Genomic DNA, 57,671 nt, shown 5'->3' with positions numbered 1-57,671 from the left:
CGGGATCCAGAGCAGGGTGATCGACTCGATCAGGAAGGTGGCGATCGCCGCCCAGCCGACCACCACGCCGCCGCTGACGCCGAGCAGCGCGACGAGGGGAATCGAGGCGAAGAGCAGGAAGCGCAGCAGGTCGCAGATGACCATCGTCCAGCGGCGGTCGAACCGGTCGGCCAGCACGCCGGCCACCGGGCCGAGCACCAGCGCCGGGAGCAGCCGGACCGCGATCACACCGCCGAACGCGGCGCCCTGGGCGGTGCTGCCGGAGACCTGCGCGGCGGCGAAGACCGAGGTGGCGAGCAGACCGAGCCAGTCGCCGAAGGAGGCCGCGCCGAGCACGATCCAGAGCCGCCGGAACGGCCGGATGCGCAGCACGGAGCGGATCGCGGCGGCGCCGGACCGGTCGGCGGCGCTCTGGTTTCCCGCGCCGCCCTGCGGCTCGGACGACGACACGCCGGACGACTCGCCGTTCTGCTGGCTTTCGATGGCCGTACCTCCACGTGCCGGCCCAACGCTGGGCAGTCCCGGTGGAACACTCTAGACCCGGTGGGGGGCCTCCCCACCGGCGACATTCTCCTGCTCGCCGAGCGTAGGCCGCCGGGACCGGCGACCGCAGCCCGGCCGTACGTGAGGGTGTTTCGCATCGCTCCCCCGGACAGTTAGCGTGCATCCGTGGCCATCGACAGCGACACCCTGCGCGAGCGCCTCGACCGGGCGACCGCACACCTCGACCCGCCGTACGCGGTGCTCGACCTCGGCGCCTTCGACGCCAACGCGACGGCGCTGGCCGGACGCGCCGCGGGCAAGCCGGTCCGGGTGGCCAGCAAGTCGGTCCGCGCCCGCGAGCTGATCGGCCGTGCGCTGGGTCACCCCGGCTGGGCCGGCGTGATGGCGTTCACCCTGCCGGAGGCGATCTGGCTGGTCCGGTCCGGCGTGACCCGGGACGCCCTGGTCGCCTATCCGACAGCCGACCGGGGGGCGCTCGCCACGCTCGCCGACGACCCGGATCTCGCCGCGGCGGTGACCCTGATGGTCGACGGGACCGAACAGCTCGACCTCGTCGACGCGGTACGCGCCCCCGGCCGCCGGGCGCAGCTGCGGATCTGCCTCGACCTGGACGCCTCGTGGCGACCCCTGGGCGGGCGGGTGCACGTCGGGGTACGCCGGTCACCCGTGCACAGCGCCCCGGCCGCCGGCACGCTGGCCGCCGCCGTCGCCGGCAGGCCGGGCTTCCGACTGGTCGGACTGATGTCGTACGAGGCGCAGATCGCCGGTCTCGGGGACGCCCCGCCCGGGCAGGCCGCCCTGGGCACGGCGATCCGCATCGCCCAGCGCGGGTCGTACCGGGAACTGCTGGCCCGCCGGGGCGCGGCGGTCGCCGCGGTACGCGAACACGGCGACCTGGAGTTCGTCAACGGCGGGGGCACCGGCAGCGTCGCCGCCACCAGCGCCGATCCCGCGGTCACCGAGGTCACCGCCGGATCCGGCCTGTACGGGCCGACGCTCTTCGACGCGTACCGTGCCTGGCGGCCGACCCCGGCGGCCTTCTTCGCCTGCGCGGTGGTCCGCCGCCCGGCGCCCGGGTTGGCCACGGTGCTCGGCGGCGGCTGGATCGCCTCCGGTCCGGCCGCCGGCAGCCGGCTGCCCCGGCCCTGGCTGCCGAGCGGGTTGGCGCTGGTCGGCACCGAGGGCGCGGGCGAGGTGCAGACCCCGCTGGCCGGCGCGGCGGCGGACCGGCTGCGGATCGGCGACCGGGTCTGGTTCCGGCACGCCAAGGCCGGCGAGCTCTGCGAGCACGTCAACGAGCTGCACCTGCTCGACGGCGACACGATCGTCGGCGCCGTCCCCACCTACCGCGGGGAGGGCCACGCCTTCCTGTAGGCGCGGCCCGTCACCCGGGATCGGTCAGGCCTGTGGGACGGCCTCGGCCTCGGCCTCGACGTGGCGGTGCAGGTATTCCCGGATGAGCGCCTTGGCCTCGGCGAGGACCCGCTCGTCCCCCTCCGGCCTACGGCGGAACGCCAGCTTGATCAGGGCGTCCGCGGCCTCCACGGCGATCTCCAGACAGAACCGCAGCCGCGGTTCGTCGGTCATCCCGAACCGCTCGGTCAACACCCGGGCCAACTGGTCGGCGATCACGCCGTTGTTGTCGCGCCGCTCATCGAGCAGGTGCAGGTCGACCACGTCGCCGAAGTGCAGGGTACGGAACCCCGGGACGGTGCGGTGCATCGTGATGTACTCGTCGATCCCCGCGTCGACGCCGTCCCACCAGTGGGTCAGGTCGTCGGAGGCGAACCGCTCGTCGAGCCGCTGCAGGTAGGACTCCATCGTGCGCAGGGTCAACGCCTGCACGATCGCCCGCTTGTCCGGAAAGAACTGGTAGACCGACCCGATCGCCACCTCGGCGCGCTCGGCGAGCAGTGTGGTGGTCAGTCCCTCGTACCCCACTTCGTCGACGAGTTCGGCACAGGCGTCCAACATCCGCTGGACCCGCGCGACACTTCGACCCTGCACCGGAACGCGGCGCAGCGGCCCGGTCGTGGCGGCTGGTGTGGACACTCGGCGCCACCCCCCTTCGACGGAAAACATATCCATATGTCACGAAGCCGTGACTACCGGTACAACGAGCGGGCCTTGATTGCGGTGTTTACCAGGTACAACGTTCCTGATATGAAGTCAGTTCATATTCACTCGAGGAGCGTAGATGGCCGTCACCATCCCTGCCTGGTCCAACTGGGCCGGCAACCAGCACAGCGTCGCCACCGCCATCCTGCGCCCCAGCACCGTCGACGGCGTCGCCGAGGCGGTCCGGGACGCGGCGGGCGCGGGCGAGCGGGTCCGGGTGGTCGGCAGCGGCCACTCGTTCACCCCGATCGCTGTACCCGACGGCCGGCTGATGGAACTGACCGATCTGGACACCGGCGTCCGGGTCGACGGTCACTCGGTCACCGTGCCGGCCGGGACGACCCTGCACGCGCTCAACGAACTGCTCGCCGCGCACGGCCTGGCCCTGCCCAACCTCGGCGACATCGACGCGCAGACCGTCGCCGGCGCGATCTCCACCGGCACCCACGGCACCGGCGCGGCGTACGGCTGCCTCTCCACCTTCGTCGAGGCCCTCACCCTGGTCACCGGCACGGGCGAGGTGCTGCGCTGCTCCGCCGACGAGCACCCCGACGTCTTCGCCGCCGCCCGGGTCGGGCTCGGCGCGCTCGGGGTGCTGGTCGAGGTGACGCTGCGCTGCGTCGACGCGTTCACCCTGCGGGCGCACGAACGGCCCGCGCCGCTGGCCGCCGTGCTCGCCGAACTGCCCGAGCTGGTCGAGGCGCACGACCACGTCGAGTTCTACTGGTTCCCGTACACCGACCGGGTGCAGGTCAAGACCAACGACCGGGTACCCACCGACGACCGGCCGCTGTCCCGCTGGCGCGGCTGGCTGGACGACGACTTCCTGTCCAACACCGTCTTCGCCGGGGCCTGCCGGCTGGGTCGCGCGGTGCCGGCGCTGGCCCCCCGGATCAGCGCGGTCTCCGCCCGGGCGCTCACCGAACGCACCTACACCGGCCGCTCCGACCGGGTCTTCTGCACCCCGCGCCGGGTCCGCTTCGTGGAGATGGAGTACGCCCTGCCGCGTGCGGCCCTGCCCACGGCGCTGGACGAACTGCGCCGGATCGTCGACGGGCTGCCGTTCAAGGTGCTCTTCCCGGTCGAGGTGCGGTTCACCGCCGCCGACGACATCTGGCTCTCCCACGGCTACGGGCGGGACTCGGCGTACCTGGCCGTGCACCAGTACGTCGGGATGCCGTACGAGCCGTACTTCCGGGCCGTGGAGGAGATGGCGACGGCGCTGGGTGGCCGTCCACACTGGGGCAAGCTGCACTACCGCGACGCGGCGTCGCTCGCGCCCGCGTACCCCCGGTTCGCCGACTTCCTGGCGCTGCGCGACCGGCTGGACCCGGGCCGGGTCCTCACCAATCCCCACCTGGACCTGATCCTCGGCCGCTGAGCCGGCGGCCGCCCGGGGCGGGTCGCAGCCCGTCAGATCCGGCGGGCGGTGAGGAACCGGCCCGACCAGACCGACCCGTCCAGCACCGAGTCGCCGCCGAAGGTCGGGCCGTCCGCCTTGGCCTGGCTGGAGAGGAACCGGTGGTGACCGGTGTCGTCGACGCCGAGGTAGATGCCCGACCGCGTGATGGCCGTGCCGGCCGACCCGCCGTCGTTGAAGAAGACCAGGTCGCCCTCCTGGAGGACGCCGTAGTCGCGGACCGCCCGGCCGGTGTTCGGAACCAGCACGGCGCCGGGGCCGAAGCCGGCGATCGCGAACGCGTGACGCGGCAGCCCGGGCCCCCTGGTGTCGGTGCCGCGCAGCAGGCAGCCCATCCGGTGGCCGTAGACCATCCGGATGAGACCGGAGGAGTCGAGGCTGCCGAGGCGGCCCGCGGCCGGACGCGCGGGCCCGCTGTCCGGGAAGTCCCACTCCACGCCCAGGTAGTCGTGGAAGTCCGAGTCCTCCGCCCGGCCGTCCGGGTCGGCGGCGTCGAGCGGCCCGAAGGAGGCGTCACCGGCGAACCGCCGCCCCTTCGGGTCGGTGCGGCTCGGCACACCGTCCAGGTAGTCCATCGAGATGGCGAGGGCGTCCCGGCCGAGGTTGCGCAGCGCCCCGTCCAGCCACGGCCGGAACCAGGGAGCCTTCTCCGACCCCTCCCGCCACGTCCGCGGAGCCAGCCGGATCCAGGCGTCGGTGGTGACCGACGCCCTGGTGAAGCGCGGGTCGGTGAAGGTACGCCGGGGGCCGGAGATCCGCACCGTACGGGCGCCGTCGGTGAACACCGCCAGCACCCGGCCGGACGCGTCGCGGACCTGGGTACGGTCCGGCCCGGCGAGCCGGGTGTAGGTCAGCTCGGCGGAGTCGGCCGACACCGGGCCGGGCCGGCCGGCCTCCACGACCGGCGCGGCGATCGAGTTGGAGTCGTCGGGGCGGCTGACCGCGTCCACGACCACACCCGCGGCGACCAGGGCGACGACCAACGCCGCCCACGTCCACTTGCTGCTCTGCGACACGGCGCCTGCCCGCTTCTCTCTGCTCGGTCGTCGCGGTCGACCCGGGCTCGCCGGACCGGCTCCACGCCCGACAGGATGCCACGAAGGCCGGCTGCCGGTCCGTCCCCCTGGTCATGCCAGGACGACGTGGCCACCGACCGGACGGATTTCCGAACCCACCCCGAGGATCTACCCGATCGGCGAAACCGGAGGGGCCATCGGCCCCGGCACGGTCAGGCCGCTCGATGCTGCGCCCCGGACCCGCAGATGCCCGCGGATGCGGTCCTCCGCCGCCTGGTAGATCGCCCGGCGGTCGGCTGGCGTCGCCGGGTCCGCCAGGGCCGCCGGCAGGTCGACCAGCCGGATGTCCGGGTCGAGGTCCACCCAGGTGGGAATGGCCTCAGCCGTGGTGACCCGCCACGTCCCCGCGGCGATCCGGGTGAACGTGAACCGGGTCATCACCCCCTCCCGGTTGGCCGGGAGCGGCTTCCGGTGCCGGGCCACCTGGTTGCCCATCCCGTAGGCGATCCACTTGTGACCGACCTTCTCCATCGGCTGCACCACGTGCGCGTGGTGGCCCAGGATCAGGTCGATGTCGGGGGATGCGATCAGCGGCTCGGCCCACCGCTCCTGGTCGGCGTCCGGCAGGTTCCGGTACTCGGTGCCCCAGTGCAGGCTCAGCACCACGATCTCCGCGCCGGCCGCCCGTAGCCTCCGCGCCGCCGGGAGGATCTTCGCCGGTTCGATCAGGTTGGCGATCCAGTCCCGGCCCGCCGGCCGCTGGAGCCCGTTGAGGTTCAAGGTGTACGCGAGGTGCCCGACCCGTACCCCCTCCCGCGTGTAGATGCGGGGAGTGAGCGCCTCCTTCCGGCTGCGCGCGCTGCCGGTGTGCCCGATCCCGGCGGCGTCCAGTGCGCCGAGTGTGCGGCTCACCCCCGCCTCGCCCTGGTCGATGGTGTGGTTGGAGGCGGTCGAGCAGGCGTCGAAGCCGGTGCTCCGGATCGCGTCCACCACCTGCGGCGGGACGCTGAACCTCGGAAAGCCGGCGAACGGGCCATCCGGCTCGGCCACCGGGGTCTCCAGGTGACAGATCGCCAGGTCGGCACCGGAGACGGCGGGACGGACCTGCCGGAAGAGCGGGGCGAAGTCGAGCGTGCCGGGGTGCCCGCTCCGTGCGGCGTCCCGACGGGCCTGGTCGGTCAGCTCCGGGTGGACCAGCACGTCACCGGCACCGAGGATGGTGAAGAGCCGCCGACCGGACGCGTCGCGCCGGACCGTGGAGCCGGCCGGCGCGGACGCGGTCCCGGCGACCGGCGCAGCGGCATCCGCTCCCGGCAGGAAAACGGCCGGGTCGTCCCGCCCCCAGTCCGGATGCCAGGCGAGCGGTCCCGCTCCGGCGAGCACCACGACGAGGGCGACGATGCCCGTCACCTTCGCCGGCCTGCCGCGCCACGCGTTCCCCGCTACCGACACGGGCGGCAGAGTAGGTCAGCCGCGCCGAACGCGAGGCCCCGTTCCCGGGCGGCTCAGCTCACTCGCCGTCGGCGGTCGCGGTGGCCTTCCTCGGCGCCGCCTTGCGGGCCGGCGCCTTCTTCGCCGCGGCGGCCGTCGTCTTGGCCGCCGTGGTCTTCTTCGCCGCCGTGGTCTTCTTCGCCGCCGTCGTCTTCTTGGCCGCCGTCGTCTTCTTCGCCGCCGTCTTCTTGGCCGGCGTGGTCTTCTTCGCCGCGGCCTTCTTGGGGGCCGGGCCCTTCGCCCGCTTCTCGGCCAGCATCTCGGAGGCCTGCTCGATGGTCAGCTCCTCCGGCGTCTGGCCCCGGCGCAGCGACGCGTTGAACTCCCCGTCGGTGACGTACGGCCCGAACCGGCCGTCCTTGATCACCAGCGGCTTCTCGGTCAGCGGGTCCACGCCCATCTCCCGCAGCGGCGGGGCGGCGGCGCGGCGCTGGCGGGCCTTCGGGGCGGCCAGCAGGGCCACCGCCTCGTCCAGCGTGACGGTGAACATCTTGTCTTCCGAGTCCAGCGAGCGGAACTCGTCACCACGCTTGACGTACGGCCCGTAGCGGCCGTTGTTGGCGACGACCTCGTTGCCGTCGGCGTCGGTGCCGATCACCCGGGGCAGGCTGAGCAGCTTCAACGCCTCGTCGAGGGTGAGCGAGTCCGGCGACTGGGAGCGGAGCAGCGAGGACTTCCGCTCGCCGCTGGCCACGTACGGGCCGAACCGGCCGGACTTGAGCAGGATCGGCTCGCCGGTGGTCGGGTCGTCACCGAGCTTGCGCTCGCCGCCGCCGCCCAGGAAGAGCTCCTGCACCTTCTCCGGGGTCAGCTCGTCGGGCGCCAGCCCCTCCGGGATCGGCGCCCGGTCGCCCTGACCGCCGCCCTCCTCGCCCTCGACCTTCGGCGCCGGCTGCTCGCCGGGGAGCGCCCGCTGCAGGTACGGCCCGAACCGGCCGACCCGGACCACGATCTCGCGACCCTCGTCGTCGGTGAAGAGCGGGATCGAGTTGATGCTGCGGGCGTCGATGTCGGTGATGTTCTCGGTGACCAGCTTCTTCAGGCCACCGGCGTGGGCGATGGCCTGGTCGCCGGTGCCGTTGGTGCTGCCGAAGTAGAAGGAGGTGAGGAAGTCGACCGAGGCGTGTTCGCCGCCGGCGATCTCGTCCAGCTCGTTCTCCATGCTGGCGGTGAAGTCGTAGTCGATCAGGCGCGGGTAGTGCCGCTCCATCAGCCCGATCACGGCGAACGCCAGGAACGACGGGATCATCGCCTGGCCGCGCTTGAAGACGTACCCGCGGTCCTGGATGGTCTGCATGATCGACGCGTACGTCGACGGGCGGCCGATGCCCAGCTCCTCCAGGGCCTTGACCAGCGACGCCTCCGTGTAGCGCGACGGCGGCTGGGTGTGGTGCCCCTGCGCGGCCAGCTCGTCGGCGGTCAGCGGCTGGTCCTTGACCAGGGTGGGCAGCCGGCGCTCGGCGTCCTCGGCCTCGGCGTTCTCGTCGTCGCTCGACTCGACGTACGCCCGCAGGAAGCCGGGGTCGGTGATGGTCTTGCCGGTCGCGCCGAAGTCGGCCTCCTCCTGGGCGGAGGAGACGGCGCGGATGCGCACCGAGACGCTGGAGCCGACCGCGTCGGTCATCTGCGAGGCGATGGTGCGCCGCCAGATCAGCTCGTAGAGCCTGAACTCCTCGGCCGACAGCTCCTTGGCCACCTCACCCGGAGTGCGGAAGTTGTCCCCCGCCGGGCGGATCGCCTCGTGCGCCTCCTGCGCGTTCTTCACCTTGCCGGTGTACCGGCGCGGCTCCGGCGGCACGCTGCGCTCGCCGTACAGCTCGACGATCTGCCGGCGGGCCGCCGCGATGGCGGTCTCCGACAGGTTCACCGAGTCGGTACGCATGTAGGTGATGTAGCCGTTCTCGTAGAGCCGCTGCGCGGTGCGCATCGTCTGCTGCGAGGAGAGGCGCAGCTTGCGGGCCGCCTCCTGCTGGAGGGTGGAGGTGATGAACGGCGCGTACGGACGGCGGCGGTACGGCTTCTCCTCGACCCGGGTGACGGTGAACGGCCGCCCCTCCAGGCGGGCGGCCAGCCCCCGGGCGCCGCTCTCGTCGAGGTGCACCACGCCGGCGCCGGCCCTGACCCGACCGGTGGTCGGCTCGAAGTCCTTGCCGGTGGCGATCCGGTCGCCGCCCAGGGCGATCAGCGTGGCGTTGAAGCTCCGCGGCCCGTCACCGGCGTTCCCCACCGCGAGGGTGGCGAGGATGTCCCAGTACTCGGCGGTGCGGAAGGCCATCCGCTGGCGCTCCCGCTCGACCACGATCCGGGTCGCCACGGACTGCACCCGGCCCGCCGAGAGCTTCGGCATGACCTTCTTCCACAGCACCGGGGAGACCTCGTAGCCGTAGAGCCGGTCGAGGATGCGCCGGGCCTCCTGGGCGTCGACCAGGTCCCGGTCGATCTCCCGGGGGTTGGCGACCGCGGCCTGGATCGCCGGCTTGGTGATCTCGTGGAAGACCATCCGCTTGACCGGGACCTTGGGCTTGAGCGTCTCCACCAGGTGCCAGGCGATCGCCTCGCCCTCGCGGTCCTCGTCCGTCGCCAGGAGGATCTCGTCGACCTCCTTGGCCAGCTTCACCAGCTTGTTGATCTGCTGGCGCCGGTCGGCGGAGACCACGTAGAGGGCGTGGAAGCCGTTGTCGACGTCCACCCCGAGCCGGGCCCAGGGCTCACCCTTGTACTTGGCCGGCACGTCGGCTGCGTTGCGCGGGAGGTCCCGGACGTGGCCGAAGCTGGCCTCCACGACGTATCCCGGGCCGAGGTAGCCCGAGATCGTCTTGGCCTTCGCCGGAGACTCGACGATGACCAGACGGGTGGTTCCAGCGTTGCTCGGCACGTCTCTCCCCGACCTCACTTCTGCTCCATGCCCGTTTTGGGCGGTGTCGCGATGCCCGTTTCGGGCAATGTCGCGCCCACCGGACCGCCTGCGGCCCGGATGTCCAACGTAACGCGCCGCCCGGCTTTCGGGTTTCGCGGGCGACAATCCGCCCCCCGCGTCGTACGCCACCGGCGCCAGGTGTACGGCACCGGCCGGACGGCGCCACCGTACACCGTGGGTAGGCCCCGGAGCGGAACACTGTGACGATGGCGGACCCTCGGCCGAGGCGCCCCCGGCCGTTTCTCCAGCCGGACCGGCGTGCCGGCGGTCCGCGATCGGACACCCGCCGGGCGAGGTCAGGCCGGGGGCGTCGGCCAGTCGGCCGGCGGCGCGGCGGCCGGGCGGTCGCCGACCAGCTCGGCGAGGCGGGCCAGCCGTCGCCGTCCGCCGATCCGGTACGCCGGGCCGCCCGCGTCCGCCTCGACCAGCGCCGCCGGGAGGCCCACCACGGCCAGCGCGGCGCGCACGGTCGGCCACCACTCCTGGTCGCCGTCGCCGAGCCGGAGCAGGAACCCGGCCTCGTCGGCCCCGCCCGCCGCGGCCAGCCAGAGCCGCAGCCGCCGGCCGTTGAGGTGGAACCCGGCGGGTGGGCGCTTGCGCTCGCCGGCCAGCCAGGCCGTGGCCAGCGGGGCCAGCGTTCGCACGTACGAGGTGCGCACCGCGTACCGCTGGTCCTCGGTCTGCTCCCAGCTGGCGGCCAGCCCGCGCAGGGCGAGCTCGGCGACGAGCACGTGCACCCGCCAGGCCGCGTCGACCACGACCGACAGCCGGGCGGTACGACCCATCCGGACCACCCCGCCGGGCCCGGCGAGCAGTCCGGCCAGGTCGGCGACGGACGGATCCGCCGCCTCGGTGCCGAACAGCGACAGCTGGCGCACCGGATCGGGGGGTGAGTCGGGAGGGGTCAGCGACACTCCGGGACCTCGTCGAAGGCCTGTTTGAGCTCTTTTGAGTTGAGCCGGCTGGTGTCCAGCGCGCTCGCGTCGTACTCCTTGTTGAGGGTGTCCACGGCGGCCTGGACGCCGTCGTAGAAGGCGGTGGGCTGCGCGGTGCCGAGCCTGTCGATGGTGTCCCGGGCCCGGCCGTAGGCGTCCCGGATCTTCTCCAGCGAGGTGCGGAAGCCACGGGAGATCTCGTCGCCGTGGTCGGTCTCCGGCACGCCGGCGTCGGAGATCCGGCGGCGGGCGTCCTCGCTGGCGTCCTCCGCGCCGGCGAAGAGCCGCACCAGGTTCTCCTTCGCCTGCGCCGGTGTGGTCTGCGCGGTCATCTGCTGGTGGGTGCTGCTGGTCAGCTTGTTGATCTCGGCGCGCCAAGGGGTGAGCGCCTCACAGACCGACGCGGCCCAGGCCCGCGGGCTGGGCCCGCCACCGCAGCCGGAGACGACGAGCACGAGCGTGGCCAGGACCACCGTGAGCTTTCCGGCGGCACTCGCCCGGCACGTACGCATGCGAAGCAGCGTACGGCCTCCCGGTGAATGCGCCACCGGTCAGCCGGACGGCCGCAGCAGGGGCGGACGGGTCCCCGGCCGGCGTCGCGCCGACCGGGGACCCGGGGTGCCGCACTCAGACGTTGACCGTCTCCGCGTGCTGGTCCGGGCTGCCCGCCCCGGTCCCGCCGTCGCCGGAGTCGGACATCGCGATGCCCTTGCGCTTGCTGAAGACCACCGCGGCGACCACGATCAGCGCCGCGACCAGCGCGACGGTGATCCGCAGCGGGGTGTTCCGGTCGTCGCCCACGCTCCAGGCCACCACGGCCGGCGCGATCAGCAGCGAGACCAGGTTCATCACCTTGATCAGCGGGTTGATCGCCGGGCCGGCGGTGTCCTTGAACGGGTCGCCGACGGTGTCGCCGATGACCGTCGCGGCGTGCGACTCGGAGCCCTTGCCGCCGTATGCACCGTCCTCGACCAGCTTCTTGGCGTTGTCCCAGGCGCCACCGGAGTTGGCCAGGAAGACCGCCATCAGCGTGCCGGCCCCGATCGCCCCGGCCAGGTACGACGCGAGCGCGCCGGGCCCGAGACCGAAGCCGACCGCGATCGGCGCGAGGATGGCCAGCAGACCGGGGGTCATCAGCTCGCGCTGCGCGTCCCGGGTGCAGATGTCGACGACCTTGCCGTACTCGGGGCGCTGGGTGCGGTCCATGATCCCGGGCATCTCGCGGAACTGCCGACGCACCTCCATCACGACGGCGCCGGCCGAGCGGGAGACCGCGTTGATGGCCAGACCGGAGAAGAGGAACACCACCGCCGCGCCGATGATCAGGCCGACCAGGTTGCGCGGGTTGGCCACGTTCAGCGCGTTCAGGATCTCGGCCGCGGCGTCGCCCACGCCCGCGTCCTCGTACGAGCTGCGCAGCGTGTCGGTGTACGACCCGAAGAGCGCGGTGGCGGCGAGCACGGCCGTGGCGATCGCGATGCCCTTGGTGATCGCCTTGGTGGTGTTGCCGACCGCGTCCAGCTCGGTGAGGATCCGGGCGCCGTTCTCGTCGATGTCGCCGGACATCTCCGCGATGCCCTGGGCGTTGTCGGAGATCGGGCCGAAGGTGTCCATCGCGACGATCACGCCGACGGTGGTGAGCAGGCCGGTGCCGGCCAGCGCGACCGCGAAGAGCGAGAGCGTGATGGAGCTGCCGCCGAGCAGGAACGCGCCGAAGACACCGGCGCCGATCAGCAGCGCCGAGTAGACCGCCGACTCCAGGCCGACGCTGATGCCGGCGAGGATGACGGTGGCCGCGCCGGTCTGCGAGCTCTTGCCGATGTCCTGCACCGGCCGCCGGTTGGTCTCGGTGAAGTAGCCGGTCAGCGCCTGGATGGCGGCGGCCAGCACGATGCCGATCACGACCGCGCCGATGGCGACCAGCCGCGGGTTCCGGTCGACGTCGGTGAGCCCACCCTCCAGCTCGCCGAAGGTGGCCGGGAGGTAGAGGAAGGCGGCGATGCCGACCAGCACCGCGGAGATCACCGCGGAGAGGTAGAAGGCCCGGTTGATGGCGGTCAGGCCGTTGCGGTCGGAGGGGCGGAGCCGGGTGATGAAGACGCCGATGATGGCGACCAGCACGCCGATCGTGGAGATGATCAGCGGGAAGACCAGGCCGTCCTCGCCGAACGCGGCCCGGCCGAGGATCAGCGCGGCGACCAGGGTGACCGCGTACGACTCGAAGAGGTCGGCGGCCATGCCGGCGCAGTCGCCGACGTTGTCGCCCACGTTGTCGGCGATGGTCGCGGCGTTGCGCGGGTCGTCCTCGGGGATGCCCTGCTCGACCTTGCCGACCAGGTCGGCGCCGACGTCGGCGGCCTTGGTGAAGATGCCGCCGCCGACCCGCATGAACATGGCGAGCAGCGCGGCGCCGAAGCCGAAGCCCTCCAGCACGGTGGGGGCGTCGCCCCGGTAGATGAGGACGACCATCGCGGCGCCGAAGAGGCCGAGGCCGACGGTGAGGAAGCCGACCACGCCACCGGTCCGGAAGGCGATCTTCATGGCGGTCTCGCGGCCGCCCTGCGCCTCCCGCGCGGCGGCGGCGACCCGCAGGTTGGCGCGGGTGGCCAGCCACATGCCGGCGCCGCCGATGGACGCGCTGAACAGTGCCCCCACCACGAAGAAGGCAGATCGGCCGATCTTCACCCCGAGCTCGCCGCCGTCGGTGTCGTGCACCGGCAGCAGGAACAGCAGCACGACGGCGATGACCACGAAGATCGCCAGCGTCCTGAACTGCCGGAGCAGGTAGGCCGAGGCGCCCTCCTGCACCGCGCCGGAGATCTCCTGCATGTTGGTGGTGCCCTTACCGGCTGCCAGCACGGCCTTGGTCAAGGCGGCGGCGAAGACGAGTGCCACCAGCGCGAGCACCGCGGCGATGACGACGTACGTCAGGTTTGCTCCGGTAAGGGACAGCGCGCCGCCCTCGGGGGCGGCCAAGGTCCCGGACATCTATGTCCTCCTGTACCGAACACTGTCGCGCCGGCCAGCGGACGTACTGACCCGACGCCTGGATGCGGTTGCGCAAGCGCTCCGACCCACCCGACGCAGACCAGCGATGAAGGCACATACCCGCTGGTTGCGGGAAGGATCACTTGCTGACAACCCCGGTACTGTAGCCCCGCGCAGTGTTCGAGGTCACACCTGGGGGAGACCGTGTCCGGATGATCTTTGTAACTGTGTTATGAGGAAAAATCTGATATAGGAGCCCATCAGCCCGACGAGGCCGCGACCCACACGGGGTCACGGCCTCGTCGGCGAAGAAGGACGGTCAGCGGCCGACCGGCCACACCATCCGGACCTCGGTCCCGACGCCCTCGTCGACCGGGCGGACCTGGAGGTCCTCCACGAAGCCGGCGAGCAGGGCGAACCCCACGCCGGTGGTGAGCGCCTCGTCGGTGAGCGACTCGTTGGCCAGGTCGTCCGCGTCCAGCTTGGCCAGGCCGATGCCGGCCTCGATGGGCGCCCGGTCCACCACCCGGACCGCGTACACCCCGGAGTCGGACATTTCCACCAGCACCGGGTCGGCCAGGCCGTACTGCCGGTGCAGGGCGACCGCCCGCGTGCACGCCTCACCGATCGCCAGCCGGACCTCGTCGAGCAGGTCCTCGCGTACCCCGGCCCGGCGGGCCACCGCGACGCCGACCAGACGCGCGGTGCGCACGTGCACCGGAGCCGGCGAGAAGGAGAGCCGGACCGTCGCCATCACGCGGTGGGGTCCGCGGCGATCGCCGCGTCGACCGTCGGATGCAGGGGGAAGACCTGGTCCAGCGCGGTGATCCGGAAGATCTTGAGCAGCGGCTCCTTGTCGCAGACCAGCGCGAAGGAACCGCCGGCGGAGCGGAGCCGCTTCAGGGCGCCGACCAGCACGCCCAGGCCGGTGGAGTCGAGGAAGTCGACCCGGCCGAGGTCGACGACGACCTGCCGGGCGCCACCGTCGATCAGCTCCAGGAGCCGTTCGCGCAGCCGGGGTGCGGTGTAGACGTCCACCTCACCGCCGACCTCGAGCACCGTGTGCTCCCCCACCGTGCGGGTCGCCAGCGACAGCTCCATCAGTCCTCCTCCGAGAGCCGTAAACTCTCCTGGGCATCTAACCATCCTCGCCGGAACGCCCCGAGAGGTCACCGGCGGAGGCTCCTCCTTACCCACGCCCCCGGTTGTTCACTACCGAACACCAGTGCGAGAGTGCAGCACGTGAACCCCGCAGCCACCGTAACCGCAGGCCAAGGCCCCGGGCGACCGCCGACGGCGGCGCCGGGCGACCTGCTGCGCCGGCTGCGCGCCCGGCACCACGGCGCAGACCCGGTCACCCACGTCGAACGGGTACCGGCCCGGCCCGGCGAGCCGGCACCCTGGCCGCAGTGGGTTCCTGCGGAGCTGCGGGCGGCGCTCGCCGGGCGCGGGGTGGTCGCGCCCTGGCGGCACCAGGCCCAGGCCGCCGAGCTGGCATACGCCGGCGAGCACGTGGTCGTGGCCACCGGCACGGCGTCCGGCAAGTCCCTGGCGTACCAGCTGCCCGCGCTGGCCACGCTGCTCGCCGACCCCCGGGCCACGGTGCTCTACCTGGCCCCGACCAAGGCGCTCGCCGCCGACCAGCTACGCGCCGTCGCCGCCCTGGAACTCGACGGGGTACGCCCCGCCACCTACGACGGGGACACCCCGCGCGCCGAACGGGAGTGGATCCGCCGGCACTCCCGGTTCGTGCTGACCAACCCGGACATGCTGCACCACGGCGTCCTGCCCGGGCACGCCCACTGGTCCGGCTTCCTGCGCCGACTGGCTTACGTGGTGATCGACGAGTGCCACACCTACCGGGGCGTGTTCGGCTCGCACGTGGCGCACGTGCTGCGGCGGCTGCGGCGGCAGTGCGCCAAGTTCGGCCGTACCCCCGTCTTCGTGCTGGCCTCGGCGACGTCGGGTGACCCGGCGGCGGCGGCCGGGCGGCTCACCGGCCTGCCGGTGGCGGCCGTCACCGAGGACACCTCGCCGCGCGGCGGGGTTACCTTCGCCCTCTGGGAACCGCCGTTGCTGCCCGCCGAGCCCGGCGTCGACCCGGCGGTCGCGGACCTCACCCAGGTCCGCCGGTCGGCGCTGCGCGAGACCGCCGACCTGCTCGCCGACACGGTCGCCGAGGGGGTACGCACGCTCGCCTTCGTGCGCTCCCGCAAGGGCGCCGAGGTGGTGGCGGCGAACGCCCGGCGGTCGCTCGACGAGGCGGTTCCCGGGCTCGGTGACCGGGTGGCCGCCTACCGGGCCGGCTACCTGCGCGAGGAGCGACGCGAGCTGGAACGCGCCCTGCTCCACGGCGACCTGCTCGGGCTCGCCTCCACCAACGCGCTGGAACTCGGCGTCGACCTGGTCGGGCTGGACGCGGTGCTGATCTGCGGCTGGCCCGGCACCCGGGCGTCGCTGTGGCAGCAGGCCGGCCGGGCCGGCCGCTCCGGGGACGAGGCGCTCGCGGTGCTGGTGGCCCGGGACGACCCGCTCGACACCTACCTGGTGCACCACCCCGAGGCGCTCTTCGGGCGGCCGGTCGAGGCGACCGTGCTCGACCCGGCCAACCCGTACGTGCTCGCCCCGCAGCTGGCCTGCGCGGCGGCGGAGGCCCCGCTCACCCCGGCCGACCTGGAACTCTTCGGCGACGGCGCCAAAGAGGCGGTCGACTCGCTGGTCGAGGCGGGCGCCCTGCGGCAGCGGCCGACCGGCTGGTACTGGCGGCACCGGGAGCGCCCCGAGGTCGACCTGCGCGGCGAGGGGGGCGCCCCGGTCTGCGTGGTGGAGGCGTCCACCGGACGACTGCTCGGCACCGTCGACGGCGGCTCCTCGCACTTCCTGCTCCACACCGGCGCGGTCTACCTGCACCAGGGCGTCTCGTACGTGGTCGACTCCCTGGACCTGGCCGACGGGTGCGCGCTGGTGCACGCCGAGGAGCCGGACTGGTCCACCCACGCCCGGGACGTCACCTCGCTCTCCGTCGTGTCGGTGCGCTCCTACGTGGACGCCGGGCCGGTCGGGCTGTTCCTCGGCGAGGTCGACGTGACCAGCCAGGTGGTGTCGTACCAGCGGCGGCGGATCGCCTCCGGCGAGGTGATCGACACCCGGCCGCTGGACCTGCCCGCGCGGGAGCTGCGCACGGTGGCGGTCTGGTTCACCGTCTCGCCGCAGTCGCTGGCGACGGCCGGGGTGGAGGCGGCCGACATCCCCGGCGCGCTGCACGCCGCCGAGCACGCCGGGATCGGGCTGCTGCCGCTGATGGCCACCTGCGACCGGTGGGACATCGGCGGCCTCTCCACCGCCCTGCACCCGGACACCGAGGCGCCGACCGTCTTCGTGTACGACGGCCATCCCGGCGGGGCGGGCTTCGCCGAGCGGGCGTACGGGACGGCGGCGGCCTGGCTGCGGGCCACCCGGGACGCCATCGCCGAGTGCGGCTGCGAGACCGGCTGCCCGTCCTGCGTGCAGTCCCCCAAGTGCGGCAACGGCAACAATCCGCTCTCCAAGCCGGATGCGGTGCGGGTCCTCGACGTGGTGCTGGCCAACCTGCCGGCGGAGCCTGTCGAGCCGACCCCGACCGATGCCGTCCCGGCGCCGCCCGGCCCGGCCCTGCCGGCGGAGAACGTGGCGCGCGCGCCGGCGGAGAACGTGGCGCATGCGCCGGCGGTGCCCCACCAGGGGGAGCGGACGGCCGACGCGGAGCCGGCCTGACCCCACCCCCGGCGGCGGATCGGTACGGGTTCCGGGATGCGTGCATGACTGGCACGCCGACTGGGCATTGAGACATGGGAGCGCTTCCATGCATCGCCGCCCGACCAGCCGACTGCCGTTCTTCCCTGCGAAGGAGGAAGCCGTGGCCGATACCATCGCCGAGACCGTCGACCTGCTCTACACGATCGACCAGGAAAAACTCACCCCCGACCAGCAGATCGCGCTGGGCTCCGCGCTGGCCAGCCTGGCCCAGGCGGAACGCCTCGACCAGATCAACGAGCGGCTGCGCGGCATCCACCAGGTACTCAACGCCTGGGCGATGAAGGCGACAATCGAGGGCGGACGGTGATCGGTGGTCTGTGCGAGACTCCGGCGCACCCTTCTGAGGAGATCTCGATGCAGCTCGACAGTTTGCAGGCCCAGCACCAGTTCCACATCCGGCAGCGGCTCCGGATGATGGTCAACCAGTACGAGGTACACGCCGTGGCGCCCGACGGCACCGAGGGGGAGCTTCTGGCGTTCGCGCAGCAGAAGCGGCTCGCCTTCAAGGAGCAGGTGACCCTCTACACCGACGACTCGAAGCAGCAGCCGCTGCTCGGCTTCAAGGCGCGTCAGCGTCTCGACCTCGGCGCCACGTACGACGTCACCGACCACGCCGGTGCCCCGATCGGGCTGTTCCGCAAGGACTTCGCCCAGTCGCTGCTGCGCTCGACGTGGCACGTCGAGCAGGCCGGTCTGCCGCAGATCACCGGCCAGGAGCGGAGCCTGCCGGTGGCGCTGCTGCGCCGGTTCGTCGACTCGCTCTCCTGGCTGCCGTACCACTTCGACTTCGTCGCCGGTGGCCAGCCCGTCTTCTCGGTGATCAAGAAGTGGGGCCTGCGCGACCGGTACGTCGTCGAGGTGCAGCACCCGCAGCTCGACCGTCGACTGGTGATCGCCATGGCGATCGGCCTGGACGCGCTCCAGAGTCGCTGACCCACCGACGGCCGGGACGGCCGTTCCGCTGGGCCGACCGGTTCACCGGTCGACCCGCGGAACGGGTCGCCTCCCGGCCGTCCGCACCTCCCCCGCCACCGCTTCCACCCGCGACGTCGGCGCCCCGCGATCGCGGTCAGCCGCAAACCGGGCGGGTTCGTTCCGCCGCCCGTCCGCGCCATCACCGGTCGCCGACGTGGTCCCGCCGCAGTTCAGCCGCGGACCGGACCGGGCCGGCCCGGGCGGTGGCGACAGCCACCCGTCGCAGGCCGGGTAGCGGGGTGACCGCCACTTCGACGGTGACCAGCACGTCCAGCCCGTCCACCCGGCATCCGGTGAGCGTGGCGCCGTTCGCCCGGACCAGCTCGTCGGCCGACGCGCAGGCCGCCTCCGGTCCGCGCAACGCCCACCCGGCCCCGGCGAGCGCACCGAAGTCCGCCGCCACCCGGGCCTGGTGCCGGGCGACCCGGGCGGCACCGACCGCCGCGCCGGCGAGGCCGAACAGGACCACCACCAGCCCGACCGCGAGCAGACACACGGTGGCGCCGCCCCGGTCCCGACGATCGGCATGGCCTGCCGGCGCCGCTACCCGAGGTGGCCCGTCGGGCCCGGTCCGGCGACCCGCGGCGCGGGCAGCGCGGGCGGCGCGGGCGGCGCGGGCGGTGGGGGCGGTGGGGGCGGAGGGGGCGGTGGCGTGGAGGTCGACGTTGCGGTCGACCCGCTCCCGGCCGGTCACGGCTGGGCGGCCGATGCGCCGGGTTCGACGGCGGAGACCGCGGTGGCCGTCACGGTGAGCCGGGGCAACCGCGCGCCGAGGGCACGGACGGGCGCCCGTACCGTCGCGGTGGCCCGGTCGTCGTCGACCGAGACGGAGACGGTGCCGCCGGGCGGCGCGAGTCGGCTTCCCGCCGCCGTGCCGTCTCCGCCCCGAGCGGCGGCGAGCGCCGCCTCCCGCGCGGCGTCCACGCAGGTGGCTTTCGTGGTGACGGCGTCGACGGCGGTGAGACCGGCGAGCAGCAGCAGGAGCAGCGCCGGCAGGCCGGCCGCCAGCTCGGCGGTGAACGAACCCCGGTCCCGACCGGCCCACCGGCGCGGGCTCACTTCAACGCCCGGTCGATGACGGCGGTCAACGCGGACTGCACGTTGCCGGAGGTGAGCACCTTGAGCAGGATGCCCGCGAAGGCGACCGCGGCGAGCGTGCCGACGGCGTATTCGGCGGTGTTCATCCCGGCGTCCCCGCGGAGCCGGGCGATGAGTCTGCGCATGGAGGTTCCCCTTCTCGATCGGTTGTCAGAGCACGTCGCCGAGGACGGCGACGATCACCGGCACCAGGCCGGCGAGAATGAAGGCCGGCAGGAAGCAGAGCCCCAGCGGCAGCACGATCAGCACGCCCGCCCGGCGGGCGGATGCCTCGGCGGCGATGGACCGGTCGGCGCGCAGGTCGTCGGCGACGCGGGTCAGCGCCCCGGCCAGGGCGGCCCCGCTGCGGGAGGATCGCAGGGCGGCCGTGACCATGCGCTGCGCGCCCGGCGCCGGCCCCAACTGTGCCCACGCCTCCTCCGGACCACCGCCGAGCCGCAGGGTCCGGCCGACCCGGTGCAGGCGCTCGGCCAGCGGCCCGCCGAGCGCCTCCGCCACCGCCAGCACAGACCGGTCCACCGGTGCCCCGGCGCGTAACGCCGCCGCGAGCAGGTCCGCGGCGAGCGGCAGGTCGGCGGCCTCCCGCAGCCGGCGCTCCCGGCTGGCCGGCGGTTCCATCCGCCGGAGCAGGCGCTCCGCCACCAGGGCGGCGACCGCCCCGACCAGGCAACCGGTCCAGCCGCCGACCAGCAGCGCCACCGCCACCCCGGCCAGGGCCGCACCCGCCCGGATCCGGTCCGGCCGCCAGCGCGGCCGACCCGACGACCCGGCGCCACCCTCGGGCAACTCACCGGACCCCGCAGCCTCACGCCCGTTTCCGCCCGGCGCCCGGCCGCTCCCGCCCGGCGCCGGTCCGCTCCCGCCCGGTCCCCGGCCGAGCCGCTCGGCCCAGAGCAGGCCGGCGATCTGCAGGCCCATCGCGGTGACGGCGCTGGCCGCACCGACCGGGGTGTGCAGCAGCACCGCCACCGGATCGGCGCCGATGCCGTAGCCGAGGCCGATCCCGCCGAGCGGCAGGGCGGCGAGCAGCAGTGCGGTGGCGCGGGCGCCGGCGGCCTGCGCGGACGCGGCGGCCCGTCCCCGGTCGACCGCGCGGGCGTCGGCCTCGATGCGTTCCAGGAGTTCGGCGACGGGCGCGCCCGTCCGGTCGGCGAGCCGGACCGCGGCACCGGTCAACCGGTCCAGCCGGTCCGTTCCGGCCGTCCGTTCGCTCCCGAGCGGCGGGTCGGTCCCGGGCGGCCGGCCGGCCTCGCCGAGTTCGGGGCGGACGGTGTCCGGGGCCGGTACGGGCAGGCCCGCCCGCAGATCGGCGGCGAGCGCACAGAGCTGGTCCAGCCGGCGGCGGTGGGCGTGTTCGGCGGACCGCCCGGCCCGCCGCCGGAGCAGGGCGCGGGCACCGAGCACGCCGTACCCGGTCAGCACGACCGCCGCCACCGGCCCGCCGGTGAGCCCGCCGACGGTCGCACCCACCACCCCGACCAGCGGCAGGGTCCGGCGGGGACGCTGGAGCAGCAGGTCGACCAGCGGCGGGCGCGGCCCCGGCCGCTCGCCCACCGACGGCTCAGCAGGCCGATTGGCGACGAGGAGGGGCCCCGGTGCCGTGACCGGGCGGCGGGAGTCGCGGCGCCCGGGCGGCCGGGTGGCCGGTGGCTCGCCGACCCGCAACGACAGAGGCGTCCACCCGGCGGAAGAGTTCGGCCCGGTGGCCCGGAGCACGGCGCGGCGCCGCCGACGGGCACTGCGCAGCGGCCAGGCCACCACCGCGGCGGCGCCGATCACGAGCGCCGCCACCGCCCAGACCGTGCCGGTCATGCCAGTCATGCCGAGCCTGCCGAGCCTGCCGAGCCGGGCCACGGTTCGGAGAGGATCGGCGGCACCGGCACGCCGCGATCGCGCAGCAGCACGGCCAGCGCTCGCCCGGCCAGCCCGATACCGCGCCCCCGGATCCAGGCCGGGACCACGGTGACCAGCCGGTCGGGACCCTCGGGCAGCAGGAGACAGACCGACTCCAGCACCCGGCCCCGGGAAGACCGCCGGACCTGGAGCACCACCTGAAGAGCGGCCACGACCTGGGCGTGCAGCGCGGCCCGGGGCAGTCCGCCGAGCAGTCCGAGCGCCTCCAACCGGGCCGGTACGTCGGCCGGCGCGTTCGCGTGCAGCGTCCCCGCCCCGCCCTCGTGGCCGGTGTTCAACGCGGCCAGCAGGTCGACCACCTCCCCGCCCCGGCACTCCCCGACCACCAGTCGGTCGGGCCGCATCCGCAGCGCCTGCCGGACCAGCTCGCTCAGCCCCACCGCCCCCGATCCCTCCACATTGGCGGTCCGGGCCTGAAGCCCCACCACATGCGGGTGCACCGGGCGCAGCTCAGCGGCGTCCTCCACCAGCACGATCCGCTCGGTGTCCGGGACCAGACCGAGCAGCGTGTTGAGCAGGGTGGTCTTGCCCGATCCGGTGCCACCGGTGACCAGGTACGCCAGTCGGGCGGCCACCACGGCGGCCAGCAACGGCGCCATCGGCCGGGGCACGGTGCCCTGGCGTACCAGCTCGTCGAGGGTGAACGGGCGCTGCCGGAAGGTGCGCAGGGAGATGTAGGGACCATCGGTGGCCACCGGGGGCAGCACGGCGTGCAGTCGGGTGCCGTCCGGCAGCCGCGCGTCGGCGTACGGGGAGCCGTCGTCGAGCCGGCGGCCGGCGCCGGCGGCGAGCCGCTGCGCCAGCCGGCGTACGTCATCGACCGACCCGAGCGGCACGGCGACCTGGCGCAGGCCGTCGCCCCGGTCCACCCACACCCGGGTGCCGTTCACGAGCACGTCGGTGACCTGCGGGTCGGCCAGCAGCGGAGCGAGCGGACCGGCGCCCACCAGGTCGTCGTGCACCCGGTCGGCCATCCGCAGCACGGCGGTGTCGCCGAGCACGGCGGCACCCGGCTCGGCGCGTACGGCGGAGACGATCGTGGCCGGGGTGACCGGGGCGGCGGTGCCGGCGATCCGCTGCCGGACCCGGGCGGAGAGCTCGTCAGGCTGGCCGGTCATGCCGCGCCCGGCACCGGCAGGCCGGTCAGCTCGGCGACGATCCGCCGGCAGAGGGCGGCGAGCGGGCCACGCCCGGCACCCGCCGGCGCCTCGCCGCGTTCCAGCCCCCGGCACAGCGCCGGCTCGGGCCGCAGCGTGCCGGCGAGCGGCAGGCCGAGGGCGCGCGCCACCTCGGCCGCCTTCAACCGGCCCGGTGCGGGACCGCGCACGATCACCCCGAGCGACGTGCAGTGCGGTGCCACCGCCGCGGCGACCCGGGCGGCCGCCGCGGTGGCCCGCAGCTCGGCCGGTACGACGAGATAGGTCTGGTCGGCCGCCTGCAACGCGACCACGGCCGCGTCGTCGAGCTGGCGGGGCACGTCGATCACCACGAAGTCCCGGCCCCGACGGGCGGCGTCGACGGTGGCGGCCATCGCCTGGGCCGGCAGGTCGAGCAGGTCGCCGCGGTCCCAGGAGAGCACCACCAGGTCACCTCGGTTGGGTAGGGCGTGCACCAGGGCGGGCGCGTCGACCCGGCCGTCCGCGTCGGTGAGCGCCGGCCAGCGCAGGCCGTCCAGCTCCTCCCAGCCGAGCACGAGGTCCAGCCCGCCGCCGAGCGGGTCCGCGTCGACCAGCAGGGTGCGCAGGTGCGCCCGGGCGGCGGTGACCGCGAGGCCGCCGGCGAGGACGCTCGCGCCGGCGCCGCCCCGACCACCCAGCACGGCGACCGTGCGGGCCGGTCCGCCCGGCGGCCGTTCGTGCCCGCACTCGGTGAACCGGTCGACCAGCCACGGTTCGGCGGCGGGGAGGGCGGCGACGTGCTGGGCGCCGATCAGCTCGGCGATCTCCCAGCCGGGGTCGAGCTGCCCGGAGCGGCCGACCAGCACGGTGCGCGGTCGGTGGGGCAGGCGGGCCCGCAGGCAGGCCTGGGCCTGGTCGGCGCCGACCAGCACCAGCGGCGCCGGCACCCAGCGGGCCCGGGCGGCGGCGGGATCGGCGGCCAGCTCGACCTCGGTGCCGCCGGCTGCGGCGAGCCGCAGCAACTCGTCGAGCAGGTCACCGTCGGAGGTGACCACCAGCGGAAGCCGAAGGTGCGGTGGAATCGAGGTACGCGATGGCATGCCGGCCTCCAGCAGTCAGGGGTGCTGACCGCGACCCTGCCGCGCGACCCTGCCGCTCCGGCGGCCCGTAGGTCCCGCCTGTGGACAACGGGCCGCCCTGTGGACAACCACCGCGACACCCGGCGGATCTGCTATGTGGGCGACACGGTCCACACTCGACAAATTGCCGGAAGCGCCCCGGGGAGCCGCACCGTTACATCGTCCCGGCGTCCACACCGAACAAATGGCCGACCGACCCCGCGTAGATCACGGTCGGCGGGGCGGGGCCGCGAAACGGCCCGCGTACGGTCGGCATGTTCCACCTCGGGAACCATTGACGACATGCGACGCCGTGCGCCGATAATCGGACCCCACGCCGCCGTCGAGGTGGCACCGCGCTCTCGGAAACGGGCCATGGCCGACTCACCCGACGACACCCACCGCACCGATCCGACCCTGCGCATCGGCGGTCGACTGCCGGGGTCGCGCCGCCGCGAGGGGCTGCCGTCGTACCCCTCGACGGTCGACCACGACGGCCGGCACCGGGCCGAGCCCTCGCCGGTGGTGGGCCGGTCCGCTCCCGGCCCCCGGTGGGACCCGGCTCCCGGCGGCCCGGGGCGGACGCTGGTGCTGGCCTGCGTGGCGGTCGGGGTGCTCGCCACCCTGGTCTTCGCCCTCTCCCCGTTCTGGTCGGGTCCGGAGCCGGCCGAGGACGGCGCGGCTCCCTCGGCACCCTCGACCGGGGCAGCGGACTCCGAAGTCGTCGGCCTGGAGAGCCCCACCCCGAACGTGATGTTCTCCCCCGCGCCGGTCTCCCTCTCCACTCGGGCCGCGCTGCCGCCCCGGCCGCCGACCCAGCGGCCCACCCGGCCGGCCGGCGGTACGACCAGCCGCCCCAGCCCGTCGACCACGCCACCGAAGCCCCCGGCCACCAGGTCGCCGGTCGCCCAGCCGCGGCCGGACGAGCTGCAACCGATGCCCCCGTCCCAGGAGCCGGCGCTGCGCTCCAGCAGCGGCGGCCCGGAGACCTTCATCGACTTCGTCAACGCACGCGGCTCGCAGGTCGTCGTCTACTGGCTCGACTACGGCGGCCAGCGGCAGCCGTACGCGGTGCTGGAGGCCGGCCAGGGATACCGGCAACAGACCTACGTGGGCCACCCCTGGGTGGTCACCGACGCGGGCGGCACGGCGCTGGTCTGCTTCCTGCCCGCGCCCGAGACGAAGAAGGCCGTCGTCCGATGAGGACTGCGCCGGGATCGATCCTGTAACGCCCTTTCGGCCGACACCGCTTGATCATCGGGACGGGCGGACCGTTCCGCCGGCCCCTTGTGGACCGGCCCCTCCGCGCACCGAGGTATCGATGCCCTTCTCCTCTTCTGCCCGACGACACACCCTGAGCGCCCGCGTCGCACTCGGCGTTCTCGGCGCCCTGCTGGCCGCGACGGTGCCCGCCGCGCCGGCTCTCGCCGCGCCCAGCCGCGCCGACCTGGCCGTCACCGCCTCCGCCGACCCGACGACCGTGGTGGACGTGGGCGGCGGGGCGGCCGTCCAGGTCGAGGTCCGCAACGCCGGCACCAGGTCCGCCGCGGACATTACCCTCCGGTACGCCCTGCCGTCCGGTGCCTGGTTCACCGACGGCAACTCCGTCCCGGCCGGCTGGCAGTGCGACTTCCGGACGACCCTGAGCTGCACGTACGGTTCCCTGGCCGCCGGCGCGACCGCTCCCCGGCTGCGCTTCTACGTCTCCTTCCCGGGCGGGCAGGTCGGCGAGACCGCGACGGTCACCACCACCGCGTCCACGACCAGCAACGAATCCTCCCTGGCCAACAACACCGGCACGGCGACGATCAGCTACATCCGTGGCGTGACCGACCTGGCGCTCACCCAGCTCTCCGCCCCGGCGCAGGTCCGGGTGGGTGACACGGTGGACATCGCCCTGGACGTGGCGAACAGCGGCAACATGACGGCCCAGGAGGTCTATGTCACGGTGCCGCTGCCGGCCGGCTTCACCCGGGTGTCGGAGGCCCCGAACGGCCCCTGGTACTGCGACTTCGTGGACGACCCGGCGCTCGGTGGGCCGCAGTGGCGGTGCACCCTCTACCAGCTCGTCAGCGGCTGGCAGGCGGACACCCTCTACCTGACCGCGACCGTCACCTCCGGCACCCCGGGGGACACCGTGCGGGTGAGCGCGTCGGTCTCCACCAACTCGCCGGAGGACAACCTCGGCGACAACAGCGCCCAGGCGAGCATCACCATCGCCTGACCGGGCACCCGCGGCCCCGGCGTCGGGTCACCCCGGCGCCGGGGCCGCCGGTCAGTCCACGACCAACTCGATGGCACCGATCTGGTCCGGGTCGGCCACCACCTCGATGCCGATGATCCGGTCGGTGACCACGAAGCTCATCACGATGCGGGTGCGGCCGCCCACGGCCACCACCGCGCCCGGTGCCCCGTCGACGAACGCCGGCACGGCGGCCTGGGCGCGTCCGGAGAAGAAGCCGGCCACGGCGGAGCGGCCGTGCACCTCGCCGGCCCCACCCATCTGGACGGCCGCGGCGTCGGAGCGCAGGACGACGTGTGGGTCGAGCAGGCTGAGCAGGTCGTCGAAGCGCCCTTCGCGAGACGCGGCGAGGAACGCCTCCACGACCCCGCGCTGCCGGGTACGGTCCGTCTCCGGCGTCGGCGGTTCGCCCTGTACGCGACGGCGGGCCCGACTGGCGATCTGCCGTACGGCGGCCGGGCTGCGGTCGACGACGGGCGCGAGCTTGTCGAAGGAGACCGCGAACATGTCGTGCAGCACGAAGACCAGCCGTTCGGTGGGGCCGAGGGTCCGCAGCACCACGTCCAACGCGCGGCCCACCGACTCGGTGAGCAGCGCCTCCCCCTCCGGATCGACCTCACCGGTCCCGGCCGTGATCGGCTCGTCTGCGGCCACGTCGGCGGGCCGTTCGTGCCGCGCGGTACTGGAGCCCAGCCGATCGAGGCAGACCCGTCCCACGGTTGTGGTGAGCCAGCCCGGCAGGTTGTCGATGGCGTCGACGTCGGCGCGGCTCAGCCGCAGCCAGGTGTCCTGGACAGCGTCGTCGGCCTCGGCCCGGGAGCCGAGCATCCGCTGGGCCACGGACCGCAGCCGGGGACGCTGCTCCTCGAAGCGCTCAGCCAGCAGGTCGTTGTCGGTCATGGCATCGCAATCCTGGCTGCCGTCCGCCTCGGCGTGATGGCGGTCACATCTGTCACGTCATTCGTCCCTCTGTCGACATCTCGGTGACGGACGAAACGCGACGGCGACGAGCGCCGGCCAGCGTAACAGGAAGGACGGGATGGACAGATGACCATTCAGGCCCGCATGCAGAACCCCGCGACGCTGCTCCCCGACGCGGTGCAGGCGATCAACCTGCTCTACAAGGCGGCGCACTCCGCCGGAGTCCCCACCACCACGCTGGAACTCGTCCATCTACGGGCCAGCCAGATCAACGGGTGCAGCGCGTGCGTCGACTCCGGTGCCCGCGGCGCCCGGAAGGCCGGCGAGACCGAGGAGCGACTGTTCGCGCTGGCGGCCTGGCGGGAGACGCCGTACTTCACCGACGCGGAGCGGGCCGCGCTCGCGCTCGCCGAGGCCGCGACCCGGCTCGCCGACCGGGCCGACCCGGTGCCCGACGAGGTGTGGGACGAGGCCGCCCGGCACTTTGACGAGAAGGAACTGGCCGCGGTGGTGCTCTGGCTCGCCACCACCAACTTCTTCAACCGGCTGAACGCCACGACCCGCCAGCCCGCACCGCAGAACTGGGGCTGAGCAGGCACCGACAGCGGCTCGGGCGGCGGTGGCAAGCCGTCGCCCGAGCCCTGTCAGGGCGCTCGTAGGGCCTTACTTCGGCAGATCCGCGCCTGTCTGCTCGCGCACCATGTACTCCGCGTACCAGTCGGGCCAGTTCGCGTCCGCCTCACCAATGCGCTTCTCGTGCTCGCCGTGGGCGGTCGCCGCCCGCCGAAGCGCGCTCGCCAGGTCGCTCGCCGACCCGAACGAGGTGGCGGCAGCCTCGATGCGCCCGGGAAGCCGGGTCGTGATCTCCTGGACCAGCCAGTTGTTGCCGTCAGGGTCACTGAACGAGGCGCGCGAAAAATAGCTGCGCCGCTCGGGATCCAGACCGCTCTCCGGGCCGCCGGGGCCGATGTGGAAGATCTCGCTCACCTCGACACCGGCGGCGACCAGCGCGTTCCGGGCCGCCTCGATGTCGGACACGATCAGGTACTCGCTGGCCGAACCGGGCGAGGCCGACGTGAGGTTCGGTCCGAACTGGACCGAGCACCCGGAGCCGGGCGGCGTGAACTGGACAATGCCGGGCGGTGTCTGGTCGAGCCGCCACCCGAGGCGCCCGTAGAACTCCTTTGCGCGGTCGACATCCGAGACGGGAATGACGACCACCTCGAGCTTCATGTCGACGTTCTTGACGTTCGTCGTCCCGCTCGCTTCCTTGCTCCGGACATTCGTCGTGCTCATCGCGGCCTCCCTGGGCTGAGTCAGGGCATCAGGCGCTTCCCCGGCGGCGTCGTACCAGCGGGACTCCCCGATCGGTCTCCTGGCCTCCGTGCAGCGCCAACGGCCGGGCGCCCAGGCATCAGGCGGGTCGTCGCACCCACGGAGGCCGCCGGTGAGGCGGGGTCTCGATGACGACGGTACTGCTTCCGCACCTGCGGGATGCCTCGTTCTCGGCATCGCCTCCACCGCCGGCCGGGACGCCCACCGAGCGCGTTCGCGTCGGCGGCCTCGGAGACCGGACCAAGTCCTCTCATCCGGATTGGGGCCGTTGTACCCCTTCCTGCGATGCCGTCGGGTTCGCTTGTGACGGTAGGCACGTGGTCCTCCCAATTGCTTGACCGAGCAATGACTTGACGTACCGTTGCCTCGTCACGCAGGGCCAGATGTGACCTGCACGAGGAGGAACCGCAGATGACCAGGATCGGAATCATCATCGGCAGCACCCGGCCGGGACGGAACGGCGCCGCCGTGGGGCAGTGGGTGCACGAGGTCGCCAAGCAGCGCACGGATGTCGAGTTCGAGCTCGTCGACCTGCTCGACTACAAGCTGCCGCACCTGGACGAGGCGTACCCGCCGTCGATGGGGCAGTACCAGCAGCCGCACACGCTGGAGTGGGCCAACAAGATCGCGTCGTTCGACGGGTTCGTGATGGTTACGCCGGAGTACAACCACTCGACCTCCGGGGCACTGAAGAACGCGATCGACTTCCTCTACGGCGAGTGGAACAACAAGGCCGTGGGGTTCGTCAGCTACGGCTCGGTGGGTGGCACGCGGGCGGTCGAGCACCTGCGGCTGATCGCCGGTGAGCTGCAGATGGCCGACGTGCGGTCCCAGGTGTCGCTCTCGCTCTTCACCGACTTCGAGAACTTCAGCGTCTTCAAGCCCAACGACTTCCAGCGCGACGCGCTGAACGCCACCCTCGACCAGGTCGTGGCCTGGAGCCAGGCCCTGGCGCCGCTGCGCGCCAAGTAGAGGACCAACGCCTCCCACGGAAGGCCAGGAGCCCAGCCGCCGCCCGCTGAGCCAGCAGCTTGCCCGCGCTGGCGGCGGGCCGACCGGTGCTCAATTCGCAGGGGTACGAGACGTCACGCCCGCCGCATGGGACGGCCCGCGACGCGTCGGACGACGGCGTCGCATGCGGCGAGGCGTGTCCCGCCAACCCCGACCCTGAGGAGCAAGAGTCACCTCGGTGCCGGTCGACGCGGCAGAAAGGGACGGCGGAAACGGCTTGCCGAGCGGCAGCGCCGATGCCATTCTCCGCCGTGATGACGACACGGCGCGAACTTCTGAACTTGCACGACCAGCAGGTACGGGGCACCATCGCCTCCCGGCTGCCGCACAACTGGAAGCCGTCGTGGGACGGGCCCGTCCTGCAGATCGCCACCCCCGCGCGAGGACTCGCCTTCGCTCAGAATCTCGATGGCCTCAGCGTCAAGGAACTAGACGCGCTCATCGGTCGGGTGCGTGACCGCTCCGCGGCGCGTGGCCAGGCGATCGAGTGGAAGACGTACGGCCACGACCGGCAGGATCTCACCGAGCGACTGCGGCTGGCCGGGTTCGCGCCGGAGGACGAGGAAACGGTCGTCATCGGGCTGGCAGCCGACCTGACCGCCGCCGGCGAAGCCCCCAACCGCGTAGTCATCCGCGCGACGACGGACCTGGCCGACCTGCGCCGGATCGCGGCCATGGAGTCCGAGGTCTGGGGCGTCGACTGGTCCTGGCTGGCTGATGACCTACGCGACCGCATCGAGTCGGCCCCGGAGAACATCGTCGTTCTCGTCGCGGAGGCCGCAGGCGAGGTCGTGTCGGCCGCCTGGCTGGTCATCATTCCCGGCACGGAGTTCGCCGCGCTTTGGGGTGGATCGACCCTTGCGCAATGGCGCCGGAAAGGCATCTACCGTGCGCTGGTCGCCTGCCGCGCGCAAATCGCCGCAGACCGAGGCATCGAGTACCTCCTGGTCGACGCGTCCAAGGACAGCAGCCCGATTCTTCAACGACTGGGGCTGCACGCCGTGGGTACCACCACCCCGTGGGTATGGAGCCCGACCACCTGAGCGGGATACTCACTCCAATTCGGCCTGACAGGACGTTTCGTCAGCGGGCCGACCTGTCGTATGCCGGCCAACGGTCACGCACGTCGCCTCAGCCGGTCAGGTCCAACGCGACCACCAGCGAGGTTGCGGCCCAGTCGGAGAGCTGCTCGCCCTCCCGCCAGCCCTGATATTTCGCCGCCAACAGGCGCCGGGCAAGCGCGTCCTCGGCCGGGTCGGCCACGAACCGGGCGGTCACCGCGACCGTTCCGGGCAGGTCGTCCCGCAGTTCGCGGAGACCGCCGAGGCGCAACCGGGCGCTCGGCTCCCGGCGCAGGTTGCGGACCCAGTCGGCGGCGTCCCCGTTTCCGGAGAGCAGATACCGGATGCCGTCGTGCTCCGCGTACCAGATCTCAATGGTGTGCGGACGGCCGCTGCGCCGGCCGACGGTGGTCAGGTAGGCGAAGTCGCTGGGGGACACGGGGGCGAGCCTATGACGTGCGGCGGCCGTCACCTTACGGCTGCGCCTGCTTCGGCAAGGTGAGAACTTCGGCTCCGTCGTTGGTGATAGCGATCGTGTGCTCACTGTGCGCCGTCCGGCAGCCTGTCGCGCTTCGGAGTGTCCAGCCATCGGGATCGGTGACGAGCTCGGCGGTGTCCGCCATGACCCATGGCTCCAATGCCAGCAGCAGCCCAGGGCGCAGCCTGTATCCGCGACCGGGCCGCCCCGTGTTCGAGACGTGCGGGTCCTGGTGCATCGTCGATCCGACGCCATGACCGCCGAACTCGGTGTTGATCGGATATCCCGCCTCGCTGAGGACCGAGCCGATGGCATGGGAGATGTCACCGATGCGAGCTCCGGGGCCGGCCGCGGCTATCCCTGCGCTCAATGCGCGCTCGGTCGCGTTGATCATCGCAACGCTCTCCGGGGGCTTCACGTCGCCCACAATGAAGCTGATGGCGGAGTCAGCGACAACTCCGCCTGTGGAGACAGCGAGGTCGAGCGTCAGCAGGTCGCCGTTGGCAAGCGGGTAGTCGTACGGCAGTCCGTGGAGCACGGCGTCGTTGACCGACGTGCAGATGTAGTGGCCGAACGGCCCGCGCCCGAAGGACGGCTCATAGTCGACATAGCAGGACTGCGCCCCGGCCTCGGTGATCATGCTGTGGGCCCACAGGTTGATGTCCAAGAGGTTTGTGCCGACCGTGCTGCGGCTCTTCAGTGTCTGCAGGATGCCGGCGACCAGCGCGCCGGCATCCTTCGCTCGCAGCAGGTCTGTGGGGCTCAGGATCTCGATCATGCAGCGCCTTCCTCGCGCGCCAATAAGTATCCCGGCCATATTATCCCGGTACTAGAATCGGAGCCATGGTCAGGTTGCCGCTCACTCCCGCAGAGGTCGAGCGCGGACAGCGCCTCGGCGCCCTCCTGCGTCGAGCCAGGGGGGAGCGTTCGATGCTCGGTACGGCGCTGGACGCAGGTGTCTCGCCGGAGACTCTTCGGAAGATCGAGTCCGGTCGCGTAGCCACCCCTGCCTTCCCGACCATCGCTGCGATCGCCGGCGTCCTCGGCCTCTCCCTCGATGCAGTGTGGTCAGAGATCAACCAGTCAGCCGGCGGGGCCGAACTCGCAAGATCAGGTCGCCACGCGGGTGAGCGGTTGGCCTCGTAAGTCTCGACCCCGCAGCTTTGTTGCAGTTGCCGACGAGAGAGAACCCCTGGGCGCAGACCGGCCAGACGGGCGTGTGGGCACCGGGGCGAGGGCCGGCACCGAAGACTCGAGCAGTGAGCAACGAGCGCCCGAACTCCTTCACGAGGCAACAGTCGACGGTCGCCAGCCCTGGCGGATCAATCGTCGCCGTCCGGACGACCCCGCACTGCTCCCGCGACTCTCATCGCGGCGTATGCGACGAGACCGAGACTGAGAAGGGCGACCACGGCCACCCATTCCGGGCGCAGACCAAGCATCAGCGGCATGAGCCCAAGCATCGACGGGACCGCCAGCAGGCAGGCGATCCCCATCAGCGGACTCAATATCATGAAGCCCACCTTTTCGCCGCGCACTGACCACCAACCGTCGGTCGTACGGCGCTTGAGCCGCGCAGCCTCGACCAGCATGGGCAGGCCGGAGGCGGCGAACATCCCGAGGAACAGCGTCTGCAGCCAGCCGCGGTGGCCCCAGGCCTCGGTCTCCACCCGACCGCCGCCCGGCAGTTCGATCGCGACCGGGGTGCCCTCCCACAGCAACGCTTCCGCCTCTGCGTCGCCGCTGAGTTTGCGGCTGCCCGAGGTGGGGACGACGGTCTCGGCAAAGAAGACAAACTCAGCGTCCTGCTCCACCATCAGGTGCCAGTTGCTGCCGGGGCCACGGCTATGCCAGGGGCCGGACAAGGTGACCGGGATGCGCTCGAGACAGCCCTTCGGTGGATCGACATCCGGCTCCACACGCGTGATCCAGGCGGGGCACTCCACGGCTCGCCGCATGGCGACCGCGTCGCGGATGCCGTCTGGGACCTCGGCCAGTGCCAACAGTCCGAGCACGCCCGCCAGCAGGCCGTAGAGCACGAGGAGCGCCGGCCGTGTCCAGAACGCTTGGCGCCAGAACTGCCAGCCGCGAGGAGGTCTCTGCGTTCGCCTGGACACAGCAACCACCCCCTCCCGATTGTGGCGTGCTGTCGCCCTGAGTGGAGGGAGCGCACGGCGGGTCGCCCTGATCTGCGCATTACGAGTCGGCAGCCATCTTCTGGCCCGCAGCCTCGTCCTGGCTTGGCTTGGGCTGTGGGGAAGGATGATCCTGTGGGTGTCCTGAGCGCGGTCGGCCGGCTGCAGTGGCGCGGCTGGCTGCTGCTTGCTGATTGCGCTGCGGTCGTCTCGGTCTCGCCGTGGCATCGGTTGGGTTGGCCTGAGGCGTGGTTCGGCGTCGTGGCAACGGCATTGCTGTGTGGGCCGCTGTTCGCCTGGCTGCTGTTGGCACGCACACGGCGGTGGGGCTTACCGGTCGGAGCGGCGCTGCTCGGTGTGCTGGCCGCAGTGCATCTGACGTCGCAGGTCTTCCTCGCCGGGCCGGTCCGGCCGCCGATGGCCGACTGGGGGATCCCGTTCGTGGGGCTCGCTGGCGCTATTTGCCTGGTAGTCGGCGCTTGGCAGGAGTACGTGTTGCGCTCAGAGCGCAGGGTGTCGACGACCGCTGACGAAGAAAAAGATCACAAGCGCTGGCCTGCTCGTCTTGGCACCGCTGCCATGCTGGCGGCAGCGGTCTTCTCCGCGTGGGCGGCCTACCAGCTCGCTCTGGGCGACGGCGCGGAGGCCGAGGCGAAGGTCGAGCCCTACCGTGCGGAGGTACTGCCGCTGCCCGACGGGTGGACTGTCCTCGACGAGCAGAACAGTTGTGGAAGCGGCGGCTGCTATGGGCTGACGCTGACCCTGACTCGTGAGAGGGCTGGCGGTGATCCCGTCCGCCAGCTACGCCGACAACTCCACGACCACGGCTGGTCGAAGGAGTGCGAGCCGGTCGGCGGTCTCCTTCCAGTCCTCCGCTTCGTCGACTGGGGCGCCCACTGCTTCTCCATCGAGGCGGTAGACCCCACCACAGCGAAAATCGGGATCGATGTCCATCCCGGGTGGCCGCAGGGGCATTTTTGACCTGCAGACTCTCTGCCGACTCCGCCTCACGATGCATGGCCGGTGTGCCCCGCACGCAGCTGCGCTGCCTCGGCACGGGCAGCCTCTGCTTCCATGCGAGCACGGGTTCGGTCTTCCTCGAAGAGCAAGACCTGGGCCAGTTCATCCAGGGCCCAAGCCATCGCTTCGCGCCACTCAGCGAGTTCATAAGGATCAGCAGGATCAGCCGGGCGCTGCGATCGCACGCTGCGGAGCTGGCGCAGGGCAGCCTTCAACACAGGATCGACACTCACCACGCGGTCTTCTCTCGCCTCAGCTGCGACAGCGACCCGCAAGGTCGCATCAAACAACCTAGATCAACCGTCAAGCATGTGGTGGGACTAGACACGCCGGCAGCCGGTGTCGGGTCTCAGGACGTCCGTGACAGAACAGTCTCTGGACGTGGGTGACACATCCCGGCTAGCCAGGTGGTGAGGGCGGCTCGGGTGGGCGTCCTCGGGCACGGGCTGCGTCGGATATGGCGATTCCGGCCAGGACGAGGGCAGGTGCCATGGCGACCAGCAGCGGCGGCAGGAAGAACGCCGCCGGCAATATGGCGGCGAGTACGAGGACCCCGATCGGCCGGGAGCGGGAGACCCGGCCGAACACCGTGTACTCGAACAAGCCCCGTCCGGCGAGGAACAGCGCGGGTCCGCCGAGGATGACGGTGATCCAGGCCGGTGGTGTGTGTCCGAGCGGGTGCTCGATGACAAGTTCGTCGCCGACGGCGATGGCGACGATGCCGGCGACCATGAGCAGGTGGGCGTAATTCGCCGGGATGACCGCGCGGAATGGGTCGGGGGCGGCTGCGATGGCCTCTGCCAGCAGCCCCCCGGCGCGGTGGATGTAGATCCGCCACAGCAGCGCCGTGGTGGTGAACGCGACCACGACCGCGGCTATCCGGTCTGGCTCGAACCTGCCGCGGCTGAAGGTGAAACCGGTGACCAGGATGAGCTCGCCGAGCGCGATGATGAAGAGCTGCCGGTAGCGCTCGGCCAGATGTGGGGCGGAGATTGCGAACTCGGCTGCACGCGTCGCGCGACCCAGCCGCGGTGTGGGAAAGCCGAATGCGATTCCCCCGTACTCCATGGCCACCGCTAGCGCCCACAGCGCCCCACGCGCCGTGTCGTGCGCGACAGCACCCGCGATCCACGGCACCGCGGACACGCCGGACCAGAAGAGTGGCCGCACGAAGGCGCCCCGCGCCTCGTGGCCCCGCAGCAGAAGCACCACGGCGGCGCTGCGACCGATCTGGGTGGCGACGTACAAGCCTGCGAAGACCAGACCATGCTCGCCGAACGCCTCCGGCGCTGCGGCGGCCATCAGCAGGGTGCCGAACATGGTCGCGATCACCAGCAGCTGTACCAGCGGCTCCTGCGGGTCCAACCTGTCCGTGAGCCCCGCCGTCTGGGCCCAAACCGTCCACAGGGCGAGCAGCAACACCAGCGTCTGGAAGGCGTCGCTCCAGCTCAGATGCTCCAGCAGCCCCTGCGAGAGCCGTGCGAGCGCGAAGACGAACACCAGGTCGAAGAACAGTTCAAGGTACGTCGCTCGTGGTTCCTCGGGTCGCCGTAGCAGCCCGGCTGCCCTACTCGTCACCTGCTCGCCCGTTTCTTCCGTTTCTGTCTATCTTTTCGGTCGTTCGTACCACACGGCAGCGCCGTCAGATGCGGATGCGCTGCGGTGGCCCGGGTTCGAGCAACTCCGTTTACCCGCCGGGCGGCGATAGAGGTGGGCGAGTTCCTTCCATCCGTCGCCGCCCGCGCGGATCAGGTCGTCGACCTTGGCCCAGGCCTCCGGCCGGTGCTACACGGCGGAGTGTCACCCAGGTCCTGATACCGATCTGTCATGCAGGTCCTGAAACACGACATCGCCGGCAGCCGGCTGTCGTACTCCGCTTGATGCGTTACGCGGTGACTTCAGTTGACGGGTCACACGGGCCTTGAGCATGCCGGATACGGACCGTGACGCCGACTGTCCACGACGGCTGGTGTGCCAGGCATCCGCTTCCGCCGAGATCAGTGCGTTCATGGGGTCAGCCGACCCGCCAAGCGGCCGGGTCGACACCGCCGGGCACCGGCGCCCGGGCGGCCACGCCGGACCCGCCGGTCAGGGCTGGTACTGGTTGCGGGTGCGGGGCAGCCACTGGGGGTGCTGGTCGCGCATGTAGCGGATCAGTCCCTCGCGTAGGTCGCAGCGCAGGTCCCAGGCGCTGGCGCCGTCCGCGGCCGAGGCCTGCACCTGGATGACCACGGTCTGCGGGGTGGCGTCGACCATCTGGAGCACCCACTGGTCTCGATCCCACAGCGGCGAGGACTCGACCAGCCGGCGTGCCTCCCGGCGCAGGTCGTCCAGGTCGGCGGTGTGGTCGACATGGATCTGGATCTTGCCGACCACCCGCGACTCGTTCCGGGTCCAGTTCTGGAACGGCCGCTCGATGAAGTACGTGGTCGGCAGGATGAGTACCCGGTCGTCCCAGAGCCGGATCACCACGTTGGTCAGCTTCACCTCCTCGACCCGGCCCCATTCGCCGTCCACCACCAGCACGTCGCCGACGTGCAGCCCGTCGGCGAAGGCGACCTGGATGCCGGCGAACGCGTTGCCGAGCGCGGTTCGGGCGGAAAGGCCGATCACCGCGCCGACCACCCCGGCCGAGGTCAGAATGGAGATGCCGAAGAGGCGTACCGGCCGGAAGGTGATCAGGATCAGGCCGACTGCGAGGACCGTGACAACGGCGACGGTGAGCCGCCGCACCGGGCGGATCTGGGTCCGGGCCCGCCGGACCCGCCGGCTGGTGACCAGATCGCTCGGCAGCCGGCTGAACGCGGCCGCTTCGACAACGCTCAATGCCTTGATCACCAGCCACGCACTGGCGGCGATCAGGACCAGCAGGATGACGTGCCGCAGATAACGCTGCCACTCGGCCGGTCCGGGCGGCAGCGCGTAGTACAGCGCCCCGACCAGCAGGACCGCGGCCGCCGGGCGGCGGCAGGCGTGCCGCAGCGGCTCCAGCAGCCACTTGTAGCGGCCACGGGCACCCCGGCGGATCAGCACGCCGGAGACCAGGTCCACGACCACGGCCGCCACCAGCGCGGCCAACACGATCAACGCGGTACGCATCAGAAGCCGTTCACCGTGATCCCGATGCCGCCTCTCCCGGGCTCGCGACCGCACCCCCCGCGTTCAGGGTGCCATCCGATCCGGTGGCAAGCGGCGGATATCGAGAATGCCAGACGGCCGTGACCGACGTCCGGCGGCTGCCGAGCGAGACGGTCGGCCTGCCCGCAGGTCTCCTGCGAGCCGGCGCAGGGTGCGTGATCGGCACCCTATGGCCGGTCGCCGACCTGCCGGGGGCGCCGCTCATGCAGCGCTATCAGCTGCTCTTGGCCGTGCCGCGAGGTGGCCACCGACGGAGCACAGGCCGTGCTGGATACCCTTCGTGAGTCGGCCAGCGCGAAGGGGTACGGGGACCTTGTCGACCAGTTGCCGCAGGAGTTCTGGCAGTTGACCGGGGAGGTCCCTCGCCTGGCCACCAGTGATCCTTCTGCCAACGTCGAGCGTGGCGCGGGTGATCGGTTCCGCCTGCCCCGGCGGAACCTTCGGTCGCGCTGCCACGGACTGGATGAACTCGGTGTAGTTCACCTCGGATCCCCTCCCGAACCGGATGCGGCGGGTACCCGCGCCCGTCGGGGTGAAACGGCGGTTCGTCCGCCCTCAGCCGCGGGGTGGCGGAGGGCGGTGGGTGATCCGGCGGGTCACCCGAAACTGGTACAGGCCGGCGCTGGTGACGGCGTAGAAGACGGGCAGGAGGAGGAAGATGGCAAGGCCGACCAGCGGCGCCACCAGGTAGCCGACCACCCCCGCCAGGACGTACAGAACGACCCCGGCGAGGGCCCGGAACCGCTCGACGCGGAAGAACCCGTCCTTGACCTGTTCCTTCAGCAGGTCGGGGTTCCGGGCCAGGTAGTGGTAGAACGCCAGCCAAGTCGCGCACAGCAACGCGCCGATCAGCGCGTAGAAGGCGATGGCCGCACGCTGGTCCGCGTTGTCGTGCTCCTGCAGCGCGTGCGACACGACGATGGTCGGAAACGGCAGCAGCGCCGTGGTGAACAGCACGAACAGGTTCATCCAGTGCAGGCCGCGATCGACCTGCTGGATGCGGTTGAACGCCGCCTTGTGGTTGAGCCAGACGACGGCCACGTACGAGTAGGACGCGATATACGCGACGTACGCCGGCCACTGGCTGAGCAGTCCGGACAGGAGGCGGCCGGGAGGGACGTTCGGCACCCGGAGGTCCAGGACCAGCAGCGTGATGATGATGGCGAAGATGGCGTCGCTGAACGCCACGGCACGGCTGGTGTCCGACCGGGTGCCAAGGTCCGTCTCTGGCCCGCTCACCGAGCGTGCCTACCCAGGGGCGCCCGCGGGAAACAGCCGGGCACCGCCGCCCCAAAGGCGAATCAATAGCGCAGATCATGAACTAGGTGTACTGCCCAGGGAGGTTGGTTGAGGTCGTGTGACGACACGGCATGAATCTGCTGGATGACGAAGGCCTCCGGTTGTGGAGTGGAGCTGTCTAGGAACCGCTCCGCCAACCAGGAGGCCTTCGTGTCCCACGCTAACGCTGCTCTGACTCCTCGTGCACGTCTTCGACTGGCGCGTTTGATCGTGGACCAGGGGTGGCCGGTCGGCCGTGCCGCAGAACGCTATGACGTGTCCTGGACGACCGCGAAACGGTGGGCGGTGCGCTATGCCGAGCTCCCGGCCGACCTTCGAACGTGGTGGGGGCTGTCCAACGGAGTCCGGCACATCGCCGGCCGACCTGGCGGTCATCTCATTCCTGACTTCTCGGACCCGTATCCGGCGTCGGCTGCGATAAGGGATTGGCGGATGCATCTGGAGGTCCAGCAAAAGCTGTACCCACCGGGGATGCGCGAGGAGATGGAACGGTTCGTGGCCGCCCAGAACAGCCAGCCAGCGGGCACCCTCCTACCCGAGTGGTACTGGCTACCTCGATGGCTGCCCATCGCTGGTGACGGTATGGGAGGTGGCCTGTTCATGGACCTGCGTGAGGGTCCGCTACACGGGTGCCCGGTGGAGTTCTCCCGGGAGCACCGCGGCACCACACCGCGATGGGAGTCCGTGACACAGCTATGGGTAGACGTCGCTGACCTGCTGGACACCGTCGATACCGACCTGCTCCGCAACGACCGCATTGACGACCTGCGGATCGGCCGGTGGCGGCCTCCCAACTCCTAACCGGAACGTGGCCGCCGCTGCCTACGGCGACAAGCGGCGCTGCTTCGCAAAATGACCGGGCGTCCTGACCGACGAAGGTCACCTGCTGCTCGGCTCAAACAGTAGGCCCGACGCCAGGCACGCAGTGTGAAATCAGAGCCTCGGGAGGGGCGGGCGACTGTCACCCTTCAAGTGAGTTCGATGTGTAACGAATCAAGTGGAGTCGGACATGGCCGGCAGCCGGTTGTCGGGTCTCGGGACCTGCGTGGCAGATCGGTATCAGGACCTCGGTGACACTCCAGCTAGCCTGATCTCCATGGATGTCGACGTGGTGTTCCGAAAGTACAGCGGCAGCCTGCACCGACGCATCACAATGCAACGCCTCGGCGAGGACCAGTACGGCATCTGGCTTGGTGCCCGCGCCGGCACGACCGTGCACTCGGGTACTGCAGGACACGACTACACCACCAAGCACGCGACCGTCCGGCTCATCCCGCCCGGCCTCTGGTGGATCGCCATCTTCTTCGCCGAACCCAGCCCGTGGGACGTCTACTGCGACGTCACGACCCCACCGCGCTGGTCACATGCCGGTGAGGTCGCCATGGTCGACCTCGATCTGGACGTCCTGCGGACTCGCGCCGACCGACGAACCGAACTCCTCGACGAGGAGGAGTTCGCCGCGAACACCACGGCCTACGGCTACCCCATTCAGATGGTCGCCGAGGCAACAGACACAGCACGCCACCTGACCCTCAGCCTGACTGACGGCACCGAACCATTTGGAAGCCACTACCAGAGCTGGCTGAACTTGATCGTCTAGCCCGACGCGTCACCCACGAGCGGCTCAACGACGTCTTCCAGACCGCTCACGCGGAATTCCGCCGCCGGCTCAGCGAGCCCCGCTACGCCGGCTGACCGCCCGACTGCCGTTGCACGGTGGCCCGGTGGAGAGCAGGTGCGCCGACGACCCGAGATCGCCGGCACAGACACGGTGCCCGACGAGACCGCCGACAGGAAGAGTCTGCGCAGTGAGCGGACGGCGACCGGTGTCGTCCTGCGGATGTCGCGCTCCCTACGCTGTGGGCCATGCGGGTCCCGATCTTCCAGCTCGACGCCTTCACCACTCGCCGCTTCGCCGGCAACCCGGCCGCCGTGGTGGTGCTGGACCGGTTTCTCGATGACGCTCTGCTGCAGGCCGTGGCCGCGGAGAACAACCTCGCCGAGACGGCGTTCGTCGTGCTGTCCGAGGGCCGGTACCGGCTGCGCTGGTTCACGCCGACGGTGGAGGTGCCGCTGTGCGGGCACGCGACCCTGGCGGCGGGCGCCGTTGTCGTCGAGCGTCTGGAGCCCGGCCGCGACAGCGTCACGTTCGACACCGCCAGCGGGCCGCTGACGGTCGATTGCGAGGGCGCCGGATATCGGATGGACCTGCCGGCTCGCACGGTGCGCGCCGTGCCGCTGCCGCCGGCGTTGTCGGCCGCGCTCGGCGTCACACCGGTGGAGACAGCGATCGACGGGAACAACTACCTCGCCCTGCTGCCCGGGGCCGACGACGTCCGGTTGCTCGAACCCGACCTCGCCGCGATCGCCCGGCTGGACCGGACCGGGGTCGTGGTGACCGCCGCCGGTGACGGCACGCACGACTTCGTCAGCCGGTACTTCGCACCGGCCAAGGGCATCCCCGAGGATCCGGTGACCGGCGGAGCGCACTGTGCGCTGGTGCCGTTCTGGGCGGCACGGACGGGCAAGGACACCTTCTTCGCGTATCAGGCGTCGCGGCGCGGCGGTGAGCTGGCCTGCCGGCTCGTCGGCGACCGGGTGCAGCTGCACGGCTCGTGCGCGTTCTACCTCGAGGGCCACATCGAGCTCTGAAGGCCCCCGCGCGGTGCGGTCGCCCGCTCATCGGCAGAAGCGGATGCCTGGCACACCAGCCGTCGTGGACAGTCGGCGTCACGGTCCGTATCCGGCATGCTCAAGGCCCGTGTAACCCATCAACTGAAGTCACCGTGTAACGCATCAAGCGGAGTACGACATCGCCGGCAGTCGGCCGGATCGAACGTACGTTCGACTACATTGTTGCCGTGGACGTACGGGGCGCTGGTGGAACGGGTCGTGGGGTCGCATGGCCCGGCGGGACATCTGGCCGCTCGGGAAAGTCGACTTCATGTCGGTGCAGGAGTGGGTGACGGGCCTCGGTCGGGATCTCGCCCCCGCTACCGCGGCCAAGTGCTACCAACTGCTGTCGATGATCCTCAAGACGGCGGTGCAGGCGCGGCTCATCGCCACCAACCCCGCCGAAGGGGTGAGGCTGCCGCGTGATCGGTCCCGCGACGTCAAGCCGGTCACGATCACCCGGGACGACTTCTTGGGCCGGCTCCTGCCCGCCGTTCCACCTCGCCACCGGGGGATCGTCTCCGCCGCCGCCGGTGCCGGGCTTCGCTGGGGTGAGTGCGCCGGGCTGACGTGGGCCTCGGTCAACCTCGACCGGGCATCGCTGCGCGTGGTCCAGGTGGCCGAGGAAACCCATGGCGGGATCGTGCTCCGCCCGTACCCCAAGAGTCGCGCTGGGGTCCGAACCGTGCCGCTGCCCGGCTTCCTCCTGACCGAGCTCCGCGGACTGCACGCCGCTGCCGACGACCCGGATCCGCGCACGCTGGTCTTCCGCGACCGGGTGGGGCGCCCGCTGCGCCGGTCCAACTTCCGCCGGCGGGTCTGGCTGCCCTCACTCGTTCGCGCCGGGCTGCTCGGCCAGGTCGTCACCACCGGCCCGCACCGGTACCGCGCGGTCTGGCCGGACCGGGAGGGCATGGAATGGTCGGCGGAGTTCACCACCGAGCGCGAGGCCATCGCCTGCGTGGCGGCGAAGGCCGTCGGCGGGATGCGGTTCCACGATCTGCGGCACGCCTACGCCACCTGGCTGGTCACCGACGGCGTCCCGATCAACCTGGTGCAGCGGGTCATGGGCCACGAGCAGGCGTCCACGACGCTCAACCGGTACACGTACACCCCGGACGACTACGCGGCCCGCGTCCTGGCCGACTTCGAGGGCTCTGCTGCCTTTCTGCTGCCTCCGGCCGATGAAACGCCGCCAGAAAGCGTCCTGGACGACGAGGGAGACACCCTGTGACCTGCTCCGGAGCGCTTGCCTGGAATAGGGACGACCCCCGTCGGGGGGAGACGGGGGTCGTCGGGAGGTTCGGCTCCGGGGGGGTTGAGCCGAACCCACTCAGCGGCCGCGGGGGGTGCAACCGCCGAGGGTCTGCCACATATCCGTGTCGCGAATACTCGTGGTGAGGACAAGCATGCCCGAGCAGAGTGTTCACGTCGAGTGGTGTTAGCCCCACTCACGGCGAAATTATGGTCGCAGAGTGTGACAGCCGTCACGTTGCGCAGTGGTGCTGGGGAGGGGGCCCGCAGGTCGAGAGGGTTGCTGACCCCGGGCACCCGCCGACGATAGACCATCGGGCTAGACTTTCGCGCCGTGGGCCGAAGTGCCGCTTTCTTCGATCTGGACAAGACCGTCATCGCCAAGTCGAGCGCCCTGGCGTTCGGTCGGCCGTTCTACCGGGATGGGCTGATCACCCGGCGGGACGTGGTCAAGTCGGCGTACGCGCAGCTGATGTTCCGGCTGGGCGGCACCGACGAGCAGACCATGGCCAGGACCAGGGACTACCTCGCCACGCTCTGCAAGGGCTGGCAGGTGGAACAGGTCCGCCAGATCGTCGCGGAGACGCTGCACGAGCTGATCAACCCCTACGTGTACGCCGAGGCGGCCGTCCTGATCGAGGAGCACCAGGCCGCCGGCCGGGACGTCGTGCTGGTCTCCGCGTCCGGCGACGAGATGGTCCGCCCGATCGGCGAGCTGCTGGGCGTCACCGACGTGATCGCCACCCGGATGGCGGTCGAGGACGGGCGCTACAGCGGTGAGGTGGAGTTCTACGCGGCCGGCCCGAGCAAGGTCGAGGCGGTCAGCGAGCTGGCCACCGCCCGTGGCTACGACCTGGCGGACTCGTACGCCTACTCCGACTCGTACAGCGACCGGCCGCTGCTGGAGTGCGTCGGGCATCCCAGCGTGGTCAACCCCGACCGGGCGCTGCGCAAGCTCGCGGTGGAGAACGCCTGGCCGGTGCTGGAGTTCCGGCACCCGATCCCGCTGGGCCGGCGGCTGCGGGAGCGGCCCGCCGTCCCGGTCGCCGCGGCGGCGCTCGGCGTCGGGGTCGGGGTCGCCATCGGCATCGCCTGGTACGGCCGGCACCGCCGCGGCCGGGTGGCCCCCGTCGCCTGACCTCACGGAGACCGATCAGGCGGCGGCGAGGATCTCGTCGCCGATGACGGTGAGCTGGTCAGCGCCCACCTCGACGGCCGCCATGTAGTGCCGCAGCCAGGAGCGCAGCCCGTCCGGGGTGCCGGTGGCGAAGGCGCCGGCCGCGCCGACGTACTCCGGCTCCCGCTCGCGGTGGCCGACGTCGACGGCGACCAGGCCGCGCGGGTCGAGGCCACGGGACATCAGCACCAGCCGGGCGGCGGCCCGGGCCACCACGCCGGACGGCCCGGCGAACGGCCGCAGGTTCAGCAGTTCGCCGTGCACGACAGCGGCCAGGACCAGCGGAGAGACCTTCGTTCCGCCGGCGACCAGCCCGGCCAGCCCGTCCAGCCGCGCGCCGACCACCGGGTCGGGGACGGGGCGGCCCAGCTCGGACTCGGCCACCACGTCCCGGGCGGCGAGGACGTGCAGCTTCGCCAGCGCCTGCCGGGGGGCCTTCGGCCACAGCTCGGTGAGGCCGGGTAGCGCGCCGGCGACCCGGAGCGCGCCCTGGAGCACCGGCTCGGTCACGGTGCCGGCACGGACCGCCTCGCGCTCGTGGTCGTACCCCTCGAGGGCGGCGCTGGCGACCGCGGACCGGAGGCTGGCCTCGGCCGCGACCTGGCCGCCGTGCCGGCGCAGCGCGCGGTGCCGCATCGCCTGGTCGACGTGCTCGCGGGCTCGCTCGACGGCGGGGGCGATGTCGGCGAGCGCCAGCAGCGGGGCGAGTGGGTCGGTGGTCACCCCGCCACGCTAGCGACCCGGCCGGTCGGGTCGGGTGCCACCCGCCCGCAAGGCGACCCGGACCACCCGGCCGTCGAGCGCGCCGGGGCGTCCGCTGAGCGCGTGACCGGGCACCGAGCTGTCGCGGGCGTCGAGCCCCCCGACTAACCTCAGCCGGGTAGGAGACGCAGGTCACCCCGGAGAAGGAGTAACCGCATGAGCGAGGCATTGGCCAACCTGCTGAACGAGACGCGCCAGTTCCCGCCGCCGGCCGCACTCGCCGCGGAGGCCAACGTCACCGCCGACGCGTACGCGGAGGCCGCCGCGGACCGGCTCGCCTTCTGGGAGAAGCAGGCGGGGCGACTGGCCTGGGCGAAGCAGTGGGACGAGGTGCTCGACTGGTCGAACCCGCCGTTCGCGAAGTGGTTCGTCGGTGGCCAGCTCAACGTGGCGTACAACTGCCTGGACCGGCACGTGGAGGCCGGCCGGGGCGACAAGGTGGCGATCCACTGGGAGGGCGAGCCGGGCGACACCCGCACCCTCACCTACGCCGACCTGCACCGGCTGACCTGCCAGGCGGCGAACGCGCTGACCGACCTGGGGGTCACCGCCGGCGACCGGGTGGCGATCTATATGCCGATGATCCCGGAGGCGGCGGTCGCGATGCTGGCCTGCGCCCGGGTGGGGGCCACCCACAGCGTGGTCTTCGGCGGGTTCTCCGCCGACGCGCTGACCAACCGGATCCAGGACGCCTCCGCCAAGGTGGTGATCACCGCCGACGGTGGCTACCGGCGGGGCAAGCCGTCGGCGTTGAAGCCGACGGTGGACGAGGCGGTGGCCAACTGTCCGACGATCGAGCACGTGCTGGTGGTCCGCCGCACCGGCGAGGACGTCGCCTGGTCGGCGAAGGACCACTGGTGGCACGAGACGGTGGAGACCGCGCCGGTCGAGCACACCGCGCAGCCCTTCGACGCCGAGCACCCGCTCTTCATCCTCTACACCAGCGGCACCACCGCCCGGCCCAAGGGCATCCTGCACACCACCGGTGGCTACCTCACCCAGGTGGCCTGGACGGCGCACGCGGTGTTCGACCTGAAGCCGGAGCAGGACGTCTACTGGTGCACCGCCGACATCGGCTGGGTCACCGGGCACTCCTACATCGTGTACGGCCCGCTCGCCAACGGCGCCACCCAGGTGATGTACGAGGGCACCCCGGACACCCCGCACAAGGGCCGGTTCTGGGAGCTCGTCGACAAGTACCAGGTCAGCATCCTCTACACCGCGCCGACGCTGATCCGGACCATGATGAAGTGGGGCGACGACATCCCCGCCGGGTACGACCTGAGCTCGCTGCGCCTGCTGGGCAGCGTGGGCGAGCCGATCAACCCGGAGGCGTGGATGTGGTACAGGCAGCACGTCGGCCGGGGTGAGCTGCCGATCGTGGACACCTGGTGGCAGACCGAGACCGGCGCGATCATGATCTCGCCGCTGCCCGGCGTCACCGAGGCCAAGCCCGGCTCGGCGATGACCCCGCTGCCGGGCATCAGCGCGGACGTGGTGGACGACCAGGGGCAGTCGGTGCCGAACGGCGGCGGTGGCTACCTGGTGCTGCGCGAGCCGTGGCCGTCGATGCTGCGCACCATCTGGGGCGACGACAACCGGTTCATCGAGACGTACTGGTCGCGGTTCGAGGGCATGTACTTCGCCGGCGACGGCGCGAAGAAGGACGACGACGGGCACATCTGGCTGCTCGGTCGGGTGGACGACGTGATGCTGGTGTCCGGGCACAACATCTCCACCACGGAGGTGGAGTCCGCGCTGGTCAGCCACCCGTCGGTGGCCGAGGCGGCGGTCGTGGGCGCGACCGACCCGACGACCGGTCAGGCGATCGTCGCGTTCGCCATCCCGCGTGGCACCGCCGACGTCTCGGGCGAGGCCGGCGAGAAGCTCATCGCCGAGCTGCGCAACCACGTCGCGAAGACGCTCGGCCCGATCGCCAAGCCCCGGCAGATCATGCTGGTGCCGGAGCTGCCAAAGACCCGCTCCGGCAAGATCATGCGCCGGCTGCTGCGGGACGTGGCGGAGAACCGCTCGCTGGGCGACGTGACCACGCTCCAGGACTCCTCGGTGATGGAGCTGATCTCCTCCGGGATGGGTGGCGGCAAGTCCGACGAGGACTGACGGCAGGCGTACCCCCGAGGTGGGTGACGGTCCGGGCGGACCGTCACCCACCGTCGTTTTCTGACGGGTACGCCTCGGATCGCGCGGCCCGCGTCACATCGGTCGATCGGGGAGATCGGAGAAGCTGAACGGACACAGGGCACGCCGAACCCTGTTGTTCATCTCCTTTCTCATTTAGTTTCACGCAGGTCGGGACGGTTCGATGGACATCACATCGATGATGTGCGCCGCCCGGCTCCTCCTCCCCCATGCCCGAGAAACGGAGCGGCATGAACACATTTCCGCAATCCGGGTCGCGCCGACGCCTACTCGTCGCGCTGCCCGCCATCGCCCTCGCCGCCACGTCACTGACCGTGACCGGCAGCGCGGCCGCCCAGTCCGCCGGCCCGGCCGGGGCCACGATCGGGGCGGGCGAGTTCTACATCAACTACGCCGAGCCCGAGGTCCAGCCGGACACCGGCGGCAAGGAGGTCAAGGGCGCCGACGGGATCTACACCTCGGCGGCGGACGAGGCACGGACGTACGACCGCAAGTTCGCCGGGGGCAACCCGGTGACCGCGGGGCAGCTGGCCAAGCTCGAGGCCAAGGCGATCAAGACCGGGCAGAACCCGCGTCAGATCAAGCAGGCCAAGGGCACCCAGACCGCCAAGCTGCTCACCCTGCTGGTCGAGTTCAACGACCAGGCGAACGACGACTTCACCGACGTGATGGTCCCCAAGACGGTCTTCGAGGACCGGAGCTGCGTCCTCGGCACCGTGCAGAACGGGCCGAAGCACAACGGCATCCCGGACCCGGGCACCCTGGCGCGCGAGGACAACAACTCGATGTGGGTGCCGGACTTCTCGTCCGAGCACTTCGACAAGATGCTCTACACCAAGGAGGGCATCACCGAGCGGGTCCGCAAGGACCTGACCGGGCCGGACGGCAAGCCGGGCATCGACATCGCCGGGCGCACCATGCACAACATGTACCTGGAGATGTCCAAGGGCGCGTACACGGTGGACGGGCAGGCCAGCCCGTGGATCACCGTGCCGCACTCGGAGGGTTGGTACGCGGCCTCCCGCTGCTTCCAGGACGAGAACGGTAACTGGGTCGCCGGTCGGCAGCAGGCGATGAACGGCCACCCGGACAACCCCCAGGGCGCCGGCCGGCTCGCCACCGACGCGGTCGACGCGCTGGCGGCGCAGGACCCGAGCTTCCCGTGGGCCGACTACGACATCGAGGACCAGGGCGACCGGGACGGTGACGGCAACGTCTTCGAGCCGGACGGCGTGATCGACCACCTGGTGCTGGTGCACGCCGGCCAGGGCAAGTCCCGCGGCGGCGGTGACCAGGGCGTGTACGCCGTCTGGGCGCACTCCTCGTCGGTGGCGGGCGGGTACACCATCCCGGGCACGAACATCAAGCTGTCGAACTACATCGTGCAGCCGGAGGACGCCGGGGTCGGCGTCTTCGCCCACGAGTTCGGTCACGACCTCGGCCTGCCCGACCTCTACGACACCTCGGGCAACGCCGACTCGGACGTCGACTTCTGGGACCTGATGGCCTCGGGCTCGCACAACGGCGAGATCTTCCAGGCGCTGCCGAGCCACATGGGTCTCTGGGACAAGTGGGTGCTCGGCTGGGCCGACCCGCTGAACTTCACGCCCGGCTCGGACGCGAAGGACGTGCAGCTCGGCCAGACCTCCCGGACGCCGGTCGGCACCAAGGACGGCATCAAGATCAACCTGCCGAACAAGGTGATCACCCTGGCGCAGCCGCACAGCGGCGCCAACATGTGGTACACCGGCGCCGACCAGGACTGGGCGGACATCAAGCTCACCCGCCAGGTGAGCGTGCCGGCGGCGGCCGACGCGAAGTTCTGGATGTGGAACAACTACGTCATCGAGGCGGACTGGGACTACGGCTTCGTCGAGGTCTCCACCGACGGTGGAGCCACCTGGTCGGAGCAGAAGGTCTACGACGCCACCGGCAAGGTGGTCACCACCCCCGACGGCTACGCCGACCCGAACGGCCGGATGGTCGACTTCGGCGGCAAGAAGTACGGCCTGACCGGTGACAGCCACGGCTGGCGCCACGACTACGTCGACCTGTCGGCGTACGCGGGGCAGACGGTGCAGCTGCGGCTGCGGCAGGCCACCGACGAGGCCTTCGTCGAGCGGGGCTGGTTCGCCGACGACTTCTCCGTCACCGGTGGCGGCACCACCACCTGGAGCGACGACGTCGAGGGCGGCGCCAACGGCTGGACCCAGACCGGCGGCACCTTCACCGACACCACCGGGCCGGGCTGGCGCGTCGACGTCGGCACTCAGACCAAGGCGCACTACTACCTGGCCGAGTGGCGCAACTTCGACGGCTTCGACAAGGGCCTGAAGTACGCCTACGACACCATCTACTCGCACGAGGCGTGGAAGGTCGACCGGATCGCCTACAACGCCCCGGGCATGCTGGTCTGGTACCGGGACACGGTGCTGGGCGACGTGAACCACGTGACCGCGCAGATGACCGCGCTGCCGAGCTACGGCGCCAAGGGCGGCCTGCTGATCGTGGACTCGCACTTCGACCCGTACCGCCGGCAGGGCGAGGCGGCCGTGAAGGACCCGTCGGTGCTGGACAACCTGCCCAGCCGCCCGCAGTCGGCCAACGCGGCCTTCTCGCTGGGTTCGACATACCCGTTCACCGAGTGCCTGGAGGCGGCGGACGAGTTCTACAGCGAGTACTGCACCAGCTTCGGGGCGCAGGCCCCGGTGTCGTCGTTCAGCGACGCAAAGGGCTGGTACCCGGGCATCGAGATCCGCAACGGCGGGGCGTACGCCCGGGACAACGACGCCTCGGTAGTCATCCCGTCGCGGGGCAACGCGAAGTACACGACCCGCGTGGTCAACCCGGACGGCACGCCGGCGTCGGCGTACTACGGGGGGACCCTGGGCGGCGGCGCGATCGTGCTGGGTTCCGGCAACCCGGGTGACCTGGGCGTGAGCTACGGCGTCACGATCACCATCCTGAAGGCCGCGAAGGACAACTCGTACGCCACGGTGCACGTGACGCCGGCTACGAACTGATCCGTACGGATTTGTCCCTCGGGACACACGGCGGGGCCCGGCTGTGAGCACACTGCTCGCAGCCGGGCCCCGCCCTCTTACGCGCCCGAGCATCTCTCGACCAAGACGTGTGACATTTTTGCGAGCTACTGCGCTCCCCTATGGGGACTCCATAACCACCATCACGCTAAGTGATCGTGGCCGAAACGTAATGTGAACGGATCACGTTTCGGCGCACCCTTTGGTCCCGTTTTGCCCGCTAATGATGGCCGGCACCTCACGTATTTGACTCGTGACAACTGTCAAATCCTCTGTCATCGTGAGTGACGCATCACATGACACTTCCGACTGCGGTCGGTCGCGTCATGTAACAGGTTCCACAAAGGAGGAGGACCTTTGAGGAGACGAGTCACGGCGGGCCTGGCTTCGGCCGCGGCCGCGCTGCTGGCGGCCGGCGTCGTTACGGCACCGGCTTCCGCTGCCCCGGCGGCGGAGCCCACCACTGGCGCCGACAAGGCGAAGCACGGCAAGGACAACCTCCCGGATCCGAAGTCGGATCAGCAGCGGGAACTCAAGAAGCAGGCCATCGCCGACCTGCTTCAGGGCAAGGCCAAGCTTCAGACGCGCAACGGCTCGAAGGTCATCCAGGTCAAGGACGACCTGTTCGTCGAGTACCAGCAGGCCCCGAAGACCGACCCCATCTTCACGATGCTGGTCAACTTCGGCGACAAGACCGACCCTCGGGCGGGTGGAGCTGCCGGTCCGGTGGTCAACCAGATCCCCGAACCGGACCGCAACTGGGACGGCAGCGCCACCGACAACAACAGCACCCTGTGGCGGTCCGACTTCAGTCGCGACCACTACATGGACATGTTCTACGGTGAGGGCGAGTCGTTCAAGGACTTCTACCTCAAGCAGTCCGGTGGCCGGTACACCGTCAACGGCGACGTCAGCGACTGGGTCACGGTGCCTTACAACGAGGCCCGTTACGGTCACAACGACGACCCGGCCAACCCGAACGACAACATCTCGGAGGCCGAGGGCTACTGGAACTTTGTCCGGGACAGCGCCACGTCCTGGTACAACGCCCAGGTTGCGGCCGGCAAGACGCAGGAGCAGATCAAGTCCTACCTGACCCAGTTCGACGTCTGGGACCGGTACGACTTCGACGGTGACGGCGACTTCAACGAGGCCGACGGCTACATCGACCACTTCCAGGCGGTGCACGCCGGTGAGGGCGAAGAGGCCGGCGGCGGCGCCCAGGGCGAGGACGCCATCTGGTCGCACCGCTGGGCCGCGTTCACCAACCTCGAGGGCAGGGCCGGCCCGTCCGGCAACCTCGCGGGTGGTGTGCAGATCGGTAACACCGGGCTGTGGATCCGTGACTACACCACGGAGCCGGAGAACGGTGGCCTGGGCGTCTTCGCCCACGAGTACGGCCACGACCTCGGTCTGCCGGACCTGTACGACACCGCGGGTGGCGACAACGGCGTCGGGTTCTGGAGCCTGATGTCCTCGGGTTCGTGGCTGAGCCACGGCACCGACGACATCGGTTCGACCCCGGGTTACATGGACCCGTGGTCGAAGCTCTTCCTCGGCTGGCTGAACCACTCGACGGTCGACTACGGCAAGGGCAGCACCCAGGTGACGCTCGGCCCGGCCGGCGACAGCGACGGGCCGAAGGCCCAGGCGGTCGTCGTCAACCTGCCGAGCCAGACGCAGACCACGAGCTACAACACGCCGTTCGGCGGGGCGTACGAGTGGTGGGGCGGCAGCGCGGACGACCTGAACACCACGCTGGCCCGCACCCTGGACCTGACCGGCGCGACCACCGCGTCGATCACGTCCAAGCTGCAGTACGACATCGAAGAGGACTACGACTACCTCTACGCGGAGGTGTCGACCAACGGTGGCACCACCTGGGCCGACCTGAAGAACAACCTGGTCGACTCCGGTGACAGCGGCATCGACGGCTCCAGCAACGGCGCGTGGGTCGACTCGACCTACGACCTGTCGGCGTACGCCGGTCAGACCGTGCTGTTCCGTTACCGCTACGCCACCGACGGCGGCGTGCACTTCGCCGGCGCGTTCCTGGACAACATCTCGCTGACCAAGAACGGCACCGTCGCGTGGACCGACGACGCGGAGACCCTCGCCGCCGAGTGGACCGCCAAGGGCTTCACCCGGATGGGTGGCTCGGTCACCGACACGTACCCCCGCTTCTACATCGCGGAGAACCGGACCTACGTCGGCTACGACGACACCCTGCGGACCGGTGGGTACAACTTCGGCTGGGGCAACACCCGGCCGGACTTCGTGGAGCGGTTCTCGAACCAGCCCGGCCTGCTGGTCTGGTACGTGAACTACGCGTACGGCGACAACAACACGTCGGCGCACCCGGGCTACGGCCTGAACCTGCCGGTCGACGTCCGGCCGGGCCAGATCAAGGTCGGCGGCGAGGGCACCATCAGCAACCGCCGCAACGGGTACGACGCGACGTTCAGCCTGTACGCCAAGCCGGCGCAGACCTTCCACAAGAACGGCGTGGCGGTCACCGTTCCGGCGCTCGACCCGAACCCGCTCTTCACCGACAGCGGGGCGAACAAGTACTGGAACAGCAGCAACCCGTGGAACTCGGTGAAGGTGGCCGGCACCGGCACCAAGATCGAGATCCTTCAGCAGGGCACCAACCCCACCGACGACATGGTGGTGAAGGTCAGCAACTGACCTGACAGTTAACAGAGGGGCCGTTGGCGGAGACGCCACCGGCCCCTCCTGTTTGCGTGGTGCCGCAATCCGATCGAAACTCGTCACTGCGATTCCGCGTGTCGCAGATTCGCGCAGGTCACCGGCGTCGATGACATCCCGAGGTGTGACGGTGAAAAGCATTCCCAACAACTTCTTGCAACAAATCGACGCGACAGTCTTCCCACCCGTCCCACCAATGTCTATCTTCACCATGAGTCTCACTAGTGGGACGTCTCACCGGCCCGTACCCCCGTAGGGCCGGTTCCCTCACACCGGAGGTACCACGTGCGCAAAGTCGCAGTGGGTCTGCTCGGGCTTTCGCTGACGGCAACGGGGCTGGTGGCGGGCACGTCCGCCAGCGCCGCGCCGACGCCGAAGCTGCCGGCGGCCGCCCCGTCGGTCACCGAGCCTGCCCAGGTCGACCACGATCTGCCCAACCCGCTCGAGGAGAAGCGGCGGGCGCTGCGCCAGGAAGGTCTCAGCGAGGTCCTTTCCGGCAAGGCCAAGGCGCAGAGGATCAACGGAAGCACGGTCGTCAAGGTCGGTAAGACCGCGACCAACGCTGCCGGCGAGAACACCCGGACGGCGACGGCGACCAACGCCGGCGCCGCCCGTACCGACCAGTACGTCGAGCTGGAGCGTGAGCGCTCGGACCGGATCTTCGTGATCCTGGCCGAGTTCGGCAACGAGCGGCACCCGTCCTACCCGGACAAGGACATCGACCCGGCCACCGCAGGGCCGACCAGGTTCGACGGTCCGCTGCACAACCAGATCGACGCGCCCAACCGGGCGGTCGACAACTCCACCGTCTGGCAGCCGGACTACAGCGCGGACCACTACCGCAAGCTGTACTTCGGCACCGGGCAGGGCGACGAGTCGCTCAAGCAGTACTACGAGGCCCAGTCGTCCGGCCGGTACACGGTGGACGGCGAGGTCACGGACTGGGTCAAGGTCAAGTACAACGAGGCCCGGTACGGCCGGTCCAACGACAACCCGAACGACGCCAACGGCGACGACCCGGCTGTCTGCGCCCAGACCACCTGCCAGAACACCTGGGCGCTGGTCCGGGACGCGGCCAACCAGTGGGTCGCCGACCAGAAGGCGGCCGGCAGGTCCGACGCCGAGATCGCGGCCGACGTCAAGTCCTTCGACCAGTGGGACCGCTACGACGTCGACGGCGACGGCAACTTCAACGAGTCGGACGGCTACATCGACCACTTCCAGATCGTCCACTCCGGCGGCGACCAGGCCGACGGTGACCCGTACCAGGGTGAGGACGCCATCTGGAGCCACCGCTGGTACGCGTACGCCACGGACCAGGGTCAGACCGGTCCGGAGCAGGCGCGGCTCGGCGGCACCCAGATCGGCACCACCGGCGTGTGGATCGGTGACTACACCGTGCAGCCCGAGAACGGCGGCCGGAGCGTCTTCTACCACGAGTACGGTCACGACCTGGGTCTGCCGGACGACTACAACACCGGTGCCAGCGGCGACAACAGCCAGGAGCACTGGACCCTGATGGCCCAGAGCCGGGTCAGCGCCAAGAACGACGCCGGCATCGGCGAGCGTGGCGCCGACCTCGGTGCCTGGAACAAGCTGCAGCTCGGCTGGCTGGACTACGAGACCGTCGTCCCGGCCAAGCAGGACGCCCAGACGATCGACCTCGGCCCGGAGGAGTACAACTCCGCCAAGGCCCAGGCCGCGGTGGTCGTGCTGCCGCAGCGCAGCTACAGCTTCGACAACGGCAAGCCGGCCGAGGGAACCAAGCAGTACTTCTCCGGCAACGACGACGACCTGAACACCACGATGACCCGGACGTTCGACTTCACCGGGAAGTCCTCCGCCTCGCTGTCGATGAAGGCTCGCTACAACATCGAGACCGACTACGACTACATGTACTTCGAGGCGTCGCTCGACGGTGGACAGAACTGGGCGGCCCTGCCGTTCAGCGTCAACGGCACGCCGAAGACCGATGGCAACGGTCGCAACGCCCTCGACGGTGACTCCGACACCACCGGTGACGGGACGCCGGACTGGGTCGACCTGACCGTGCCGATGGACGTGGCGGCGGGCAAGGTCGTGCAGTTCCGCTACCACTACATCACCGACGGCGGCGTCTCCTCCGGCGGCTTCTTCGGTGACGCCATCACCGTGACCGCCGACGGGCAGACCGTCCTCTCGGACGGCGCCGAGGCCGGTGCCAACGGCTGGGCCCTCAACGGCTTCAGCATCGTCGAGGAGACCTACACCCGGCTCTTCGACAACTACTACATCGCGGGCAACCGGTCGTACGTCTCGTTCGACCAGTACCTGAAGACCGGTCCGTACTTCTTCGGCTACGCCAACACCCGGCCGGACTACGTGGACCACTACGCCTACCAGCAGGGTCTGCTGATCACTTACTGGAACCTCCGGTGGGCGGACAACAACACCATGCCGTACGACGCGGTCAACAACCCGGGCGGTCACCCGGGTGAGGGTCGGAACCTGAACATCGACTCCCGCCCGAAGCCGCTGTACAACCTGACCGGCAACGCCTGGCGGGCCCGGGTGCAGATCTACGACGCGCCGTTCAGCCTGAACAAGGCCGACTCGTTCACCCTCCACGTGAACAGCCAGCCGCAGTACATCCGTGGCCAGGCCGCTGCCCCGCTGTTCGACGACAGCAAGCAGTACTGGTACGCGGAGCTGCCGAACCACGGTGTCAAGGTCCCGAACAACGGGGTCCAGATCCGGGTTCTCCAGCAGAACGGCACCTCGATGAAGATCCGCATCTCCTGATCGAGGTACCACCAGCACCACACGATGCCCGGGCGGGTCACCGCCCGGGCATCGCCCTTTCCGGGGAACCCCGGCGGCCCCGGGTACGTCCGACCGGGGTGACTCCTCGTACCGCCGGACCGCTCGCCCTGATCGCGCTGGCGCTGCTCGTCCCCCTCGCCGGCTGCGCCGGGAACGGAGGCCCCGTGTCCGACGACCGGACCCCGCCCACCCCACCCGCCTCGGCCACGCCCGCGTCGCCGCCGCCCACCCTGCCGGCCGAGGCGGCGTCCGGCACCCCGGTCGCGCCGGCGGGCCGGCCCACGCCGCTCTCCGCCACCGCCCTGCCCACGCTGCCGCGACCGGCCGGGCCGCCCAAGGAGCCGACCGACAACCGGCCGACCGACCTGATCGCCGGCCGGATCACCCGGGGCGGCACCGGCCCCTGCTACACGCTGGTGGACGAGAACGAGCGGGAGTACGCCCTCTACGGCCCCGACGCCGGCGAGCTGAAGCAGGGCGCCTTCATCACCCTGCGGGTCGCGCCGCGCACCCCGTCGGTCGACTGCGGGCCCGGTGTCCCGATGCGGATCGTCACCGGTTGACGGTCGGTAACGTCTCCGGCTCGTACCGTGTCGTTCGCCCGCTACGGGCGGGGCGGGCCGTGCCGGTGACCTCGGGTCCTAGGCTGTGCCCCATGACCGAGCAGCGTGGCGGACCCGTCGACGAGTCCTGCGTCCTGACCGAGGGGCCGTGGACGCACCGTTTCGTCGGCGCGAACGGCAGCCGCTTCCACGTGGTCGAGGCGGGAACCGGACCGATGGTGCTCTTCCTGCACGGCTTCCCCGAGCACTGGTGGGCGTGGCACGAGATGCTCCCCGCCGTCGCCGACGCCGGCTTCCGGGCGGTCGCCGTCGACCTGCGCGGCTACGGCGCCAGCGACAAGCCACCCCGGGGGTACGACGGCTACACCCTCGCCGCCGACGTGGCCGGCCTGATCCGGGCCCTCGGCGAACGGTCCGCCACCGTGGTCGGCGCGGGCGCCGGCGGCATGATCGGCTGGACCGCCGCCTCCTTCCACCCCACCATGGTCCGGCGGCTGGTGGTGCTCGGCGCGCCACACCCGCTACGGCTGCGCGCGGCCATCTTCGCCGACCCCCGCGGGCAGTTCGCCGCCGCCATGCCGGCGCTGCGGTTCCAGCTGCCCCGCTACGAGCACCTGCTCACCCGCAACGACGCCGCCGCCGTGGCGGAGATGCTGCGCAGCTGGGGCGGGACGGCCTGGGTGCAGGGGCCGGAGTTCGCCGCGTACGCGGAGCGCTGCCGCGAGGCGATGTGCATCCCGCAGGCCGCCTTCTGCGCCCTGGAGGGCTACCGGTGGGCGTTCCGGTCGGCGGTGCGGCTGCACGGTTACCGGTTCGTCCGCCTGATGCAGAAGCCCCTGGTCACCCCGACCCTGCAACTGCACGGCGCGGACGACGTCGCCGCGCTGCCCCGTACCGCCCAGGGCTCCGGCCGGTACGTCCTCGCCCCGTACGAGTGGCGGCTGCTGGACGGGGTGGGGCACTTCCCGCACCTGGAGGCCCGGGACCTGGTGCTCGGCGAGATCCTGCGCTGGACGAAGTCCTGAGCCGTCAGACCCGCTGCTCGCGCAGGTCCACGACCTCGGCGGCGGGCGCCCAGCCCTGGTAGACGCCGAAGTCGAAGACCTCAAGGCCCATCGAACGGGCCACCGGCCAGCGTCCGCCGGTGTACTCGACCCGCAGCCACCCCTCGTGCTCGCCGAGGACGATGAACGGCTGCCCCTGCCACGTGCAGGTGGTCCGGACGTACGCCAGCTCCTCCACCTCACCGACCGGCACCACCCGGACGTGCCGGCCGGGGCGTACCTCCTCGAAGCCGTCACCCGGCTCGGGCTGGTAGATCCGCACGTCGTCGACGTCCGGGCTGGCCTGGTACTCCCGGCCGCGCCAGCGGGCCACGTAACCGTCCCGCATCAGGACTCACCCACCTGTCGCCAGAGCAGCGCGTCGGCGTCGAAGATGGCGATGACCCGTTCGGTGCCGTCCGCGCCGACCCGCCAGAGCTGCGCGCCGTGCGGCAGCCGGGCGCTGTCCACCTTGAACTCGGCCACCACGTCGCTGCTCTCCCCCGGGGCGAAACCGTTGCCCCGGAAGGGTGCGCGCTCGATGACCCAGCCCTCCATCGCCCGCATGGCCGCCTCGTTCTGACCGCCGTACGGGATCCGGTAGAGGCTGGGCCGGTACGCCGGCCAGCGGAGCAGGTAGATCTGCTCCGCGTCCCGGGCGAAGGGCGAATCCGGGTAGCCGAGGCCGAGCGCGCCGTGAAGCTGGGCCGGGGTGGTCAGGTGGGCCAGTTCGCCGGCCCGGTGCACGAAACCGGAGACCCGGTCGTAGCCGCGCTCCAGGTAGTAGGCGAGCTGGCTCGGCGCGACCGCCTTCTGCATGACCACCGGACGGGACGGGTCGGTCGCCGTCGGGGCGTACCGGCTGCGTTCGGCGGGCTCCTCGGCGGGCGCCGCCGGCTCGACCTCCGGGTCGTCGCCGAGCCCCACCTCGGCGGCCCAGCTGGCCAGGTTGACGATCTGCTCACCGGGCAGCTTCGCGCCGACCGGGGTGCCCGGGTTGACGGCGAACGACCAGTCCTCCTCCGGCCAGCGCCGGATCAGCTGCACGAACCGGACCTCGACGGTCTCCACCGGCTCCCCGGCGTGGTCGGCCAGCCGCTCGGGCGAGGTGTGCACCACCACGTACGGCTCACCGTCCAGTTCCTCCGTACGCCACACGAAACCGGGCTCACCGGGGCGGCTGCCCGGTGCCGAGTCGGGCGAGACCGGAAGCAGCACCCGGGCCAGCAGCAGGGTGGAGAGGAAGGTGTCCGTGCTGCCGCTGCCCGCGGCGTCCAGCAGGTCCTCCTCGACCTCGTTGGCCGGCTGGAACGCCACCGCGTCGACGGCGGGTCCGGTGGCCGGCGTGGCGGCCGCATCCGGTCCGGCGGACCCGGTCGGTGCGGCCTGGACGGCGGTCGGCGCGGCGGCCTGCGCGGCCTGCGCGGCGGTCGGCGCGGC

53 protein-coding genes and 2 pseudogenes (1 of these 55 running past the window's edge) are annotated in these 57,671 nt (G+C 71.4%); 25 read left to right on the top strand and 30 right to left on the bottom strand.

What is annotated here, in order from left to right:
- On the bottom strand, positions 1–372 hold the beginning of the coding sequence (tmk, locus tag V6U81_RS20535) for a dTMP kinase (protein ID WP_334491484.1). 1,728 nt of this gene lie to the left of the window's left edge; 372 of the gene's 2,100 nt are visible here — the first part of the coding sequence; its start codon is at positions 370–372; its stop codon lies beyond the left edge, outside the window.
- 297 nt (positions 373–669) lie between these two features.
- Here tmk and V6U81_RS20530 point away from each other — a divergent pair, with 297 nt between their 5' ends.
- On the top strand, positions 670–1,878 hold the full coding sequence (locus V6U81_RS20530) for an amino acid deaminase/aldolase (protein WP_334491476.1): 1,209 nt from the start codon (positions 670–672) through the stop codon (positions 1,876–1,878).
- Between the two features lie 24 nt (positions 1,879–1,902).
- Here V6U81_RS20530 and V6U81_RS20525 read toward each other — a convergent pair whose 3' ends face one another.
- Complete coding sequence (locus tag V6U81_RS20525) at positions 1,903–2,478, bottom strand: TetR/AcrR family transcriptional regulator (RefSeq protein ID WP_334491475.1); 576 nt, start codon at positions 2,476–2,478, stop codon at positions 1,903–1,905.
- Positions 2,479–2,701: 223 nt separating this feature from the next.
- On the opposite strand from V6U81_RS20525, the gene V6U81_RS20520 reads away from it, so the two are divergent.
- A complete protein-coding gene (locus V6U81_RS20520; protein ID WP_334491474.1) occupies positions 2,702–4,003 on the top strand; it encodes a D-arabinono-1,4-lactone oxidase in 1,302 nt (433 codons plus the stop codon).
- A gap of 32 nt (positions 4,004–4,035) precedes the next feature.
- On the opposite strand, the gene V6U81_RS20515 is transcribed toward V6U81_RS20520, so the two are convergent.
- The 8 genes from V6U81_RS20515 to V6U81_RS20480 form a co-directional block, all read right to left on the bottom strand.
- Positions 4,036–5,058: an NlpC/P60 family protein gene (locus V6U81_RS20515; protein ID WP_334491473.1), complete on the bottom strand. Its 1,023-nt coding sequence runs from the start codon at positions 5,056–5,058 to the stop codon at positions 4,036–4,038.
- Positions 5,059–5,226: 168 nt separating this feature from the next.
- Positions 5,227–6,510 (bottom strand): CapA family protein, encoded by a 1,284-nt coding sequence (locus V6U81_RS20510; RefSeq protein WP_334491472.1) that lies wholly within the window; start codon positions 6,508–6,510, stop codon positions 5,227–5,229.
- Positions 6,511–6,568: 58 nt separating this feature from the next.
- Positions 6,569–9,424 (bottom strand): type I DNA topoisomerase, encoded by a 2,856-nt coding sequence (topA, locus tag V6U81_RS20505; protein WP_334491471.1) that lies wholly within the window; start codon positions 9,422–9,424, stop codon positions 6,569–6,571.
- Between the two features lie 338 nt (positions 9,425–9,762).
- Positions 9,763–10,380, bottom strand: coding sequence for a hypothetical protein (locus V6U81_RS20500; RefSeq protein WP_334491470.1), 618 nt, complete (start codon positions 10,378–10,380; stop codon positions 9,763–9,765).
- A complete protein-coding gene (locus V6U81_RS20495; protein WP_334491469.1) occupies positions 10,371–10,913 on the bottom strand; it encodes a hypothetical protein in 543 nt (180 codons plus the stop codon). Before V6U81_RS20495 ends, V6U81_RS20500 begins: the two co-directional genes overlap by 10 nt.
- Positions 10,914–11,028: 115 nt before the next feature.
- Positions 11,029–13,389, bottom strand: a complete 2,361-nt coding sequence (locus V6U81_RS20490) for a sodium-translocating pyrophosphatase (RefSeq protein WP_334491468.1) — start codon at positions 13,387–13,389, stop codon at positions 11,029–11,031.
- A 319-nt stretch (positions 13,390–13,708) separates the two neighbouring features.
- Positions 13,709–14,146 (bottom strand): ATP-binding protein, encoded by a 438-nt coding sequence (locus V6U81_RS20485; RefSeq protein WP_334491467.1) that lies wholly within the window; start codon positions 14,144–14,146, stop codon positions 13,709–13,711.
- Entirely contained in the window at positions 14,143–14,490 is a 348-nt protein-coding gene (locus tag V6U81_RS20480; RefSeq protein WP_334491466.1) for an STAS domain-containing protein, read from the bottom strand. Before V6U81_RS20480 ends, V6U81_RS20485 begins: the two co-directional genes overlap by 4 nt.
- A gap of 141 nt (positions 14,491–14,631) precedes the next feature.
- On the opposite strand from V6U81_RS20480, the gene V6U81_RS20475 reads away from it, so the two are divergent.
- From V6U81_RS20475 to V6U81_RS20465, 3 genes are all read left to right on the top strand, one after another.
- Entirely contained in the window at positions 14,632–17,142 is a 2,511-nt protein-coding gene (locus V6U81_RS20475; RefSeq protein ID WP_334491465.1) for a DEAD/DEAH box helicase, read from the top strand.
- A 142-nt stretch (positions 17,143–17,284) separates the two neighbouring features.
- Complete coding sequence (locus V6U81_RS20470) at positions 17,285–17,491, top strand: hypothetical protein (protein ID WP_334491464.1); 207 nt, start codon at positions 17,285–17,287, stop codon at positions 17,489–17,491.
- A gap of 47 nt (positions 17,492–17,538) precedes the next feature.
- Positions 17,539–18,117 carry an LURP-one-related family protein gene (locus V6U81_RS20465; RefSeq protein WP_334491463.1) on the top strand — a complete coding sequence of 193 codons (579 nt, stop codon included), beginning with the start codon at positions 17,539–17,541 and terminating at the stop codon, positions 18,115–18,117.
- Positions 18,118–18,298: 181 nt separating this feature from the next.
- On the opposite strand, the gene V6U81_RS20460 is transcribed toward V6U81_RS20465, so the two are convergent.
- The 7 genes and pseudogenes from V6U81_RS20460 to ssd form a co-directional block, all read right to left on the bottom strand.
- Positions 18,299–18,853, bottom strand: a complete 555-nt coding sequence (locus V6U81_RS20460) for an Rv3654c family TadE-like protein (protein ID WP_334491462.1) — start codon at positions 18,851–18,853, stop codon at positions 18,299–18,301.
- Positions 18,850–19,218, bottom strand: coding sequence for a TadE family type IV pilus minor pilin (locus V6U81_RS20455; RefSeq protein WP_334491461.1), 369 nt, complete (start codon positions 19,216–19,218; stop codon positions 18,850–18,852). The genes V6U81_RS20460 and V6U81_RS20455 overlap by 4 nt, the downstream gene beginning before the upstream one ends.
- Positions 19,215–19,382 carry a DUF4244 domain-containing protein gene (locus tag V6U81_RS20450; protein ID WP_120727603.1) on the bottom strand — a complete coding sequence of 56 codons (168 nt, stop codon included), beginning with the start codon at positions 19,380–19,382 and terminating at the stop codon, positions 19,215–19,217. The genes V6U81_RS20455 and V6U81_RS20450 overlap by 4 nt, the downstream gene beginning before the upstream one ends.
- Before the next feature lie 25 nt (positions 19,383–19,407).
- Positions 19,408–20,043 (bottom strand): type II secretion system F family protein, encoded by a 636-nt coding sequence (locus tag V6U81_RS20445; protein ID WP_334491483.1) that lies wholly within the window; start codon positions 20,041–20,043, stop codon positions 19,408–19,410.
- 90 nt (positions 20,044–20,133) lie between these two features.
- Positions 20,134–21,069 (bottom strand): annotated as a pseudogene (locus tag V6U81_RS20440) (hypothetical protein); the annotation flags it as partial.
- Positions 21,070–21,074: 5 nt separating this feature from the next.
- Complete coding sequence (locus V6U81_RS20435) at positions 21,075–22,289, bottom strand: TadA family conjugal transfer-associated ATPase (protein WP_334491459.1); 1,215 nt, start codon at positions 22,287–22,289, stop codon at positions 21,075–21,077.
- Positions 22,286–23,389, bottom strand: a complete 1,104-nt coding sequence (ssd, locus tag V6U81_RS20430) for a septum site-determining protein Ssd (RefSeq protein WP_334491458.1) — start codon at positions 23,387–23,389, stop codon at positions 22,286–22,288. The genes V6U81_RS20435 and ssd overlap by 4 nt, the downstream gene beginning before the upstream one ends.
- 393 nt (positions 23,390–23,782) lie before the next feature.
- Here ssd and V6U81_RS20425 point away from each other — a divergent pair, with 393 nt between their 5' ends.
- Positions 23,783–24,610, top strand: coding sequence for a VHL beta domain-containing protein (locus V6U81_RS20425; RefSeq protein ID WP_334491457.1), 828 nt, complete (start codon positions 23,783–23,785; stop codon positions 24,608–24,610).
- A 118-nt stretch (positions 24,611–24,728) separates the two neighbouring features.
- Positions 24,729–25,631 carry a DUF11 domain-containing protein gene (locus V6U81_RS20420; protein ID WP_334491456.1) on the top strand — a complete coding sequence of 301 codons (903 nt, stop codon included), beginning with the start codon at positions 24,729–24,731 and terminating at the stop codon, positions 25,629–25,631.
- Between the two features lie 51 nt (positions 25,632–25,682).
- Here the strand turns inward: V6U81_RS20420 and V6U81_RS20415 are convergent, their stop codons facing one another.
- Entirely contained in the window at positions 25,683–26,549 is an 867-nt protein-coding gene (locus tag V6U81_RS20415) for a sigma-70 family RNA polymerase sigma factor (RefSeq protein ID WP_334491455.1), read from the bottom strand.
- A 147-nt stretch (positions 26,550–26,696) separates the two neighbouring features.
- Between V6U81_RS20415 and V6U81_RS20410 the strand changes: the two genes are divergently transcribed.
- Positions 26,697–27,161 carry a carboxymuconolactone decarboxylase family protein gene (locus V6U81_RS20410; RefSeq protein WP_334491454.1) on the top strand — a complete coding sequence of 155 codons (465 nt, stop codon included), beginning with the start codon at positions 26,697–26,699 and terminating at the stop codon, positions 27,159–27,161.
- Positions 27,162–27,233: 72 nt separating this feature from the next.
- Here V6U81_RS20410 and V6U81_RS20405 read toward each other — a convergent pair whose 3' ends face one another.
- Complete coding sequence (locus V6U81_RS20405; RefSeq protein WP_334491453.1) at positions 27,234–27,866, bottom strand: VOC family protein; 633 nt, start codon at positions 27,864–27,866, stop codon at positions 27,234–27,236.
- A gap of 450 nt (positions 27,867–28,316) precedes the next feature.
- Between V6U81_RS20405 and V6U81_RS20400 the strand changes: the two genes are divergently transcribed.
- Complete coding sequence (locus V6U81_RS20400) at positions 28,317–28,877, top strand: NADPH-dependent FMN reductase (protein WP_334491452.1); 561 nt, start codon at positions 28,317–28,319, stop codon at positions 28,875–28,877.
- Positions 28,878–29,152: 275 nt separating this feature from the next.
- A complete protein-coding gene (locus V6U81_RS20395; RefSeq protein ID WP_334491451.1) occupies positions 29,153–29,959 on the top strand; it encodes a GNAT family N-acetyltransferase in 807 nt (268 codons plus the stop codon).
- Positions 29,960–30,047: 88 nt separating this feature from the next.
- Here the strand turns inward: V6U81_RS20395 and V6U81_RS20390 are convergent, their stop codons facing one another.
- Positions 30,048–30,416, bottom strand: a complete 369-nt coding sequence (locus V6U81_RS20390; RefSeq protein ID WP_334491450.1) for a nitroreductase/quinone reductase family protein — start codon at positions 30,414–30,416, stop codon at positions 30,048–30,050.
- 34 nt (positions 30,417–30,450) lie between these two features.
- Positions 30,451–31,233, bottom strand: a complete 783-nt coding sequence (gene map / locus V6U81_RS20385; RefSeq protein WP_334491449.1) for a type I methionyl aminopeptidase — start codon at positions 31,231–31,233, stop codon at positions 30,451–30,453.
- Between the two features lie 65 nt (positions 31,234–31,298).
- Here map and V6U81_RS20380 point away from each other — a divergent pair, with 65 nt between their 5' ends.
- Complete coding sequence (locus tag V6U81_RS20380; RefSeq protein WP_334491448.1) at positions 31,299–31,601, top strand: helix-turn-helix transcriptional regulator; 303 nt, start codon at positions 31,299–31,301, stop codon at positions 31,599–31,601.
- Between the two features lie 176 nt (positions 31,602–31,777).
- Here the strand turns inward: V6U81_RS20380 and V6U81_RS20375 are convergent, their stop codons facing one another.
- On the bottom strand, positions 31,778–32,494 hold the full coding sequence (locus V6U81_RS20375; RefSeq protein WP_334491447.1) for a hypothetical protein: 717 nt from the start codon (positions 32,492–32,494) through the stop codon (positions 31,778–31,780).
- A 231-nt stretch (positions 32,495–32,725) separates the two neighbouring features.
- On the opposite strand from V6U81_RS20375, the gene V6U81_RS20370 reads away from it, so the two are divergent.
- Entirely contained in the window at positions 32,726–33,571 is an 846-nt protein-coding gene (locus V6U81_RS20370) for a hypothetical protein (RefSeq protein ID WP_334491446.1), read from the top strand.
- 26 nt (positions 33,572–33,597) lie between these two features.
- On the opposite strand, the gene V6U81_RS20365 is transcribed toward V6U81_RS20370, so the two are convergent.
- The 3 genes from V6U81_RS20365 to V6U81_RS20355 all read right to left on the bottom strand — a co-directional run bounded on the left by V6U81_RS20365 (position 33,598) and on the right by V6U81_RS20355 (position 36,709).
- A complete protein-coding gene (locus V6U81_RS20365; protein WP_334491445.1) occupies positions 33,598–33,846 on the bottom strand; it encodes a hypothetical protein in 249 nt (82 codons plus the stop codon).
- A gap of 163 nt (positions 33,847–34,009) precedes the next feature.
- Positions 34,010–35,188, bottom strand: coding sequence for a low temperature requirement protein A (locus V6U81_RS20360; protein WP_334491444.1), 1,179 nt, complete (start codon positions 35,186–35,188; stop codon positions 34,010–34,012).
- 510 nt (positions 35,189–35,698) lie between these two features.
- Complete coding sequence (locus V6U81_RS20355; protein ID WP_334491443.1) at positions 35,699–36,709, bottom strand: mechanosensitive ion channel family protein; 1,011 nt, start codon at positions 36,707–36,709, stop codon at positions 35,699–35,701.
- A 68-nt stretch (positions 36,710–36,777) separates the two neighbouring features.
- Here V6U81_RS20355 and V6U81_RS29200 point away from each other — a divergent pair, with 68 nt between their 5' ends.
- On the top strand, positions 36,778–37,032 hold the full coding sequence (locus tag V6U81_RS29200) for a CHAT domain-containing protein (RefSeq protein WP_420884048.1): 255 nt from the start codon (positions 36,778–36,780) through the stop codon (positions 37,030–37,032).
- Here the strand turns inward: V6U81_RS29200 and V6U81_RS20350 are convergent.
- Positions 36,950–37,231, bottom strand: coding sequence for a DUF2267 domain-containing protein (locus V6U81_RS20350; protein WP_334491442.1), 282 nt, complete (start codon positions 37,229–37,231; stop codon positions 36,950–36,952). The two genes, V6U81_RS29200 and V6U81_RS20350, sit on opposite strands and share 83 nt — an antisense overlap.
- Positions 37,232–37,303: 72 nt before the next feature.
- Positions 37,304–37,936, bottom strand: a complete 633-nt coding sequence (locus tag V6U81_RS20345; RefSeq protein ID WP_334491441.1) for a TMEM175 family protein — start codon at positions 37,934–37,936, stop codon at positions 37,304–37,306.
- Between the two features lie 261 nt (positions 37,937–38,197).
- On the opposite strand from V6U81_RS20345, the pseudogene V6U81_RS20340 reads away from it, so the two are divergent.
- The 6 genes and pseudogenes from V6U81_RS20340 to V6U81_RS20315 form a co-directional block, all read left to right on the top strand.
- Positions 38,198–38,341 (top strand): annotated as a pseudogene (locus tag V6U81_RS20340) (IS481 family transposase); the annotation flags it as partial.
- Positions 38,333–38,848, top strand: coding sequence for an SMI1/KNR4 family protein (locus tag V6U81_RS20335; protein ID WP_334491482.1), 516 nt, complete (start codon positions 38,333–38,335; stop codon positions 38,846–38,848). The pseudogene V6U81_RS20340 and the gene V6U81_RS20335, both read left to right, overlap by 9 nt.
- Before the next feature lie 295 nt (positions 38,849–39,143).
- Positions 39,144–39,647: a DUF402 domain-containing protein gene (locus tag V6U81_RS20330; RefSeq protein WP_334491440.1), complete on the top strand. Its 504-nt coding sequence runs from the start codon at positions 39,144–39,146 to the stop codon at positions 39,645–39,647.
- A gap of 266 nt (positions 39,648–39,913) precedes the next feature.
- Positions 39,914–40,699, top strand: coding sequence for a PhzF family phenazine biosynthesis protein (locus V6U81_RS20325; RefSeq protein ID WP_334491439.1), 786 nt, complete (start codon positions 39,914–39,916; stop codon positions 40,697–40,699).
- 292 nt (positions 40,700–40,991) lie between these two features.
- Positions 40,992–41,954, top strand: a complete 963-nt coding sequence (locus V6U81_RS20320) for a tyrosine-type recombinase/integrase (RefSeq protein WP_334491438.1) — start codon at positions 40,992–40,994, stop codon at positions 41,952–41,954.
- A 354-nt stretch (positions 41,955–42,308) separates the two neighbouring features.
- Positions 42,309–43,112, top strand: coding sequence for an HAD family hydrolase (locus tag V6U81_RS20315; protein WP_334491437.1), 804 nt, complete (start codon positions 42,309–42,311; stop codon positions 43,110–43,112).
- Between the two features lie 15 nt (positions 43,113–43,127).
- On the opposite strand, the gene V6U81_RS20310 is transcribed toward V6U81_RS20315, so the two are convergent.
- On the bottom strand, positions 43,128–43,874 hold the full coding sequence (locus tag V6U81_RS20310) for a Fic family protein (RefSeq protein WP_334491436.1): 747 nt from the start codon (positions 43,872–43,874) through the stop codon (positions 43,128–43,130).
- 195 nt (positions 43,875–44,069) lie between these two features.
- Between V6U81_RS20310 and acs the strand changes: the two genes are divergently transcribed.
- The 6 genes from acs to V6U81_RS20280 all read left to right on the top strand — a co-directional run bounded on the left by acs (position 44,070) and on the right by V6U81_RS20280 (position 56,213).
- Positions 44,070–46,034, top strand: a complete 1,965-nt coding sequence (gene acs / locus V6U81_RS20305; RefSeq protein ID WP_334491435.1) for an acetate--CoA ligase — start codon at positions 44,070–44,072, stop codon at positions 46,032–46,034.
- 269 nt (positions 46,035–46,303) lie between these two features.
- On the top strand, positions 46,304–49,096 hold the full coding sequence (locus tag V6U81_RS20300) for an immune inhibitor A domain-containing protein (protein ID WP_334491434.1): 2,793 nt from the start codon (positions 46,304–46,306) through the stop codon (positions 49,094–49,096).
- A 375-nt stretch (positions 49,097–49,471) separates the two neighbouring features.
- Positions 49,472–51,802: an immune inhibitor A domain-containing protein gene (locus V6U81_RS20295; protein WP_334491433.1), complete on the top strand. Its 2,331-nt coding sequence runs from the start codon at positions 49,472–49,474 to the stop codon at positions 51,800–51,802.
- Positions 51,803–52,123: 321 nt separating this feature from the next.
- Complete coding sequence (locus tag V6U81_RS20290) at positions 52,124–54,604, top strand: immune inhibitor A domain-containing protein (RefSeq protein ID WP_334491481.1); 2,481 nt, start codon at positions 52,124–52,126, stop codon at positions 54,602–54,604.
- 185 nt (positions 54,605–54,789) lie between these two features.
- Positions 54,790–55,188, top strand: coding sequence for a hypothetical protein (locus V6U81_RS20285; RefSeq protein WP_334491432.1), 399 nt, complete (start codon positions 54,790–54,792; stop codon positions 55,186–55,188).
- A 92-nt stretch (positions 55,189–55,280) separates the two neighbouring features.
- On the top strand, positions 55,281–56,213 hold the full coding sequence (locus tag V6U81_RS20280) for an alpha/beta fold hydrolase (RefSeq protein ID WP_334491431.1): 933 nt from the start codon (positions 55,281–55,283) through the stop codon (positions 56,211–56,213).
- A gap of 4 nt (positions 56,214–56,217) precedes the next feature.
- On the opposite strand, the gene V6U81_RS20275 is transcribed toward V6U81_RS20280, so the two are convergent.
- Positions 56,218–56,583, bottom strand: coding sequence for a hypothetical protein (locus V6U81_RS20275; RefSeq protein WP_334491480.1), 366 nt, complete (start codon positions 56,581–56,583; stop codon positions 56,218–56,220).
- The coding region (locus tag V6U81_RS20270) for an SseB family protein (protein ID WP_334491430.1) at positions 56,580–57,671 on the bottom strand (1,092 nt) is incomplete at its 5' end. The genes V6U81_RS20275 and V6U81_RS20270, both read right to left, overlap by 4 nt.

The organism is Micromonospora lacuserhaii (assembly GCF_036902735.1).
In the GTDB taxonomy this organism is placed as follows: Bacteria; Actinomycetota; Actinomycetes; order Mycobacteriales; family Micromonosporaceae; genus Micromonospora.
The sequence above is the reverse complement of the archived record's forward strand: the minus strand, read 5'-3'. Positions and strand labels throughout refer to the sequence as shown.

Excerpts from the sequence above, each read along its gene's own strand:
- V6U81_RS20525 (WP_334491475.1), bottom strand. The coding sequence starts at position 2,478 with ATGTTGGACGCCTGTGCCGAACTCGTCGACGAAGTGGGGTACGAGGGA.
- V6U81_RS20520 (WP_334491474.1), top strand. The coding sequence starts at position 2,702 with ATGGCCGTCACCATCCCTGCCTGGTCCAACTGGGCCGGCAACCAGCAC.
- V6U81_RS20495 (WP_334491469.1), bottom strand. The coding sequence starts at position 10,913 with ATGCGTACGTGCCGGGCGAGTGCCGCCGGAAAGCTCACGGTGGTCCTG.
- V6U81_RS20490 (WP_334491468.1), bottom strand. The coding sequence starts at position 13,389 with ATGTCCGGGACCTTGGCCGCCCCCGAGGGCGGCGCGCTGTCCCTTACC.
- V6U81_RS20480 (WP_334491466.1), bottom strand. The coding sequence starts at position 14,490 with ATGGAGCTGTCGCTGGCGACCCGCACGGTGGGGGAGCACACGGTGCTC.
- V6U81_RS20465 (WP_334491463.1), top strand. The coding sequence starts at position 17,539 with ATGCAGCTCGACAGTTTGCAGGCCCAGCACCAGTTCCACATCCGGCAG.
- V6U81_RS20450 (WP_120727603.1), bottom strand. The coding sequence starts at position 19,382 with ATGCGCAGACTCATCGCCCGGCTCCGCGGGGACGCCGGGATGAACACC.
- V6U81_RS20435 (WP_334491459.1), bottom strand. The coding sequence starts at position 22,289 with ATGACCGGCCAGCCTGACGAGCTCTCCGCCCGGGTCCGGCAGCGGATC.
- ssd (WP_334491458.1), bottom strand. The coding sequence starts at position 23,389 with ATGCCATCGCGTACCTCGATTCCACCGCACCTTCGGCTTCCGCTGGTG.
- V6U81_RS20425 (WP_334491457.1), top strand. The coding sequence starts at position 23,783 with ATGGCCGACTCACCCGACGACACCCACCGCACCGATCCGACCCTGCGC.
- V6U81_RS20420 (WP_334491456.1), top strand. The coding sequence starts at position 24,729 with ATGCCCTTCTCCTCTTCTGCCCGACGACACACCCTGAGCGCCCGCGTC.
- V6U81_RS20415 (WP_334491455.1), bottom strand. The coding sequence starts at position 26,549 with ATGACCGACAACGACCTGCTGGCTGAGCGCTTCGAGGAGCAGCGTCCC.
- V6U81_RS20410 (WP_334491454.1), top strand. The coding sequence starts at position 26,697 with ATGACCATTCAGGCCCGCATGCAGAACCCCGCGACGCTGCTCCCCGAC.
- V6U81_RS20405 (WP_334491453.1), bottom strand. The coding sequence starts at position 27,866 with ATGAGCACGACGAATGTCCGGAGCAAGGAAGCGAGCGGGACGACGAAC.
- V6U81_RS20400 (WP_334491452.1), top strand. The coding sequence starts at position 28,317 with ATGACCAGGATCGGAATCATCATCGGCAGCACCCGGCCGGGACGGAAC.
- V6U81_RS20395 (WP_334491451.1), top strand. The coding sequence starts at position 29,153 with ATGCCATTCTCCGCCGTGATGACGACACGGCGCGAACTTCTGAACTTG.
- map (WP_334491449.1), bottom strand. The coding sequence starts at position 31,233 with ATGATCGAGATCCTGAGCCCCACAGACCTGCTGCGAGCGAAGGATGCC.
- V6U81_RS20380 (WP_334491448.1), top strand. The coding sequence starts at position 31,299 with ATGGTCAGGTTGCCGCTCACTCCCGCAGAGGTCGAGCGCGGACAGCGC.
- V6U81_RS20355 (WP_334491443.1), bottom strand. The coding sequence starts at position 36,709 with ATGCGTACCGCGTTGATCGTGTTGGCCGCGCTGGTGGCGGCCGTGGTC.
- V6U81_RS20330 (WP_334491440.1), top strand. The coding sequence starts at position 39,144 with ATGGATGTCGACGTGGTGTTCCGAAAGTACAGCGGCAGCCTGCACCGA.
- V6U81_RS20325 (WP_334491439.1), top strand. The coding sequence starts at position 39,914 with ATGCGGGTCCCGATCTTCCAGCTCGACGCCTTCACCACTCGCCGCTTC.
- V6U81_RS20320 (WP_334491438.1), top strand. The coding sequence starts at position 40,992 with ATGTCGGTGCAGGAGTGGGTGACGGGCCTCGGTCGGGATCTCGCCCCC.
- acs (WP_334491435.1), top strand. The coding sequence starts at position 44,070 with ATGAGCGAGGCATTGGCCAACCTGCTGAACGAGACGCGCCAGTTCCCG.
- V6U81_RS20300 (WP_334491434.1), top strand. The coding sequence starts at position 46,304 with ATGAACACATTTCCGCAATCCGGGTCGCGCCGACGCCTACTCGTCGCG.
- V6U81_RS20280 (WP_334491431.1), top strand. The coding sequence starts at position 55,281 with ATGACCGAGCAGCGTGGCGGACCCGTCGACGAGTCCTGCGTCCTGACC.